Consider the following 56,593-nt stretch of genomic DNA (forward strand, 5'->3'; position numbering starts at 1 on the left):
CAAGATGATGGTGCTCTTGCGCAAGCTGGCGGACAAGGGGCATACGATTGTGCTGGTGACGCATGCGACCAACAACATCAATGTGTGTGACTATGTGTGCTTTCTGGCGCAGGGAGGACGCCTCGCTTACTTCGGCTCGCCGGAAGAGGCCCGAACCTATTTTGGGAAGACGGAGTTCGCCGAGATTTACAGCAGCCTGACGGCAAGTGATGAGCAGCCAAACATCCCTGAAGAGGCCGAAGATCGCTTTAAGCACTCCAGCAACTATCAAGCCTACATCGCGCCGCTCGAAGAGCGAGCAACCTCCGTCGAAACCAGGCCACCCACCACCAGAGTAATCAAACGGTCCAGGTCCGGCAAGCGGTTAAAGCAATTCTGGCTCCTCTCCCAGCGTTATCTGGAACTGCTCAAAAATAACCGGCTCGCACTCTTTTTGATGCTGGCGCAGGCCCCGCTCATTGCGTTGTTCCTGATGCTGCTGGTGCGCTTTGAGATCGGCCCTGGCGTCTTTGAGCCAAACAATATAGTCCTCTGCCAACCGCAAATCTTCACCGCCGCTGGTCCGATTGGCCTTGCGAATCAGAACGGCTCGATTTCTTGCGACCGGATTGCGACCTTTCTCAAGACAGACCCCCAGGGGGTCCAATACGCGCAAGCGAAAGGCAGCCCAGACCAGGCGCTTCAGGATTTTATCATCCCTGGTCAGGGCATCAACGCGCAAAGAGCCTTGTTCCTGACAACCTTCGTTGCGGTATTGATCGGAGTGCTGAATGCCGTGCGCGAGATCGTGAAGGAAGGGCCAATTTATCGGCGTGAGCGCACCGTGAACCTTGGGATTGGCCCCTATGTGTTCTCCAAGGTCGTCACGCTCGGCATCATAGCCCTCTTCCAAAGCGCCGCGTTGATCCTGATCGTCAACGCCTTTGAGCCGCTGCATCAGGGCGTCTTCCTCCCTGTACTGCTCGAAACCTATATCACCCTGGCGCTCTCAGCCCTGGCAGGCATGATGGTGGGCTTATTGGTTTCGGCGCTCGCTCCCAACGAAGATACGTCCAATAACTTGCTCCCGTTCATCCTCATTCCGCAGATCATCTTCGCCGGCGTCGAGATTCCCTTGAGGGATGGAGTCACAACCGTACTGGCGCTCTTCTTTCCCACGCGCTGGACGATGGCCGGTCTCGGCTCGTCGCTGGGCTTGCATGGAGACAAATTAGGCGGTGATCTCTTACTTGGAAATGACTACACCTATCATGGCACGCTTTTCTCCACCTATTCCCAGAGCGACGCCATGCAGCGTATTCTGCTGGCCTGGCTTGCCCTGGCGGCCATCATTCTCGTCTTTGGAGCAGGTGTCGCTGTCGCGCTGAAGTGGAAAGAGCGGCGCTGGCGCTAGGCGCTTTACTTGTACCGCCGCCGTCTCGGCGGCCACCGCTGCGCCTGAGCGAACGTTATCCCCTGGAGCGAACGTTCGCTCAGGTCAACGATGCGCCGCCAGGGACGGCGGCGGTACACGCGGCTGGCGCAGGCCAGGCGCAGCCGCGTGTACCGCCAGCCTCCGTGCTGGCGCGGGCAGGGTATGGCGCACTCCACGCACGCTGCCCCTTAAATCAGCAGCCGCGCCACATAGAAGGGCGAAAGCACCCTGGACGGCGGCAGAAAATCGCCGGTCACGCCCATCATCGTGTCGGCCAGGTGTGTGTTTGCAGCGGGCCATCTGGCTCGCCGCCTCGCCTAACACGTCCCCTGGTCGCACCACCACTCGGCGATGGTGACGGTTGGTCCTTCAAATGGAGTAGGCTGAAAGCCGTGCGCTCCCTTGCGCACGACAAACACGGCGGAAAAGCCAAAGAGGACAATGAACCGGAGTTCGCTCAGGTAGATCTCGTGCAGTTGATGAAAGATCTGCTGCCGCGCCCCTGGGTCTGCCGTCGCCAGCTCCTGTTGATAGAGGGCATCAATGGCCGGATTGCAATAAAAGGTAAAATTCTCCCCCTTGGGCGGAATCTGATCGCAGGCCAATATGGGGTTATCTGGATCTGGGCCATAGCCATCGGCAAACTCGCCGATGTCGAACCGGCCCGCGATGGCGCCGCTGGGTGGCGAGGCTTCCCCCGCAGACATGATGGTGCCAAAGAACGTCCCAGGGTCATAATTCTCAATATCAAGCTGGATGCCAATCTCCCTGAGATTGCGTTGGATGATCGCCTGGCTATCGGGGCGAAAAGTGACCAGGGAGACGGCGGTCGAGTACTCGAATTCCAGGCGCTGCCCGTCTTTGGCCCGCACTCCATCTGGTCCGGGGAGCCAGCCGTTGTCCTCCAGCAGTTTCCTGGCCGCCTCTGGATTAAACTGCGGACAGTCCGCCCCTGGTTCATAGCCCGGATGGGTTGCCGACGGATGGTCGGTACACAACGTGTGAGCGAAGCCATGCATTGCCTGCTGAATCAGCGCCTGGTGATCAATCGCCATGGCCATCGCCTGGCGCACTTCAAGGTGGCTACTGAGCACGACATTGTGGAAGTTGAAGTATATCGCCTCGTAAGTGTTATCAGTGGGAGCGGCGACCAGCGTATAGCTGGTCAGGCGCTGGTAGTCCGGAATCTGAGGTACATCCACCCAGGTCGCGGTGATGGCACCCGCTTGCAGGCCCCGCAGGCTGGTGGCTGCATCGGCGATGCGGAAGATCACCCGGTCCAGGTAGGGTAGTCCTTCGCGGGCGCGGTAGTAGCGCGGGTTGCGCACCAGCGTGTAGTGATCGCTTGGCTTGCTCTCCGCCAGCCTGAAGGGGCCGCTCACGACTTGCGGGGGCGAATTGAAGATGTCCTTGGGGGCCATCTGGCTGAAATAGTGCGCGGGCAGGGGAGCTATCGTACCCCAGACCCACAACGCGAGGAACGGCACATACGCGTGCTGGAGGTGGAAGGTGATCGAGAGATAGTCTGCCGAGACCTGCGCCGAGGTGATCACGCTCCATATTGGTATGTCGGCTAAGGTGTGGCCGAACGCCGGGTTCTGCCAGAGCCGCCAGGAGAAATCAACATCGCGGGCATCGTAGGGCTGGCCGTCTGACCACACCAGGCCAGGCCGCAGGCGGAACGTCCAGATGGTCGCATCGGCGCTGATGCCCCCATTCTGTAGCGTGGGTACCTCGCGCGCCGCCGCAGGATGCAGCACGCCCTGCGCGTCGCTAGAGAAGAGCGGCAGGTATAAGGCGCTATCCAGCTCAGGACCATCGTTGCTGTTTCCAGTGGGAATGAGCGACGGTTCATGCAGCAGGGTCTCAATCCAGGTGCCGCCCCGCACCACGCTGGGCAGAGGCTGGCGGAAGACACCGAGCAGGCTGGCCCCGCCCAGGAGACCGCCCGCGATGACCAGCACCGCCAGTCCGATGAGCAGTCCGGCGGTGCGGCGAGTAACACGCCTCCGCTGGCGTTTCTTTGGGGGCGCGGGGAGAAGTGGCGCGTCAGCAGGCGCCCGCGTGGCCGCTGCGGATGACTCCACGAAGCCACCCACTGGCGCAGGGAGCGGTGTCGCTCCGTCCGGGCGGCTGCGCAGCAACCCGAGTTCCTCGGCGCTCTGGTCTAGAACCGCGCATAAACGCTTCCGATAGTAGGGGCCGGGAACGGCGATCCCGCGCTCCCAGCGGCTCACCATCTCGAAGCTGCTGCCGATCTGCTCGGCCAACTCAGCCTGGGACCAGCCTTTGAGGTCGCGCGCGTGGCGCAGGCGTTCATTCGGAACGAACTTCTCAGCGTGCTTCATAGATGCCCCCTCCTTGCTCGAAACGCGCGGCCTGTGCCGCCTTTCATTTCAACTCCTAAACCCAAGAGAGGCGCCTTGCTCTCAGTGTAACAGAGCAGAGCAAAAATGACAATCTGCTGCCAGAAGTCGGTTCTAGCAAAAATGAGGTGTTGGCAAGCGAGGCATGGTACCTGTAGCGCCGCCTTCCAGGCGGCCACCGCTGCGCCAGGGCGAGCGTTCGCCCTGCGGGCCAACACACCAGCAGGCCAGCGTCCAGCCGCCAAGATGGCGGCGCTACAAGTGGCAACCCCCGATAGGTGGTGGAACTCCAGAAGTCAAAGAAAAGTCCAGCAAATGTCAAAAACTGTTCCTGGTCCCTGGGCGCTTTTTCAGGCACACTCGTATCAGGACGGCGCTGCAAGCGAGTCGTGACCGCCTTACAGCTAACCTGCCGGGAGCGTTCCTCGACGCTCCGCGCCCCTGGGAGGAGTGAAGCCCCGGCCCAGCGCCGCTGGCAGGACCAAGATGAGGTGGGGCGCGCCTGCCGCAGCGCCGCTCTTCCCTCCCCCGGCGGGGAGGGCGCTTCAGGGCAGGGCAGCCCCGTGACCGAAGGTTGACCGGGTGAACCCGCTTCAGCTTGAAGGAGGAGCAGGACCATGTTGTTTGAGGATCCCAGAAATGCTTTGTCGGTCGCCAGAACCCACCAGCGCGAACTCTTGGAGCGGGAGCAGCGTGACCGTCTGGGGGAGCAGGCGCGGCGTGTCAGCGCCGGGCCAGGCAGCCCTCGGCTGGCGAGCCGTTGGCAGCGCGTGCGCGCTGTGGGCCAGTGGCTGCTGGCCCGCATTGCCCGGCGCACCGCCGTACCCCTCTAGGAAGCGTGGTTGGGAATGCAGAAGGCGAACCCATTCCCAACCACTTCCTTAGAAACCGCCACATCCGAGCAAGGGCGCGCGGGGAGGGTGGGAGCAGGGTCAGAACTGGTAGCGGGTTTGGCTCCACTGGTCGCCCCTGGCGTAGGCGAAGATCTTGGTGAGCGTGACCGAGAACACCAGAAGCGTTTCCCCACTGTTTTTATCATAGAAGACCCCATCGCGCAGCAAGATGGGCCAGCCCTCGCCCCACTGGATGGCCCACGTCTGGTAGAGGCGTTCGCTCACGGCCACGTCGGTGAGTGGGACGACATCCCCTTCGACCACGATGTCGAGTCCGGGTTCCAGGTGGTTGCAGCCAGTCGTCAGCACCACATGCGGGTTCCCCCGCAGGTTCTTCAGCTTCTGGGCGATGCTCCCTGTTGAGACGTAAAGGGTTCCATCGACCCAGGCGGGTTTGACGGGCGTGACGTGCGGTCGTCCATCGGCGCGTACTGTCGCCAGCCAATATATCTCAGCGGTTTCCAGCACGCGACGGGTCTCCTCCCAGGGCGTCGGCACGGCGTCTGGTGAACTACTGTGTCCCAGGTCAATGGTCGTGATGGGGTTCTGCATGCTCAGTCCTCCTAAAGGCTATTCAAATACTTTCTTAAATCAGCAGCCGCGCCACATAGAAGGGCGAAAGCACCCTGGACGGCGGCAAAAAATCGCCGGTCACGCCCATCATCGTGTCGGCCAGGTGTTTGCGGCGGGCAAACCGCTCCATGACATGCTCGCACAGCCAGGGGCGAGCGATCAACTCCTGAACGATGTGTTCAACGAGGCGCTTGCCCGCAAACTCGCGCCGATGCAGCCGATCATAGGCGCGCAGGCGCTCCGCCGAGCAATCGCCAGCCGCCAGCGCCGCGCCCGCGACTCCGGCCAGCAGTTCAGCGCCGCGCAGCGCGCGATACATGCCTTCGCCGGTGAAGGGATCGTAAAAGCCCGTCGCATCGCCAACCAGCATCACTCCATCAGTAGAGAGACGCTGGGCGCTGACGGCCAATCGGCTCACCGTCAGAATACCCTTTGTGCGCCGCGCCTCATCCAGCCTGGAGGCGAGCGCCGGGAACCCCTGGAGCGCCTCATCGAAGAAAGCGTCAACATGCCCGGCCAGGCGCGGCGCTTCGCTTTCATCAACCACAATCGCCACGTTGCAGAGGTCGCCAACTGCTGGCGGCTCCAGCGGGGCCAGGCCCACATAGCACCCGCGCCCAACGTGCATTTCGCCGTACAGCCCCAGATCACGAATGCCGCGCATGTGTGTGACCAGCGCGATCTTGCGCTGGCGCGCGGAAGATTGCTGCACGCCCAGCCGCCGGGCAATCAGCGAATGCACACCGTCGGCGGCCACCAGCAGCCGCGCCCGCAGGGTCGTGGCTGCCGTCGCTTTGCTCTCGACGCCAGCGGCAGGGCTAGTCGAAGGACCATCCGATGCTTTACAGGAAGCGTTCGCTGATGTTTCACGTGAAACACTGGCGAGCGGTTCACGTGAACCACTCGCGGGCTGCGTCTTTTGCACAGCGAGACTGACGCTGATCTCCCTGGGGCTGACACGCTTTATCTGAAAGTCCTGAAGGCGCGTCCCTTCAAGCGCCTCAACGCCCTGGCTTCGCGCCCGCTCAATCAGCAGGTGATCGAAAATAGAGCGCGGCAAGGCCAGCCCATATTCATAATAGGGCTTACCGTCAGGTCTGGTGACGCCCGCGAAGTCGGCTCGGAACGCGCGGCCCGCCGGGGAGTAGATGTCGAAGCCGCGCAGATGAGCCGGTTGCCTAGCCTGCACCTGCTCCAGCACACCCAGGCGCTTGAGAACGCCTTCAATCGCCGGACTCATGTACTCGGCGCAGGCTTTGTCGCGCGGAAAGATCGCTTTATCAATCAGCCCGACATGATAGCCCTGCCGCGCCAGCATGATGGCGGCGGCTGAACCTGCTGGCCCCGCGCCAACAATGGCAACATCGAAATCAAGCGTCATGCGCGCTCCTATCCCACTTGCAGCGCCGCCTGGAAGGCCGCTGCAAATCACACCCTTCTGAGGGCTACCGCCATATTCGCGCCGCCGACGCCGCGCCCACCAAGCAGAACCACCGGCTGAGCGAACGGGCGCGCTTCGTCGCGCACCAGATCGAGGCCATAGGCGGGGTCCAACTCCTCACAATTGATCGTTGGTGGGATAAGGCCATGCTCAAGCGCCAGCAAGGCTGTAATCGCATCCAGCGCGCCCGCCGCCGCGTAGCTGTGGCCGATCATCGTGCGCGGCACACTGACAGGAAGACCGTCAAGAGCCGCGCCAAAGGCCAGCCGAAGTGCTTCCGCTTCCCCCTGATCGGACAGGGGAACGGCTCGCCCGTCCAGGCTCACATAGCCGATCTCGTTGGGAGCGATGTCTCCCTCTTGCATAGCCTGGCGCATGGCCCGCGCATACTGCGCGCCGTTCGCTGAAGGCGAGACCAGCCCATGCGCGTCATTGGTTTGCCCATAGCCAACAATTTCCCCATAGATCGGCGCTCCGCGCTGCCGCGCATGCTCATATTCCTCCAGGATGCACATGCCAGCCCCCTCTGCCAATACCAGACCAGCCGCGCGGCGGTCAAAGGGGCGGTAGGCGTGCGGATCGGCTTTCGTCACACAATAGCCCTTACGAGCCAGCGCCAGAAAAATGAACGGGTGGAGCAAGGCTTCGCATCCGCCGGTAATAAGCACATCCGCCGCGCCGCGCCGAATGGCGCTGGCAGCCATGCCCAGCGCATCCAGGCCGCCAACCGTATCGTTCACCGGCGTTTTACAGTAGCCCTGAATGCCGTAGCGAATGGACGCCTGGCCCACGTTCGCCACCTGAAGCCAGGCAATCGCCGTATACGCGCTCATCGCGCGCGGTCCGCGCGTGTAGGCAGCGGTAATCTCCCTGAAAACAAACTCTGCGCCCCCCCATGTGCAGGCAATGACCGCCCCGACCCGATGGGGGGATTCTTGTTCCAGCGCCAGCCGGGCATCAGTCAGCGCCTCTTGCATGGCGGCGAGAGCAAGATGGGTCACGCGATCAGTGCGCTTTGCCAACCTCCGGTCAATCACCGCTTCAACGACAAAATTGTCAACCTCTCCAGCTACCTGAATCGGAAGATCAGCGACCGGAAAACGCCGAATAGGCTTGATGCCAGAAGCGCCCCTCTGCGTCGCCTGCCAGAACGCCTCTTTTCCCAGGCCATTAGGAGCGATTACTCCCAGGCCGGTGATGACGACCCGCCGCGTTGACTGATGTGTCATGCCTGTGTTCCTTTGGGGAGAGAATGCAAGTCAGCTAGTGGACTCCAGCAAGGCGCCGATCACCCCACTCCGGCGCGGCAAGGAGGAGCGCCGTATTCACCCCGCCAAAGCCGCTGGAGTGCGTAAGCGCGACCTGAATAGTGCTGGGGCGCGCGGTATTGGGGATATAATCGAGGTCGCAGGCCGGGTCCGGCTGTTCCTGGTTGATCGTTGGCGGCAGGATATGTTCGTGCAGCGCCAGCGCCGTGACAATGGTTTCAATGGCGCTGGCCGCCCCTTGCGTATGGCCGATCATTGATTTGGTAGAACTAATTGGGATACGATATGCCTGCTCGCCGAAAACAGCCTTATAGGCGGCAGTCTCCGCGCTCTCGTTGGCAACAGTCGAACTCCCATGTGAATTGATATAGCCAAGCTGCTCAGGGGTGATGGCCGCTTCATCGAGAATCTGCCTCAACAGGGTCTGAAGCGGCATGCCATCTTCAGGCAAGGCGGTCATATGATAGGCGTTGCTGTTCGAGGCGAAGGTAATCAGCTCAGCATAGATACGCGCGCCACGCGCCAGCGCCAGTTCTCGTTCTTCCAGCAGCAGCACTCCAGCGCCCTCGGCCATCACGAACCCATCGCGGCCCCCGTCATAGGGGCGCGAGGCTCGCTCAGGGTCGTCGTTGCGTGTACTCATCGCCCCGATGATGCTAAACCCGTTGAAGCTCCCATAGCACAGGCCAGAATCGCTGCCACCTGCCAGCATACGGTCGGCGCGTCCCTCCTGAATCGTCCAGAACGCCTGCCCAATGGCATCTGCGCCCGCAGAACAACCGGTCGAAAGCACCGTACACGGTCCGTACAGTTGATGATGGGCAGCAATGGCGGCAGCGGGCGCGTGGGTCAGGATCAAGGTGCGCGACATGAAGACCTCGCACACCTCATGCAGCGGCTGCGTGCCGTTATCGCTGAGCTGTCTCCAGACCCTTTCCGTCTCTTCGTTGCAAGCCATCGCCGTACCCATATACACACCCATCCGAGCGCGCTCGTCCTCAGGTAAGGAGGTGGTGAGGCCCGCATCGCATAACGCGAGATTGGCAGCGGCAATCGAAAACTGGGTATTGCGATCCAGGGAGCAACACTCTTCGGCGGTCAGGCCGAGTGGTTCAGGATCGAAGTCTTGCGCCTCGCCAGCGATCCGAACAGGCAATGCGCTGGCGTCGAACCGGGTGATCGGACCAATACCTGAGCGACCAGCAACGCAGGCTTCCCAGAAGGCAGTTTTCCCAATACCATTGGGGGCGACAACACCAAGACCGGTGATAACGACTCGTCGAACGGGGGCGGCTGTCATCTATATTCCTCCCAAAAACCCTTCCAAAATACTTTTTTCCTCGCTCGCTACACTTTTTTTTGATTCCCACAAGGACGACACGAGGCGCAGCAAGAATGCCCGCCTTCGTCCATGCCCGTCGAATCTATCTTCTGCTTGGTTGCAGCTATTCTAGCACACACGTGGTTCCCATGCACATCCATTAGTATAGAATACAATACACTGGCTAGATACAGATCACCTCCAGGCTGGGCGTTCTCAGAAAAAGGGAGCATAGCCGCACTTCCAACGCTCCATAACCGGGTGGTAATTGACAGGAGGACACTGGAATGGTCAAAAAACGCAGCTTTGGTCAGATCGCATCCGGCTTTTTTCTCCTCTCTCACCCAGGACCAGTTGCCCTTCACATCATCGCTGTTGCCGCGTTTGCAGTCTTCGCCCTATGGCCCCATCTGGTCTGGAATATCATCCTTCTGGTGATTGCCGCGCACGCGGCCATGCAATTGTCCATTGCCATGCTCAATGACTACTGTGACCGTCGCTTAGACGCGCTCAGCAAACCAGGCAAGCCCATTGTGCGTGGATTGGTCACGCCCCGCGAGGCGCTCGTCGTAGGACTTTTCATGATCGCCCTCATGGTGGGACTCTTGCTGTTCCTCAACCCGCTGGCTTTGTTGATCTCGCTGGCTTACCTGGCGCTGGGGCAGGCATATAACCTCGGACTCAAATCAACCCCCTGGAGCGGAATTGTCCTGGCCCTGATGATCTCCCTCATCCCTCTCTACGTCCTGGCGGGCGTCAACCGCATCCCCCCGGCAAGCTTCTGGTTAGTTCCGGCTGGTTTTCTGGTGGGTGTTGCGCTGAATCTGGCAAACTCCCTCCCTGATGTGGAGAGCGACATAGCCGGAGGCGCAAAAACACTGGCAGTGGTGCTGGGGGTGAAAGGGTCATTCATGTGCTGCCCGTTGCTGATCCTGGCGGCTGTGGCGCTTATGGAGACTTTGACCGTATTGGGCATTGTTCCTGCCCAGCCCTGGATGATGATCGTTCTACTGGTCATCGCCCTGCTGGCTATAGGAACAATGATCCGCTTCTTCGGGCCGCAGAAGCCCATCCAGACGCGCCAAACCTACTTCTATCTGGTCGCGTCAACCTGTCTGCTCTTAGGAATAGGCTGGTTCATCGTCGTCGCAGTATAATCAAAGCGATTTTCAACGAAACACTTTACGAAAGAAGAAAGAAGGCGGAGCATGGGGAACTGGGCCTATACGAAAGGCTTGCACGACCTGGGCAATTCGGTTTATGCCTATCTGCAACCAGATGGCTCCTGGGGCTGGAGCAACGCCGGACTTGTCACCGATGGCGAGGCTTCGCTGCTGATTGACACCCTCTACGACCTGAAGCTCACGCAAGCGATGCTGGACACCATGCGCCAGGCGGTCCCGGCGGCGGCCTCGCTTGACATGGTGGTGAACACCCATGCCAACGGCGATCATTGCTATGGCAATCAACTGGTCGGCAGCGCGCAGATTATCGCCTCAGCGCGCGCCGCGAAAGAGATGCTCGATGTCCCCCCCGAGCAGTTTGCCATGCTGCTGAAGATGGCCCCGCAGCTTGGGCAGCTTGGCGAGTTCCTCACCCACAGCTTTGGCGCGTTCGATTTCGAGGGCATCACCCTGACACCGCCGACCACCACCTTTGAGGGCAGCCTGAACCTGAAGGTCGGCGACAAAGAAGTGCGCCTGATGGAAGTCGGCCCGGCCCACACGCGCGGCGACACGATGGCCTACATCCCCACTGACCGGACGATCTTCACCGGCGACATTTTATTTATCGGCGGGCATCCGATCATGTGGGCCGGACCCATCAGCAACTGGATCAACGCCTGCGACCTGATCCTTTCGCTGGACGTGGAAACCATCGTGCCTGGTCACGGACCGATCACCGATAAACAGGGAGTCACTGAAGTAAAGGGCTATCTCGAATACGTCTTTGGCGAAGCACGCGCGCGCTATGAAGCGGGGATGCCTGCCTTCGAGGCCGCCAGAGCTATTTCCCTGGATCGGTATGCGTCCTGGTCGGATGGCGAGCGCATCGCTGTCACCGTTGCTTCGATCTACCGCGAACTCAGCGGCGACCAGACGCCCCCGGATATGCCAATGTTGTTAGGGCAAATGGCGGCGCTGGCGCTGGGAAGAGGCGCGGGCGAGCCTGATCGATAAGGGGATAAGCCGTATGAACCTGCGCGAACGCGACAGCAGCGCCGAAGAACTGCTCGATGCCCCCGGAGTTGATGATCGGCTGCTGGAGCAGAGCCTGCGCGACCTCAGCCGTATCGGCTCCCTGCTCGGCTGGACACACCTGGCGGTACAAGATGTCGCCCATATTGTAGCGCAGCGCCAGTTGCGCGCCTTTTCGGTGCTGGACGTTGGGACCGGCGCGGCCAATGTCCCTATCGCGCTCGCGCGCTGGGCGCGCCGCCAGGGGCGAGAGGCGCAGATTACCGCCAGCGATCTCAGCGAGCAGGTGCTGGCAGTGGCGCGCGCCAACTGCGCCAGCTTTCCCGAAATACACATAGAGCAGCAAAACGCCCTGGCGCTTACCTATGCCGATCAGTCGTTCGATCTGGTTCTGTGCCAGGGGGCGCTGCACCATTTTTCTCCCGACGAGGCCGTCGCAGTGCTGAGGGAACTGGCGCGTGTCGCCCGGCGCGCGATCATCGTGACCGATCTCCAGCGGAACCGCCCACTCTACGTGGGGGGCTGGCTGCTGATGCACACGCTGATACGCAATCGCGTTACCCGCCACGACGGCCTCGCCTCTATTCGGCGCGCCTATACCCCCGCCGAAGTGCGGGCGCTGGCCGAGCAAGCCGACCTGCGCTCTGCAACCATCCATACCGCGCTTCGTCTCCGTCAGGCGCTCATCTGGCAGCGCAGCCCGCTCAACTCAACGGATCACAAAGTTTGCTGAGTACACCAGCCCCTGTGAAGCAGGCGCTTCATCGCTTCCCGCCTGATACATGAAAGCAACGCGATAGGTTCCAGCAGGCCAGGGGCCAGTGGCGTTCAGACCCTTGCCAGCAGCCAGCGCCTGAAGCGTCGAGGAGCCGGGAGCGAGTGCGACAAAGCGGGTCGCGGTTTCGAGCTTACAAAATCCCTCAGAGTGCCACGTTCCGCTCTCCAGACGTTGCAGTTGCACCAGCGTGCAGCTTGTCCGATGGTCGGCGGCAAAGATTTCGGTCTTCAACCCATTCTTAATGGTAACTTCAATGGTTTCGCCTGGCCCATACGACGACTTGTTGAGGACGAGCGTAACTGCGCCGGGCGCTGGCTTGCCTTCTGGCGTGGCAGTTGCAGTAGCCGTCCCCGTTTGCTCGCTGGTTGTCACGCCCGTATTTCCTGCTCCCGTCTGAGCAGGGGCGCGGCAGGCAGCCAGCGCGAACAGCGCCAGCGCCAGCAGAGCGAGAAACCTGAATCCTTTTAGGCGCATAGATACCACCTCCTTTAGAAAGAAGGACGCTCAAACTGGTTCCTGAGTTCCCAGGTCCAGAACGGACATGATATGCTACGGGCAGATGAACAGATACAGCATGCTCACCGAGCACCACCCTCTCTGAAAGGAAACGCGATGGCTGAATGGAAACTGACACTCTCGATCTTGCCAGAAACCTTTGCCGTGTGTCGGCTGGAGCAGCAGGCTGGTATTCCGACCTGGGCCACGAAGGGCAGCTTCTACTCCATCACGCGCACGCCGGAGGAGGTCTCCATCGTGTGTCCCCAGGACGACGTGCCTGATGATGTCCTGGCTGAGAAAGCGTGGCACTGCCTCAAGATAGAAGGACCGATGAACTTCAGCTTTACCGGCGTGCTGGCCTCGCTCGCCAGACCGCTTGCCGACGCAGGCGTCAGCATCTTTGCCCTGGCAACCTACAACACCGATTACCTGCTGATAAAAGAGCAGGATATGACGAGAGCCGCGCTGGCGCTGACCGAAGAGGGCCACCAGATTCTCCCCGACGGCGCAATCGAGAACAACTGATGCACCGCAAGACATTCTGAGCTATAATGTCTTGTAAGGGGTGATAGAGTTGAACATCTATCCCACTCAGCGGAACAGCGCAGGGCTGTGGAGGTGACGCCAGGGAAGCGCAGCGACGCACGACGCCAGTTGACAGTGATTAGTCGCCGAGAGGAGGGCGCAGGTTCATGGATCCGCTCTTCTGGATACTGGCGGGCGTGGTGGTCGGCTGTGTGATCGGCATTATCATCATCTGGCGTCTTGAGGGGCAGGCCGAACGCCGGGCCGCCGACACCCAACGGGTAGAGGCCCAGGTCTCCGCCCGACTGAAAATCTTCGATCCCCGCGCCGTCGTGGAAGAAATAGATACGCGGCCTATTCCGGCGGCCCCAACGCCCGCCAGCCCGACGAATGGGGCGCAGCCGCTCAGCGGCCAGCAGACCAACCATACCGCCACAGCTAACGGGGCCGCCGAACGGCCCATCCCGCCGGAAGTCCTGCAAACCACGCCGGAGCGCGCTTTGCAGCGCGCCGCCCAACTGGGGCGCGAACGACGCTATCTGGAACAAGCGATTGAGGACCAGCAAGCCAGGCTGGCAGAGCTTCTTCACAGCGATCCGCCCGACGCCTCAGAGGCAGCCGCAGCCATCAGCCAGTTGCAAACCGAACTGGCGCAGCAGCGCGAACACCTTCAGGAGACGATCTTTCTGGAGGAACGCTATCGGCAGGTGGCTGTCCCCACCCTTGAACAACTGGCGCAGCACTACAAAAATACTGCGTCTGCCCATACACCCAGGGCTTTTGGCGTTCGCCGCCACTCGCTGGCGCGCGTCAAACCGCCAGACCAGAATCCGCCCGCGCCCCCCGCGCAGGCGACAACGGACTCGCCTTCGTGAACACACCAGAATACTCGCAAGAACAAAAAACGCTCTTGCCCCCGCCGCACTCAACTTTACACAGCATGGCGCGGGGTTTCACCGCTCTGCGCCACCGCAACTTTCGCCTCTTCTGGTGCGGCCAGTTAGTCTCGTTGATCGGCACCTGGATGCAGGGGCTGGGGCAGCAATGGCTGGTCTACGTGCTGACCGGCTCAGCCTTCAATCTGGGCATCGTCAGCGCCTTTCAGTTCCTGCCAGTGCTCTTTTTCTCGCTGCCCGGTGGTGTTGTCGCTGATCGCCTGCCCAAACGCACCTTGATTATCTGCACGCAGACGGCTTCGATGCTGCTGGCGCTTACGCTGGGTTTGCTCACCTGGACGGGCGTCGTGCAAATCTGGCACGTCTATCTGCTGGCCTTCTTGCTCGGAATCGTCAACGCCTTCGACATGCCCACGCGCCAGGCGTTTATCGTCGAGATGGTTGGGCAGGAAGACTTGATGAACGCCATCGCCCTCAACTCATCAATTTTCAACGGCTCGCGGGTGCTGGGTCCGGCAGCGGGAGCCTTCATTATCAGCGTGGTCGGCATTGCTGGCTGTTTCTTTCTGAACGCGCTCAGCTTCGTGGCCGTCATTATCGGCCTCTTCCTCATCCGCCTGCCAGCGCGAGAGAAGCCAGCAGCGGCGCGGCGCAATCCTTTCAGCCAGATTGGCGAAGGGCTGCGCTATATCCACGATGACCGGCGCGTCCTGCTCGTCTTTCTGCTGGTTTCGTTTATCGGCGTCTTCGCCATCCCCAACTACACGACGCTGATGCCGGTGATTGCCGATCAGGTCTTGCACGTCGGCGTGGCCGGACTGGGAACACTGACCGCTTTTCTTGGCCTTGGCGCGGTGATCGCTTCCGTCAGCCTGGCCTATACCAACACGCCAGAGCAGCGGCGCTTTTTCATGATGTTTGGCGCGGCCAGCGCGGCCACGCTGCTGATCGTTTTCTCGTTCTCGCACAGCTTCGCGCTCTCGCTGGCAATGCTGGCGGGCGTCGGCTTTTGCGTCGTCGCCAACAACGCCACCGGCAACACCATCATCCAATCTTACGTACCCAATCACCTGCGCGGGCGCGTGATGAGCGTCTGGTCGCTGGTGCTGGTGGGGCTGGCGCCCATTGGCAGCTTCTTCGCTGGCTCGCTGGCCGACCATACCGGCGCGCTGCTCACGGTGCGCGTGGGCGCGTTCGTCTGCCTGGCTGCCGCCGTCGTGATCGTCCCGCAGTTGCTCGGCTGGCGCTGGTCGCGGCGCACAGACGATCCGCAGCGGCGCGATCCCAACAAAGCGCCTGCGATACACGCGCAGACGCTCGCCAGGGACTTCACGCCGCATCCGAGCGATATTCATCTGATCGAACATGAAGGGGCGCAGCATGGGGACTGACGCAGCGACTCGCAGCGTGGAGAGGAACGAGCGATGACGAAGCATGATCGGCGGATTGTCACCATTGCGGTGATGCTGGGTACGGCGCTTTCGGCGCTGGATGTCACGGTGGTGAGCGCGGCGATGCCCACCATTGTTGGGCATCTAGGCGGGCTGAGCCTGTACTCCTGGGTCTTTTCGGGATACCTCCTGGCAAGCACCATCACCATCCCCATCTATGGCAAGCTCGCCGACCTCTACGGGCGCAAGCGCATCTTCACCATCTCAGCGATCCTCTTTCTCATCGGCTCAGGGCTGTGTGGCGCAGCCACGAGCATGCCGCAGTTGATTCTCTATCGCGTTGTGCAGGGATTAGGCGCGGGCGGCGTGCAGCCGATGACCTTCACCATCGTTGGCGACATTTACAGCGTCGAAGAGCGCGGCAAGGTGCAGGGGTTGTTCAGCGGCGTCTGGGGCATCAGCAGCGTGATCGGCCCGCTCGTTGGCGGCCTCATCACTCAGTATATCTCCTGGCGCGGCATCTTCTACATGAACCTGCCCTTTGGCCTGCTCTCCATCGTCCTGCTCTGGGTCTACCTTCACGAGCAGTTGGAGGTTCGTCGCCCGCGTATTGATTACCTGGGCGCGGCCTCGCTGGCTGTTGGCGTCACGGCTTTGCTGCTGGGGATTCTGGAGGGCGGCGTAGATTTCCCCTGGGATTCCGCGCCCATCCTGGGGCTGCTGGCGCTGGCGGCGGTCTGCCTGGCATTCTTTGTCTGGCAAGAGTTTCGCTCCCCGGAGCCGGTTCTGCCGCCCCGGCTCTTTAAGCAGCGCATCATCGCGGTTTCAACGCTGGGCGCGCTGCTGCTAGGTACGCTGATCGTCGTCCTGCCCTCGTATCTGCCGCTCTATGTGCAGGGCGTGGAGGGCGGCACAGCCCTGATCGCGGGGATTGCTCTCGCGCCGCTTTCGATCTTCTGGCCGGCGGGCAGCTATCTCTGCGGCGTCCTCGTCTTGCGCGTGGGCTATCGTGTCAGCGGCCTGGTTGGCGTCGCGCTTTCCAGCACAGGGCTGGCGCTGATCGTGCCGCTGGGCTGGCTGAGCCTGAACCGGCCCGCTGCCGCCGCGCTGATTCTCGTTGGCATGGGGCTGACCGGCTTTGGCCTGGGCATCATCTCCCTGACGTATCTCATCGCGGTACAAAATACCGTCCCCTGGAACGAACGCGGCGTTGCCACCGCTTCCAACCAGTTCTCGCGCACCATTGGCGGGGCCATCGGTGTTTCGGTGATGGGCGCTGTGTTGAACATGCAGTTGATGGCAAGGCTGGCCGCCGCTGGCATTCACCTGGGGACCATCCCCGATCCGACACAGCCGGGCCAATTCCTGACGCTCAACGCGCTGCTGCGCCCGGAGACGCGCGCCGCGCTGCCCGCTCATCTGCTCGGCCAGCTTGTTAGCCCGCTGGGCGCGTCGCTGCATATCCTCTTTCTCATGATGTTTGCGCTGGCCGGACTGGGCGTCATTTCCGCCTGGCTTTTGCCCAGCGGCGCGGTCAGCAGCAGCCCTGACAGCGCATCTGAGCAAGCAGTACTGCCGGGCAAAGCGGCGGGGGCCATGTCGGCGGATTGATCGGCAATAGACCCTCTATCAGTATTGTCATACATCAATATTGTCATATATTCTGGCTGATGAGCAACCATCCTGCGTAATTCCCTCTATCAGTACTGTAATACATCAATAGTGCAATACTGCCTGTACCGCAGCAAGAGCGGCAGGCGCCACACCCTGCCCCGCCCACGCCGCCAGGGACGGCGGCGGTACACGCGGCCTCTGCCTGTACCGCCAGGTCCGCCGACCTGGGCTTCCCCCCGCCTCGCTAGGCGCGGTGTCTGTACTTGTAGCGCCGCCTTCCAGGCGGCCAACGCTGCGCCAGCATGGGCGTTGCCTCTTAAAGCGAGCGTTCGCCCAGGCAGATGGTGGGCCGCCAGGATGGCGGCGCTACAAGTGACGTTCGCCCTCCAGGCCAGCGTACCGGCGGTCCAGCGTTGAGCCGCCAGGATGGCGGCGCTACAGGTACCACATCCCCTCAGCCCCCCTGCCGCCGGGACGGCGGCGCTACAAGTCACGCCGCTGGCGGCTCTTCTGTCGTCTGCCGCCAGACTCGCTCCGCTCCCCCGGCCCACGCGCACTCCGCTGCCTCCCGCCCCTGCCTTCGCTCCAACACAGCATAGACCTGCCCCAGCCGCGCCAGACTGACCACCAGCGCCCACGCGCGCACCTCCTCGGCCAGCCAGCCGACCCGCCGCAGCCGCCGCTCCGGCGCTTCCACCAGTCGCACCACCCGCGCCAGTTCCGCCTCCACCAGCCACCCTACCCACGCCAACGCGCGCCCGGCCTCGCGCCGACTCAGCGGGCGCATCTCGGCGTCTGCCGCCAGCAGCCCTGCCCCCTCCCACTCCGCCTCTGGCGTCAGCACGTTCCGGCCTGTGCGCTGCCGCTCGGCCAGCAGCGCCAGCAGCCAGGGGCCAATCGCCTCTGCTGCCCGCCGCGCCAGCGGCAGCCAGAGCCACACCGGCCCGACCGTTCGCCGCAGCGTCTCTGGCAAGACGCCCGACACACCGCCACTGCTCAGCCAGTCCACAAACGCGACCCAGCGCGCCCACGATAGTGTTTGCATGGTTCGATCTCCTTTGCGCTTCTCCAACACTCAGCGCACAGCGTCCCATGCAAAAGCGGCCCCCAGTCCTCTGCAAGCTGAGGCAGCGCGAGCCAGCGTGAGGAAGCAGGAAGCCGCCGCGATGAGGCAATGCCCGATCACCGCCGCTTCCTGCCCGCACACCCGGCGCACGGCGCCTGGCTTGCCAGGAGGTGGCCGCTATTGAGATCGATCCCACTCCAGAATGGTACAATCCGTCTAGCCCCATCTCCTGGCATGTTCAGGGCTTCGGGGTATGGCGCGGTCAGTGATGATTACACTGCCGCGTCAACCGTTTTGCTGGAAATGTGCTGTCAAACGCCCTGGAAGGGGTCGTTTGCTGTTTCTATCCTACCATGCGGTTTATATGCTGTCAAGGATTCGGGACGTTTGGCAGTTTTCGTAGCGCCGCCATCCTGGCGGCTAGCGATTCGCCAGGGCGCGTGTTCGCCCTCCAGGCCAGCGTACCGGCGGGCCAGCGTTGCGCCAGCACGGAGGCTGGCGGTACAGGCGGGCTGATCCTGCCTGTAGCGCCGCCGTCCCTGGCGGCGAGCCGCTGTGCCTGGGCGAGCGTTCGCCCTCCAGGCCAGCGTACCAGCGGGCCAGCGTTGAGCCGCCAGGATGGCGGCGCTACAAGTGAGCCGCCTATTCACCCACCAGGCGGCTGTGCTATACTGGAATCAGAGACACAAATGCCCGACGGCATGGTTCATGCGCACCAGAAGATGAAGGGCTGGCCGTGAAACCCTCCCAGGGCTTCAGTCGTATTACGGGCGAAAGAAAAAAGGCGCGGGCGCGCGAGCGACCAACGGGAGCGAGAATGCCGAGGCAAGCGCCCGCCGCCGTAGGCGCCACCACCTGGACGATTGGTATCTGAGGGGGATGAAATCGAGCGATGATGCGCACCTGCCCGCACTGCGGGACGCTTAACCGAGACAGCGCCACCTATTGTAACCAGTGTGGCGCGCTGCTGAGCGGGCCAGCCAGCCCGTCGGGCGCGGCGTTGGCCGCGCCCTCCTCAAAGCGCGCGGGGGATGATCCCGGCGCGACACTCGTTACCGTGACCAGCGCCGATGACCCTGGCGCAACCAACGTCAACATCCCCACAGATACCGGCGCGCATACCACGCCGCATGTCAGCCCGCGCACCGGCTTGCTGCCGCCGCAAACGCTGCTGCGCGAGCGTTATCTGATCCTGGCGAAACTGGGCCAGGGCGGCATGGCAGCGGTCTATAAGGTCAAAGACGAGGGCAAACGCGGCGAGCCACTGCGGGCCATCAAAGAGATGAGCCAGGCGGCTCTCAAAGAGGGCGAGCGCGAGCAGGCCATCGAAAACTTCCAAACCGAAGCCGAAATGCTCAAGGCGCTGGACCATCCCAACCTGCCCAAGTTCTATGAGCAGTTTCAAGAAGAGGACCGCTACTATCTGGTCATGGAGTATATCGAGGGGGAGACGCTGGAGGACCGGCTGGAGCGCGCGGGCCGGAGCTTGCCAGAGCGAGACGTGACGGATTGGGCCGAACAGTTGTGCAGCGTCCTCACCTATCTGCACGAGCGCCGCCCGCCGATCATCTTCCGCGATCTGAAGCCCGGCAACATCATGGTGACGAAGCAGGGCCAGGTCAAGCTGATTGACTTTGGCATCGCGCGCATCTTTCGCCGCGACAAAACGCACGATACGCAGGTGCTGGGTACGCCGGGCTACGCGCCGCCGGAGCAATACGGCAAAGGGCAGACCGATCCGCGCTCGGATGTGTACGCGCTGGGCGTGACGCTGCACCAGTTGCTCACCAACTACGACCCATCCTCCACGCCCTTCTCGCTGCCGCCGCTGCATACGCTCAACCCCGATGTTTCGCCGCATGTGCAGGCAGCCATCGAGCAGGCGACACACCTGAAGCGCGAGGAACGCTTCGAGAGCATCTCCGAGTTTCACGGCGCGCTCTTTGCGCCTGGCGCGTTTGTCTTTCGCAGCGGCCAGCGCGCCGCGAACGCCGCGGAACTGGCTGCGCTCTGTCGCCAGCTTCCCCAGGAGGCCGAAGAATATCTCTATGCCGGGCGCTTTGAGACCTGGCTGCGCACCGTGGGCGAGCGCAAGCTGTCGAAGATGGCGCACAGCGTCGTGGCGAGCAAAACAGACCATGCCCAGGGGTTGGACGAGTTCCTGCGACAACTGGACCCGACCAGCAGCACAGCGAAAAGCAGCGCCGCAGGCGTTGCCGCTGCCCCGGCCAGCCCGAAGGTTTCTACCCTGGCGGGCGGCGTTCTTCAGGCGCAGCCGGGCGCGCTGGACATGGGATCGCTGGCTGCCGGTCAGGCTGGTGTCGCCACGTTCATGGTCAGCGGCGCGAAGGGCGCCAGCATCAGCGGCGAGGTCAAGCCAATGGCCCCCTGGCTGAAAGTATCGCCCGCGCAGTTCAACGGCCCGACGCTGATTGAAGTGCGCGCCGACACTAGGACGCTCCCCGGCTCACAGAAGCATCAGAGCAGCGTCCAGATCAGCAGCGCGGGCCAGCGCCTGATTTTGCCGGTGAGTGTCCAGGTGCTAGGCAACCAGGGGACCGGGGTGCTGTCAGGCAAGCAGGCGCGGGACCGCAATCGCATCCTCAAACATAGCTGGCCGCCGCACCGTCAGCCCGAAATCGTTCAGCAGGCCACCTCTGCTGTCATGAGCTTTGGCCTGGCGCTGGCGGTCCTGCTGGGGCTGCAACAGGCGTTCGGCTTCCAAACGCTGATAAGCTTGCTAAGCGGCCCCTTTTTCCCGCTGCTGCTGGTCGGCTGGGCGCTGGTAGCCACCATCGGAGCGATGATCGGGCGCTGGGGCGACAGTCTGGAGCGGCGCGCGCTTACCAGCGCCGTCTGTTCGCTCACTTCGTTGGGGCTGGTCGCGCTGCTGTGGGCCAACTGGCTCCAGCCAGAGGTCTTTCAGGGCGTCTATCACCCGGAAGCCCTGCTCGTGACCGCCATGAGTATCGAGGCGATCACGGCGGCGCTGGGAGCCGCGCCCAGGGTGAGCGGCTATGTCTTGCGTATCCTGGGGGCTGTCGCCCGGCGCGCGACGTTCCTGGTCTTTGTCGGCATGCTTGTCCTGGGCGGCTTCGTGGGCTATATCCTGACCAGCAGCTTCCCGGCCTCGCTGCGTTTTATCGAACCAATCGCCATCGTGGCCGGCATCATCCTGGGCGCGATCCTGGCTGTGCGCTTGAATCGCTACGTTCGCCGCTTCCAGCGCCAGCAGGCGACGAAACCATGATCTGCCCTCCCCCACCGATTCCCTTGCTGGCGCTGGTTGGGCCAACGGCCAGCGGCAAGACGGGGCTGGCGCTGCGCCTGGCTCTGCGCCTGCATGGCGAAATCGTCTCGGCGGATTCGCGCCAGTTGTATCAGGGCATGGATATTGGCACCGCCAAACCCACGTCGGAGGAGCGGGCGCTGGTCCCGCATCATCTGCTCGACAGCATCACCCCCGACACACCCTATACCCTGACGCAATACCAGGCCGACGCCCAGGCTGCCATCGCCGCCATTCACGCGCGGGAGCATCTGCCGCTGCTGGTCGGCGGCACTGGCCTGTATATCCGCGCCGTCGTAGATAACCTGGCGATCCCGGAAGTGCCGCCTCAGTGGGAACTGCGCCGCGAACTGGAAGCGCAGGCCGCGCGCGAGGGCGCGGCGGCGCTGCACGCGCGCCTTGCCGCGCTCGATCCGGCCAGCGCGGCGCGCATTGATCCGGCCAACACGCGCCGCGTCATTCGCGCGCTGGAGGTCTGCATGGTAACGGGCAAGCCATTCTCTGCCCTGCAAGGGGCGCGGCCTTCGCCCTATCGCGCGCTGCTGCTGGGGCTGACCTGCGAGCGCGCCCGGCTCTACGCGCGGGTTGATCGCCGCGTTGATGCGATGATCGCCGCCGGATTCGTAGATGAAGTACGCGCTCTTGTCGCGCGCGGGTATGACTGGCGGCTGCCCGCCATGACCAGCCTGGGCTATGGCGAGATGGGCGTGTATCTGCGCGGCGAAACATCGCTGGAAGAGGCCGTCGAGCGCCTGAAATACCACACGCACAGTTATATCCGCCGCCAGTATAGCTGGTTTCGCGCCGATGCCCGTATCCACTGGCTGGACAGCGAAGCGCCCGACCTGGAAGATGCGGCGCTGGCGCTTATTCAGGCGTGGCAGGCCGGGGGATGACAAGGCGATCTCAAAGTCCGCAGGCGGTTGAAACCGCGCCTACGGACGGCTGCTGCTCGTGCCTGGGTTGGGAGTCTCTCTCCAGCGGCGTCCTTGGGTGCGACTTTTAGATAACCCTGGACCATTGGGGGTGCATCCACGAGTTGTCAGTTAAGCGACCCCTATTGACAGGAAGTCGAAAAAAGGTTATAAATAATCCAGGTTGCTAAGACGAATAAAGAAAGGAGGGAATGGCTACTTTTTCCCGTGTACACTGCGCGCTGGTTACACCGGACAAACGGACCCATCTGGAGTAAAGACCACAGGGATTAGGATGTTGTCAGGAAAGGCGCCTGATCCCACCTTAACCGGCTGCTATCTTCGGACACAACTCACGACCTCCGCTTTTCAGCCTCAAACGTCGCAACCCAAAATAATCTGTTGCGGCGGCGGCTGTCCCGCCGCTGGAAACCAAAGCGCGACCAGTACGGCAGAATGGGTGGACGAATACTGGTGGGGAAACCAGCTTGGCTGGCGGACCACCTTATATACCACCTGGCACTTTAACGGCAATTGCGGCAGACCCAGCCTCGTCTCGAGAAATTGCACCAGAAACAATTATGCCGGGGATGGCTGGACAGGTCTCAGCAATACGTACTGCAATAGTTGGGCGATTGATGCCAATACGATGAAGGCGGAGGATGACGTTTCCATCACAAACACGAACCCCCCGCACGACTATACATGTACCGGCTGGGCCACAACTCAGGTGGACAATGGCGCCGCCTTCACCAATCGGAATGGAAACAACTGTTAACAGGCTGATGTCCTGTCTAGCTCCAAAGGAAGTTCTGCCATGAAATCCAAACGCCTGTTCTGGCTGTCATTGCTTGCGCTGTGCTGCCTGGCTGTCGCATGGGGCATCTTCTGGAAAGTTCCGTATGGGCATTCTTTGGTATCCTGTTCAAGCGTTGAGGGGCAGCCGGAGCAGTGCGTCACCGGACCCATACAGTACGACCTCAGCGCCCAGATTGTGATCGGGTTAGCCCTTTTGGGGCTGAGCTTCTTCTGCTCGCTCATTGCCTGGGTGACAGGGCTGTTCACGACGGCTCGTGTTAAGCAATGGGGATGGTTTGCAGCCATTTTGTTCCTATCGCCATTAGCAACCTTTTTCTATAGTCTGTTCGGTACACGACAGCGCGAGGCATAGGGATAAATAAATCAAGAGGGTGGCTGAATCAGAAGACGACAGCCACCTTCTTTTTGTCTGAACTTAGAAGTCTGCCTGTTTGGACTGACAGAATGAAGCAGGCACTTGCCATGCTCTTGAACCTCAGATATAATCGCCTCAGAAGTTTGTCTCTTGCAGGTGGTTGATGAGGAGGCGGAGACGGTGGGAGGTATTATGAGTGATTGTCGTTGTGCCTCGCCAGGGAGGAGATGGTTGTTATGTCGGCGCCGATGAATGGGACAGGCGCGATCAGGTTTATTGATGGCCCGCTGGCCGGTCAGACCCTCGCGCTCAACAAGCCCCAACTCATGATTGGGCGCGAACCTGGCACTGATATTACGGTAAATAATCCGGCGGTATCGCGCCAGCACGCCAGGCTGGTCCAGGGACCGACAGGCTGGGTCATTGAAAAGATCAATCCGCAGAACACCGTCCAGGTCAATGGGCGGGACGTGGCACAGTCGCCGCTGCGTCACGGCGATACGGTGGCGATTGGCCCGATCACCTTCCAGTTTATGGAACATGCCAGCGTGGCCGCGGGCCACCAGCCGGGCGGCACAGTGGTGAGCGCGCCGCCCCAGCCGCCCTACCCGGCGGGAAGTATGCAAACCGTTGGAGCCGCTGCGCCCCCCTATCATCCAGGCAGTGGCCCCTCTGGCCCTTCTTATCAGGCGACGCCGAGCCACCCCAACGCGCCCGGCATTCCGCCGGGCATGCCCTCATTAGAGGTGATCATTCACGAAGGCCGCAACGAAGGCCGCAATCGTTACCCGCTGAACAAGCCGGTGATCACGATTGGCCGCGACCCCAGCAACGATATTGTCATCCCCGCCGGGGTCGTTTCGCGCCAGCACGCCGAGATCACCCAGCAGGGTAATATGTTCCAGATCATTGATAAAGGGAGCGTCAATGGCATCTACAGCCAGGGCCACCCGATCAAGCAGAAACAACTGGCGCATGGCGATCTTTTCCGTATTGGCGACTTGAACGGCACGCTTGTCACGCTGGTGTTCGACTCCGGCAGCGGCGCGCCGCTCGATCAAGCGCCGCCACCGGCCATGCAGCAGTTCGCCCTGGCGGGCGCTCCGGCGGTTGTGACCATTGGCCGCGCGCCGGGCAACACCATCCTGCTCAATCACCCGCTGGTTTCGCAGCGCCACGCCGAGCTAGCCCGCGATCCGCGATCCGGCGTCTATGTTCTGACCGACAAAGGCAGCACCAACGGCACCTATGTCAACGGCAGGCGCATCAGCGGGCGCGTGCGTCTGGACCCCGGCAACGAAGTGCGCATTGGTCCCTTCCGCTTTGTCTTCACCGGCACAGAACTAACCCAGCACGACGAAAGCGGCAATATCCGCGTGGACGCCTACGATGTCTTCAAGGTCGGCGATGTCAGCGGCCTCAAGAAGCTCTTTGGCAGCGGCAAGCCCAACGTCTTGCTCAACCATCTCTCCTTCAGCATTGCGCCGCGCAAATTCGTGGCGATGGTTGGCGGCTCTGGCGCGGGCAAATCAACGCTGATGGACGCGCTCAACGGTCTGCGCCCGGCGCAGCAAGGGCTGGTCCTCTATAACGGCAATGATTACTATCGCCATCTGGCGGCCTTCAGCACGTCGCTGGGCTACGTCCCCCAGGACGACATTATCCACCGCGATCTGACGGTGGAGCGCGCCCTGTACTACGCCGCCAAGATGCGCCTGCCCGATGACACCAACAACGCGCAGATTGAGCAGCGCATCAGCGAAGTGCTGGCCGACGTGGAGATGACGCACCGGCGCAAACTGCTCATCAGCAAGCTTTCTGGCGGCCAGCGCAAGCGCGTCAGCATCGCCGTCGAATTGTTAGCGCGGCCCAGCGTCTTCTTTCTGGATGAGCCAACATCGGGCCTTGATCCGGGGCTGGACCGCAAGATGATGTTCCTGCTGCGGCGGCTGGCGGACCGGGGGCATACGATTGTGCTGGTGACGCACGCCACCAATAATATCAGCGCCTGCGATTACGTCTGCTTTCTGGCGCAGGGCGGGCGGCTGGCGTATTTCGGGCCGCCAGACGAAGCCAAGCGGTTCTTTGGCAAGACGGACTTTGCCGAAATCTACAGTGAACTGGAACCCAGCGACGACCACCCCAACGCCCCGGCGGAGTGGGAAGGGCGCTTCCGGGGTTCACAGGACTATCAGAAATACATTGTCCAGCCCTTGCAGCAATCGCAGGCCGCCACGCGCACCGCGCAGATGCAGCGCACAGCGTCACTGCCGCAGCCCAAACGCGGCGACCCTGTGCGGCAGTTCCGCTTGCTGGCGGGGCGCTACACCGAACTGCTCAGGAACGACACCGCCAACATGGCGATTCTGCTCTTGCAGGCGCCGATCATTGCCGCGCTGCTGATCTTCCTGACCAAATCGAATATCTTCGCCAGCCATCTGGGCAATGATATTGACGCGCAGACGCCGCTTTTCATCATGGCCGCCGCTGCCGTCTGGTTCGGCACCATCAACGCGGCCCGCGAGATCGTCAAGGAAGCGCCCATCTATCGGCGCGAGCGCACCGTCAACCTGGGCCTCTTCCCCTACGTGATGTCCAAGGTCTGCGTGCTGGGCTTCCTCTGTCTGATTCAGAGCTTCCTGCTGCTCGCCATCGTCGGCCTCAAGAGCGGCTACCCGGATGGGATCATCTTCCCTGCCTTCGTGGAACTGTATATCTCGCTCATCCTGACCGCGCTGGGCGGCCTGATGATGGGGCTGGCTGTTTCGGCCATCGCGCCCAACACTGACCGCGCTATGAGCGTGGTGCCGCTCCTGCTGATTCCACAGATCATCTTTGCGGGCAGCACCTTCAAGCTCTCCGGGGCCACAGAGATCATTTCCTACTTCATTGTGACCCGCTGGGGATTGGAGGCGCTGGGCGACACGGTGCATCTGCACTCGCAGCTTTGTGTGAGTCCGAGAGGCCAGCAGGATGTCTCTTCTGGCGGAGGCTGTCCCGTTGGGTTTGCCAAAACCAACCCGACGCTGACCACGCCGGATAATTTCTATGGACACGACCTCTCTCATCTCCTGTTTGCCTGGCTCATGCTGATTCTGCTGACGGTCGCTTTCCTGGCCCTGACCATTTACTTCCAGAGGCGCAAGGACGTGCGGAAATAGAGACGATGGCGATCAACTCCAACTGAGTTGATCAATGAGGTTGACGGCGGCGCGATAGTCGCTGTTGAGGGGGCTGGAACTGGAATTGAGGATCGCCTGCCAGTAGTCCATAAACTGCTTGTGGGCGCGGCGGCGCAGCGCCAGGCTTTGCAGGGCGCGCTCGGCGGTGCGCGTGTCGCCGGTGTCGCGCGCCGCCCGCATCAGCGCATACGCGGCGATGGGACGCCAGGCGCCGCTGAGGGGATAGCTCAGCGATTTTTTCAGATGGGCGGTCGCCTCATCCGTCCGGCCCAGCTTATAGCAGGCGATGCCCAGGCCAATATGAATGAAGCCGCGCCGCTGATATGAAGCATAGGCCAGCGCCTGATCATAGTGTCCAGCGGCTTCTTCCCACGCGCCGCGCGTAAAATCGAGTTCGGCCAGGCCCTGCCACGCGCCGGGAGCGTAGTGGTCGCGCTCCAGCAGGCGTTGATAGAGCCGACGGGCGCGGTCAAACTGGCGCAAATTGAAATAGGCCGCCGCCAGAATAAGCTGCGGGCGCAGCGCGCCTGGGCGGCGCTTCACCAGCGGCTCATAGGCGCGCACAATCTCGCGCCATTGGCGCTGATAGTAGAGCCGGAGATACCGCTGGAAGTGCAGCGGCTCGCCCAGCAGCAGGTAGCTCCCCTGCGACGCCAGATAGGGGGCCAGCAGGACCACGACCAGCAGCCCCAGCGCGCAGGCCACAGAGAAGAAGCTCTGTTTGGCAAGCAGCATCGGCCAGAGCTGCGCCAACAGCCAGGCGATCAGCGCGATGCCAAGCAGGGCGGCCAGTTCACGCCAGAACGCGCCCACGCCATAGTAGGAGCGCCAGTGATCGAACTCCAGTATCAGCACCGACCCCGCCTGAAGGCCGAAAAAGAGGGCAGGCAGCCAGCCCACACCTGAGAAGGGCGCGTAGGCCAGAACGGGGATGATGGCAGTCAAGAGGTAGCCCAGGCAAAAAAGCCAGGCCAGGCTCATGCTCGCAATAGACAGCGGCTGCATCAGCGCCGCAATGAATTTGTTCATATCCACCCAGGCCAGACAATCTCACTTGCTTCAGCAGATGGATTCCACCAAACAGGAGGTGTTGACAAGCGAGGCATGTTACTTGTAGCGCCGCCTTCCAGGCGGCCAGCGTTGAGCCGCCTGGAAGGCGGCGCTACAAGTGGCACTCTCCGATAGTTGGTGGAACCAGCAGATGCGCGCTGCGCAAGCTGCGCCGTTGTACCTGGTATTATAACATGCCCAGCATGGGGGAGCGGACACCTGTACCGCCGCTGTCCCTGGCGGGCGCGGCGTCTGTACTTGTAGCGCCGCCTTCCAGGCGGCTAGCCGCTGCGGCTGGGCGAACGGTTGCCCTGGAGCGCGAACGTTCCGGTAGCCCGACGATGAGCCGCCTGGAAGGCGGCGGTACAGGTGGCCGCCTGTAGCGCCGCCGCGCTGCATCATTCGCCCATGCGAGGATACTCGCTAGTCGCCCGCAGCGGTGGGCGCTGCTGTCCTGATCACCTCAAGATCATCGTATTTCTTGACGCGGTAGATAATTGTCGAGATGCCCCAACTGACCAGGAAGATCACGATGATCGCCGCGCCAACCGTCCCAAAGTTATCGTCGAGATCACTGACGAAATCCCAAAACCCACCAGAGAGACTGAGCTGGCCGCTGATGATGCTCAGCGTCTCCAGCGCGCCCACCACCAGAGCCACCAGGACGGAGATCAAGGTGATGGACATATTGTAGAACAGTTTGCGAATGGGTTTGACGAAGGCCCAGCCATACGCGCCCAGCATCAGCACCCCATCAGTGGTATCGGCCAGGCTCATCCCGGCGGTAAAGAGCAGCGGCAGCAGCAGCACTATATAGAATGGCACATGCTGGGTGGCAAACGCGCCCGCCGAAGCCAGCAGCGCGATCTCGGTGGCGGTATCAAAGCCCAGGCCAAAGAGGAAGCCCACGGGATACATCTTCCAGCTTTTGTCAATGGTCTTGAAGACCGGGCGAAAGATGCGCGCAAAGAAGCCGCGCTTATTTAGATACTCATCAACATCTTCCTCGCTGTAGCTGCTGCCGCGTGTGACACTGCGGAAGGTCTGGAAGATCTGCGCCAGGATGATGATGTTGATGACCGCAATGGCGAACAGGAACAGCGCCGAGACGCTGGTACCAATCAGGCCACCGTAGGTCTTCAGCGGCGAGTCATCATTGGCGAGATTGCCGGAAACGTAGGCAGAGCCAGCGGCAATGAGGGCGGCCATGATGAAAACCACCGAGGAATGCCCAAGCGAGAAGAAAAACCCAACGGCTACCGGCTTCTTTTTCTCTTGCATCAGCTTGCGGGTCACGTTGTCTATGGCTGAGATATGATCGGCGTCTACTGCATGACGCAGGCCAAAACCGTAGGCCGCTGCTGCCACTGGCAGGAGCAAAGGATAGGTGATTGAGGATAGAAGGGTAATGACCCACAACGCGATATTGACCGCGATCAGCGCGGCGTAAATCCCAATCACCTTGGCCCGCAAGCCAGGGGTTTCATCGCTTAAGACCCGTCTGAAGTTCGCAAGCATGCCATAACCTCCAAGGAGCGCGGAACGCCTCTACAAGATGCCAGTGGTCGTCCTGCTGCGTTGGGCAGGGCGGCCCTTCTTACGTATTCCTTCTTTCTTCTTCTTAGTGTTCTTTGTTACGTATTCTTTCTTACACACCTAACCGCATTCGGAAACCAATTTCTCCAATAGGAGGTACACGCAACTCAACAAAAGAAGATTACCGGATAATTCCTAAAAAGTCAAGATTGCAATTGCAATTAGTTGCAATTAGAGTGGTATCTCTGCTGGCACGAAACATGCAGTCGGGCATCATCAGGAGAATAACTCCAGGGAACGCTGCCAGGCACAAAGGAGGGCGCATGAGTGAGCGACATACACGCCAATGAGGTCGAATCTGGATTCCAGGCGCTGGCCGCAGTGATAGGCCGCGAATCGAGTAAGCTCCATCGGGTCATGGCGGCATCGAATTTTCAGCCGGTGGCTGATTCGGATGTTGTGCCGGTGCGGCGCTGTCTGCGGTGTCGGGATGGCGGTTTACGCACCGTTGGCTATCTGCGCGGCAGCATCACCGCGCACCCTGTCTTTGCCTGTGATACCTGCGGTGAAGTGGTTCTGAACGGATGATCTCTTCTGGCAGAAAAGCGTACTATTGGTCTTGACCAGAAGCTATCGCTATGGTACACTTCTTCATTGGGGGCAGAAACGCCGTATCTCATGTGCACAATGGACAGCGGGGTCCATGTGATAAATGTTGCCCAAACGAGTTAGGGAGGGGTCATGCGAACCACGTTCACCTACGAGAGCATCTTGAGCGCTGTTGGCCGGGTGCTAGATGAATCCGGCGTAAGGGGTATTGCCATTCGTGAAGCTGACGGCGGATTAATCATCGAAGGGAAGAACGCTGCCGGGGAACCTCAGTTCCACCTGCACTATCGTGTTGGAGACGTGTACGATCTGGTGACACGCGGCGAGGCAACGGAGAGACTCTCCTCTGTGAGGGACGAGACTGAGGCCGAGACGCTGCACCGCTTCCTCGCAGAACACCAACGCGAATTGATAGGCGCTTCTCGTTAACCCTACCGTCCTGGCATGGCGCCAGGGTACAGCGACACACGGGGCCTGTTAGCAGGCTCCTCTTTTTTTTGCCGCTTCTCCTGCCCTCCAGAGCGCCGGACTTCCTGGCGCTAATCGTCGCAGACCAGCCAGCGGCGGCCATAGGTGCGCATCGTTTCGATGAGCGCGACCAGGTCTTGCCCTTTGTCGGTGAGCGTATATTCGACTTTGGGAGGGACTTCGGCGAAGGTCTGGCGCGTGATGATGCCTTCATGCTCCAGCGACCACAGGCGTTCCGAGAGCGTCTTGGGACTGATGCCGTGGAGTGATCGCTCCAACTGGCTAAAACGCTTCGTGCCAGTGGCAAGATCACGGATAATCAGCAGGGTCCATTTCCCACTAATGATCTCGGCAGTGCGGGCCACCGGGCAGATGTCATCGAGAGGCGGGGAGACAGATTCATTCAATTGAGATTCAGAGGTCAACGGCCCAGACGATTTCATAATGATCCGGCCTTTATTTCAGACGCTAGCGGGCGACAGCAAACGCCCTCACTTCCTTTACCAACTATATCATAGCTGCTACAGAAAGTAAAGTGGGCCTGCTCACTCTTTCTGTAGCACACGCGCCATTTCCACCAACCGGGCGATCATCTCTTTCTCCAGAAGAGCTAGCACAAAAGGGTTCTCCCAAATCTGAGATGTTGGCAAGCGAGGCGTGTTACTGGGAGCGCCGCCTCCCTTCGGGAAGGGCTTCGCCAGAGCCGCTTGACCGCGCTGGGCGCGGCCATTCTCGCTCCCGTTGGTCGCTCGCGCGTCACTGCCGCTTGCCTCGGCTGGGCCTCGGCAGTCTCGCTCCCGTTGGTCGCTCGCGCGTCCCTTCTTGGCGGCCAGCGTTGGCCTGCTGGTCCGCTGGCCTGGAGGGTGAACGCTCGCCAGGGCGCAGCGTTGGCCGCCTGGAAGGCGGCGCTACCAGTGACCCCGATCATTGGTGGAACCGCACAAAAGGGGGAACCGGAGTCATTGTTGAGGATTTATTAGAATAACCTTAACGTTGGCTGAGACTTCTCACAGAGAGCGCGTAAAATCTTGAAGAGTGCGCCGCCGCAGGGGTACGCTGTGTGTAGTCAGGAGGTGATTACCCATGCGCCAGCATGCCACGATACATCAGGAGGCAGCGCGCGCTGCCCAGCGCAGCAGCGGGGAACTCTTTGAGCAGGTGATGCGCGAACAAAGCGCGCCACTCTTTCACTATATCTCTCGTTTCGTGAACGATTACGACGCTGCCAGCGACATCTGCCAGCAAGTGTTTATCCAGTTGTATACCTTTCTCCCCAGTTTGCGCACCGACCGGCCACTGACCGCCTGGCTTTTTCATGTGGCCCGCAATTACTGTATTGATGAAGCGCGCCGCAAGCGGGCCATCTGCTTTTCTGAGCTTGAGGGTGATGCCTGGCATCGGGCGGATGAGGAGGAGCTTTCGCTGCTCCATTTGCTCCCCGATCTGTGTCCCACTCCCGCTGAAGAGACCGAGCAGCACGATCTACAGCAGTGTCTCTGCGAGGCGATCCGCGCGCTGCCTCCCAAGTTTCGCGCCGTCGTCTCGCTCCGCTACACGGCAGACATGAGCTATGCCGAGATTGGCGCAAGGCTGCATATCCCTCCGTCTACGGCAAAAACCTATTTTCAACGCGCCAAGCCGCTGCTGCGCAGGCTGCTGATGGGGCAGGGGATCAGCGCCGTCGCCTGAAAGGGCGCTAGCCAGTCCCAGGGATTTCAGCTATACTGGGTTCATCCGAAACGATGGGAGATTCTATGACGGAAGAACCCAATCAATCCAGCGCGATCTTCACCATCCAGCGGCACATTACCTGTTTTGCGCATCGGGGCGCTTCTGGCCGTTCACCCGAAAACACGCTCCTGGCCTTTCGCTATGCCTTTGAGCTTGGGGCCGACGCTATCGAATGCGACGTGCAACTGAGCGCCGATGGCGCGCCGGTCATCATCCACGATTCCACCGTGGACCGCACGACTAACGGCAGTGGCGTGGTGGATCAGCTTTCGCTGGAGGAGCTGCGCCGACTGGACGCCGGAGCCGGTGAACAGATTCCTGAGCTGCGCGAGACGCTTGCGCTGTGCCGTGAAAAGGGCAAGCTGGTCAACCTGGAGATCAAAGCCGATAGGCTGGAGCAGGCGCAGCGTATTGCTCAGGTCGTTGGCGCGGCGCTGGAAAGCGGGGGGTATGAGGAACTGGCGCTGGTCTCCTCCTTCTGGCTGCCCGCCCTGACCGGCCTGAAAAGCGCCCATCCACAGATTCACACCGCTACGCTGCACAGCGGGACGCGCTGGCGTCTGATGAACATGATTACCGCCGCGCGCGCCACAGGCGCCGACGCTATCCATCCCGACACGCGCCTCACCTCGCGCGCGCTGGTGGAAAACGCGCACACCGCCGGTCTTCAAATCAATGTCTGGACTGTCGATCAGCCCAGGCGTATGCAGCGCCTGGCCTCCTGGGGCGTTGATGGCATTATGACCAATTACCCGGAACGCATGCCGAAACCCGCTGGCGGTTGAAGGTTCCACCACCTATCGGGCGGCGCCACTTGTAGCGCCGCCTTCCAGGCGGCCAGCGTTGAGCCGCCAAGATGGCGGCGCTACAAGTACTATGCCTCGCTTGCAACACCTCATTTTTTGGCGGAACTCGGGTCAGAGACCCAACTTTGCTTCTGCGCTAAAATGCCGTACAATACAGAAGGAAAAGAGAGCCTTGCGCCGGGCGCACTGCTCTTTGAGAAAGCGAGCAAGATCATGGGGTTTCACGCGTGGGATCTGCTGATCGTCCTGCTGATCGTTCTCTTAATCTTTGGGGCGCGCCGTCTGCCCGAACTCGGCTCGTCGCTGGGCCAGAGCTACAAGATGCTTCAGAAGGGTCTCAATGGCTCTCATCAGCCGGGCGCGGATGGCGACCAGGAGAACGACCAGAACAAGCAGGCAGAAACACGAAGAGAGAGCGAACGTTAGAGCGTTGATGAAAACATATCAGAACTACTTCTTTGATCTCGATGGCGTCATCTATCGAGGGAACGAGCGCCTGCCAGGCGCGCGCGAATTCATCGAATGGATCGAAGCCACCGGGCGCACGTATCTGTACCTTTCCAACAACTCGATGTCCACCCCCGCCCAGGTAGCAGCCCGACTCGAAGCGATTGGTATGCCCGCGCCGCTGGAGCGCGTGGTGACGGCTGGTTCAGCCGCCGCTGCTTACCTGGGCCACACGTATCCCGGCGCGCGCGCCTTTGTGCTGGGGCTGCCGCCGCTGGCTCAGATGGTCGCCGCCGCCGGATTACATCCTCTTTCAGAAGCAGAAGGCGCGCAGGCGGAGGTGGTGCTGGTCGGGCTAGACCGCAAGCTGACCTATGCCCGCCTGAGTGTCGCTGTTCAGGCGGTACTCAACGGCGCGGCGTTTGTCACGGTCAATCGTGACCCGCTGCTGCCCGTAGAAGACAAGCTGGAGCCAGGCGCAGGCTCCATCGCCGCAGCACTGGAGGCCAGCACCGGCGTCAGCCCCTACATCGTCGGGAAACCAGAGCCAGGCATCATTCTGGAGGCGCTGCGTCTGATCGGCGGGCGCGCTGAAGAGACGGTGATGATTGGCGACGGCATTACGCTGGACATTCCGGCGGGCCACAACGCTGGCCTGGATACGATCCTCTTGCTCAGCGGGATTACGCCCAGGGCGCAGTTAGCTGCGGCGGCCATCCAACCTGATGCCGTCTATGAAGACCTGGCCCATCTGCTGGCCGAGACAGCAGAGGTCAGGCCAGAGCATCGCTAACACCGCCAGCCTAGTCCTGTGGCGTTCGATCACGATATTGCGCGGGCAGCGCCTCGCTTGTAAACCCTTCGTTAAAGACGCCGCGCCTGTAGAGATAGCGCGCAAAGTCCAGGCGGCGCGCCGGGTCGGCTTGAGAGGGCTGAGGCTCGCCAGAGACCTCCGCCGGGAGAGAGACATCGGCTGCCCCCGCCGACGGCGGAGCGGGCAGCGCCAGGAGAGGAGCGGCAGGAGCTTCAGGCGCTGGAGGGGGAGGTAACAGAAGAGGCTGCGGTGGCGCGGATGGCTCATGAGTCGCTGGCGGCGCTTCGTGCAAGGTAGAGCAAAGTGGATTCGTCTCGACCTTCTTCCGCCTGACAGCGTTCTCATCAGGGAACACAAAACGGTCGGTCCTGGGGGGCATGGTCATGCGGGCCTGCATCTGAATCCTGGGAGGGCGGTGTCCCTTCCGCCAGGGTAACGCATCCAGCAGACGTGCCACCCACCCCCTGAACTGCTGCATGTTCATAGAAATACCCAAGCTCTTTCCCTGGTCCGTCGCGCTCTAAGAGGTTGCACTAGAGAGGACGCCTACAGGCAGTGCTGATTGCTGTGGGATGTATGGGTATCCTAGCACAACCTGCTGTGGGCGTCAAATCTGAAGCTTTCTCCCAGGGTTTGGTCGTCTCATCAGATACTACGGGACAGGGAACAAATCCTTCAGCCATCGGTTCTACCAACTATCAGGGGAGCGCCACTTGTAGCGCCGCCTTCCAGGCGGCCAACGATTCGCCAGGGCGAACGCTGGCCCCCAGGCCAGCGTACCGGCGGGCCAGCGTTGAGCCGCCAAGATGGCGGCGCTACAAGTACCATGCCTCGCTTGCCAACACCTCATGTGTAGTGGAACTCAGCCCCTCAAGTCGCTTGACAGGGGCGCGGCCTTGATGCTATGCTATGAAGGCTACTTTTTAGACATGCTGATCTCTATCTTTCTATCGTTGCGCCCGCGCAGGCGCTCGTTCCACGATGACCGGAGAGGCGCGGGAAGGGAGTTTCTAGCGACATGTTTGCAGTGGTTGAAACCGGGGGCAAGCAATATAAAGTCAGCCCCGGACAAACCGTCGAGGTGGAAAAGCTGCCCGCCGAACCGGGAGATACCGTCGAACTTGGTCGAGTGCTGCTCATCTCTACTGACGACGAAACCTTTGTTGGCGCGCCTCTGGTGGAGGACGCCAAGGTGGTTGCCCGGGTCGCGCCAGAACGACGCGGCCCCAAGATTATCGTCTTTCGCTACAAGTCGAAGGCGCGCTATCGCCGTAAGACCGGCCACCGCCAGGACTATTCGGTCCTGACTATCGAGGACATCTGGGCCAACGGCGCCAGCCTGCTCCCCATTGTGGAAGAGGCCGAGGCTGAGCCAGAGGAAGAAGAAACTGTTACCGCAGCTGAAGAAGAGGATGTGACGGAGGCGAAGGCGGAGACCGAGGAGACCGCCGTCTCTGAGGCGGAGGTTGTCGAGGTTGAGGAAGCCGATGCCGCGCCGCCTGCCGCGCCCGAAAAACCCAGGCGTGGCCGCCGCCGGACGCCCAAAGCAGATGCAGAGAAAGAGGAGTAAACCACATGGCCCATAAAAAAGGTGTTGGCAGTTCGCGCAATGGCCGCGACAGCAACGCGCAGCGTCTGGGCGTCAAGCGTTTTGACGGCCAGGTCGTGCGCGCGGGCAGCATCATCATTCGCCAGCGCGGCACGCGCATCAATCCTGGCCGCAATGTCGGCACAGGGCGCGACTATACCCTTTTCGCGCTGATTGACGGAACGGTCAAGTTCGAGCATGATTCGCGCACCAAAAAGCGCGTCAGCGTCTATCCCGTTCCCGCAGCGACGGCTGCCGAGGTCGAAGTCATCGCTATGTAGCAGCAGCTTCCGACGACGCTGCTCGCCAAACGCGCCGATACTCACAGGGCCAGGAACCCGCGCGGGTTCCTGGCCCTCTTGTGTGGTTTGGGGCGGGCTAACGCCAGGGCTTTGGCATGCCAGCATCCCCTAGAACGTCGGTCAAGTAATCTCCGGCGCCGCGTGCCTGGCGAGTAAACTCGCGGCTAAAGGCTACGCCACAAAGCCCGCCTGCGCGGGCTAAAACGAAAACACGACTTCTTGACCGATGTTCTAGTCCTGGTCTTCCGGGCCAGAGAGCCTCGATGACACGCTGTAACTCTCGGCGTTCATTTCGGAATAGGACTCCATTTCATCGAATTCCCGACGGCGCATATCACCCCTGCCGCCATAGGGAGGGCCATCTCTTCCTGGTATTTCTGCCGTTCCTGGTATCTGACGACGCAAGCGCAGGAAGAACCACGCCACCACGACCGCCGAAATCAGCCAGACGGCGCTCATCGCGGCCAGCAGCAGGAGCAGCACCAGATTGCCGGAGGAGCTATCGGAGGAACTCCTGGGGGCGCTGCCGACACCGACGCCAGTGGGGGCAGCGGCTGCCGTTGGAGTCGTGACAGCCGTTGGGGCTGGTGTGCTGGCTGGCGTCAGGGCCGACGGCGCAACTACCGTAAACTTGATCGGCACAGAGTATCCAGCGCCGAGCGTGCCACTATTACCAGTAGTGGGATTATTCGGATCGATATTCTGGGCAGTCACGTAGAGCGTGGTGTCAATCGGGGCGTCTGAAGGCACTCGCGCTGAAACGCTGAAGGAGCCATCGGACCCGGATGTGGCTCGCGTCTTCGTGTAAAATGGTGGATTACAGGAAGCGCAGGGATCATTACAGCCAGCGCAGGGCGCAACGAGCACCTGCACCTGGATGCCACCCGGCAGCCAGTTATGCCCGGTGACGGTGATCGTGCTGCCAGGGGCAGCCTGCGAAACCGCGATATTCACCGAGGGTGGGTTGGCAGAAAGCACCGTGAACTTACTGACCCCCGCCGATGTCAGTTCCCCTTGCTTCCCGCAGACCCAGTACGAATGGCCCCTGGTCCCGGCGTCAATAGGCCAGGGAAAGCTGGTAGTAAAACTGCCATTGCCATCCGGCAGGTACGTTGAATAAATGAATGGAAGCTCGATCTGCTGCGCGCCATTCCGGCAGGCCGACCCCGGATGGCCCGCTGTGTCATGCTGCGCATCAGCCAGCGAAACCGTCACAGGAAGTTCATTTACTGTCCCATCTGGCGGCGTCCATCCCGACGCCTTCAAGAAAACGTCTGTGCCTACCGGCCCCTCGGCGAATCCATTATTTTGCCCGGTGTAGATCGGCGCGGTGAAAACGATCCTGGGGCTGCTCGCTGCGCGCGCGTGTCCAGGCACAGCCACTGCGCCAAACGTCAGCAGGGACAGGGCGCTGAGCAAGGCCAGGGCCACTTGACGTGGCAGCGATGAACGGTCAGCGCCACGTTCAGCAGCGCCCAACGCGCGCAAAGATGAGCGCCGCATATCTGTGTTCATGGAAATGGCTCCTCACAGACTGAAGAATGATTTCAACGCACCGAACGAGGATGAACAGCCTGGCCGCTCTCCTGAAAGAGAGCTTCGCACAAAGAAGAGCACCGTCGGTTAATAGACTATCACTAGAATATATGGAAAAGCTGTGAGGTTCCTCACACTTTTGTGAGGAACTTCACATTCTGGGAGCGACATCTGACCACACAGGAGGGCCAGGAACCTGCTCAGGCTCCTGGCCCTCCTGTGTGGTTTGGGGCGGGCTAACGCCAGGGCTTTGGCATGCCAATCGTCGGTTCATCGCCCTCGCCATCTGACTCCCACTCCTGGGGATTCCCCTGCCAGCCGCCAGCATTCCCCCGGCCCGGTGGCCGGGCGGGCGGCTCGTCGTAATAGTCAGCGTTCGTATCGGCATACGAGGGGCCGCTGCGCGGTCCTCTCGCTCGTCGTGGACCGCTATAGCGCCCATATTCGCCGCCCGGCGGGCCATAGGGCGGGCTGCCATAGGGTGGTCCGCCAGCCCCTGCCGCTCCCGCCGCCGGACGACGCGAACGCAGGAACAACAAGACCGCCACTACCGCAGCAATCAGCAAGACCACACCCAGCGCCGCCAGCAAGACGACCAGCACCGTATCGCTGGAGGACCCATTGGTATTGCCGCCATTGCCCTCGCCATTGGCAGTACCGGGCGCCGTTGAGGTGGGCGTAGCGGTTGGCGTCGGCGTGCTGGTCGGCGTTGGCGTTGGGGTCGGCTGCGCCACCACCGTAAACCGGGTAGACATCGAGGTTCCGGTGCTGAGCGCGCCGCTGTTGTTGGGGTTAGCCTGGTCAATGCTTTGCGCGCTCACAAAAAGGGTGCTGCCAATGGGAGCGGCAGGCGGCACCTGCGCAGCGGCGCTGAAGGAGCCATTGGCATTCGAGTTGACGGTCACGCCTGAGATAATTTGCGAATCACAGGCGACACAAGGCGCAATAATGACACCAACCTGGATGCCCCCTGGCAGCCAGTTCTGCCCGGTGACGGTGATCGTGCTTCCTGGGAACGCCTGCGAAACGGTGATCTTCACGGCGGGCCGATTGGCCGAAAGCACGGTGAACTTATCAACCCCTGGCGCTGTCGTCCCCCCTTGTGTCCCACAAGCCCAGTACGAATGGCCCTTTGCCCCGGCGCCAGCGGGCCACTCGAAGATCGCGGTAAAACCGTCTGACGGATTGCCAGCGGTGCCTAGCGGCTGTGGCCCCAGGTTTGGAATGCTGACGGTTGGGCTGCCGTTCTGGCAGGCCGAGCCTGGCTGGCCCGATGTATCATGCCCTTCATCGGCCAGTGTCATGGTCACATCGCCGCCGCCTGCTGTCCATCCCGACCCCTGCACCGAGACATTCGTTCCTACCGGCCCCTCGGCGAACCCATTATTTTGCCCGGCGTAGATCGGCGCGGTGAACTTGATCTGCGGGCCACCGTCTGCTGCCCGCGCGCCATCTGGCACAGCTATTGCGCCAAATGCCAGCAGCGCCAGGGCGATGAGCGCCGCCAGCGCCAACTGACCCGGCAGCGCAGGCCAGGCAGCAGCAGCAGCGCGAAAAGACGCGCGCCGCCTGTATGATTTCATGAAACGTTCTCCTTGTTGAAAAGAAAAAATGTAATGAAGACAGATTCCGGCCCGCTCATCACACAGTATAACGAACGAGGCAAGCCGCTTTATAGATGCAAGACGTAAGATCAGGCGATCAAGCAACAAAAGAGAGCAGAGTGTGAGCAAGCTCACACCACAGGGCCAAACTCTCAGGTATCCTCTACGTAAAGAAGAGAGGAACAGGAATCGGCAAGAGGAAAGGGGCAGATTCAGGCGGGCAGAAAACGTTGCATCACTGTATCCTTAAATGGTATCATGAAAGCCGCAGAAGCGAGTCACGCCCTGTAGCAGAGGCGGCCAGCGTCATCGAGCACACATCCAATTCAAGATGTCATTCAGGAAGGAGGAGTCGCACCTATGTTACACATTCAGGCGGCTTCTCAAACTGATCCCGGAAAAGTCCGCGAACAAAACGAAGATCATTGTTTTTTCCAAATGAGTTCCAGTGGCGACGAAGCCAGGGGCCTCTTTATTGTGGCTGATGGCATGGGTGGATATCAGGCCGGTGAGGTTGCCAGCAGGCTGGCAGTTGACGAAATCCGGGAGACGCTCAATCCGCTTTTTGCGCCCAGTTCCGCGCAGGAGACCGTTTCGCTGACCCCCGCGAGCAGCCCGGAAGGCGGCGCGCAGACCCGACGCCTGCCCGAAAGCCGCGAGGTCGCCAAGATCAACGAAAAACTCAAGCAAGCCATCACCAAAGCCAACGAGGTGATTGTCAGCTATGGCAAGTCGCGCAAGGAGGCCAGGGGGTTGGGGTCCACCGTCACTGTGGCCGTCGTCCTGGGCGCGAGCGCCTATATCGCCAACGTGGGCGACAGCCGCACCTACCTCTGGCGCAGCGGACAGCTTCGCCCCATCACCAAAGATCACTCGCTGGTCGCCCGCCTGGTGGATGCTGGACATATCACCCCTGAGCAAATCTATGATCACCCGCAGCGCAATCTGATCTACCGCTCGCTGGGAGCCGGACACAGCACCGTTGAAGTTGATGTATTCTATCAAACGCTGGAGCCAGGAGACAGCCTCCTGCTCTGCACCGATGGCCTCTGGGAAATGGTGCGTGAGGATGAGATCAAAAGCATCCTCAGCAGCGATGAATCGCTGGAAACGATTTGCCAGGAACTGATTGACGCGGCCAATCGGGGCGGCGGCGAAGATAACATTACCGCCGTCGTTGTGCGCTGTTCCAGCTAACAGCCGGATATACGAGGAACCGATGAGCCTGCCAAACGGCGCTATTCTTGATAATCGCTATCGCATCCTGGAGTTGCTGGGTGAAGGGGGCATGGGCAGCGTCTATAAGGCGGAAAACCAGCGCATGCCAGGGCCGCTGTGGGCGATCAAAGAACTGTTGATCGAGGCGTTTGCCGACCCGGTTGAGCTGCGCGAGGCGGTGGAGCGTTTCGAGAAAGAAAGCACGCTGATGGGCCAGCTTACTGTGCTGCCTCATCCGCGCTTGCCGCGTGTCATTGACCGCTTCACCGAGAACAGCCGCTATTATTTCGTGATGGAGTTCGTGCCTGGCGAGAGCCTGGATAAGATGCTGGAGAACGCCAAACAGCCCCTGCCAGAGCGGCAGGTCGTGGAATGGGCCGTTCAGGTTTGCGAGGCGCTCAGCTTTATCCACAGTCAGACGCCGCCGGTGATTCTGCGCGATCTCAAGCCGGGGAATGTCATGGTGACGCCGCAGGGCGAAGTGAAGCTGATTGACTTCGGCATCGCGCGCATCTGGAAACCAGGGCAAAAAAGCAATACGGAAAACCTAGGGACCATGACCTACGCTTCGCCCGAACATCTGGGCCAGATCGGCCAGACAGACGCGCGCTCCGACATCTACAGCCTGGGCGCAACGATGTATCATCTGCTGACCAATGAGGAGCCGACGCCGCTGGATACACCCCTGCCGGGCAGCCTGCGCGGGCGGAATCCACTCATCAGCCCGCGCGTGGAAGAAATCGTCATCAAGTCTATGCAGCTAGACCCCAACCGGCGCTTCCAATCCGCCAGCGCCATGCAAACCGCGCTGCAATCGTGTCTGCCCGCTGCGGCCAGCGTGAGCGGCCAGATCGCCATCACCAACCATGTGCCTGCTATCCCCGCCGCGCTGAGTCCTGGGGCAACGCTCGTCGTGCCGGTTGGCGGCAAAGTCTGCCCCGACTGTGGCTTTATCAACCGCGCCACCGCCAAGTTTTGCGCTCTGGATGGGAAGCCGCTGCCGGGCGACGCCTCTATTGCCAGCGCGGTGCAAAACGCCAAACGAGCGGTGGGAGCCGGAAAACCCGGAATACAGGCGGCCCCGGCGGCAGCGCCAATCAGAAGCGGGGTCAACCCGAATAGCGCGCGCGCCGACGCTCTCTATGACCAGGGCCTGCGCGAATATAACAACGGCAACTATACCCTGGCGCTGACCTGCATCCGCGAAGCGGTGCAGCTAGCTCCCCCTACCTACGCGCGCTTCTACAAGCTGGGCGAAACACACCGACGCCTGAATCAGCTCCGCGACGCCCTCAGCGCCTTCCAGAAGGCGGCCAACCTGCGCCAGTGCTATGATGTCTATTTTCAGATCGGGCTGGCGCAGCGGGACTTGAGACAATTCAGCGCCGCCGCTTCGGCCTTTATGCAGGCGCGCACGTTTGAGCCGCAAAACCCGGCGGTGGCCTGCCAGTTGGGCATCATTGCGATGGAGCAGAATGACTATACGACTGCCGAGCGCGAGCTACGCAGCGGCCTGCAAGTGCAAAGCCGCCATTACCTGCTGCGCTACAGCCTGGGGCAGCTTTATATCCGCGAGAAACGCTGGAACGATGCTATCACCGAACTGCAAGAAGCTGTGCAGCTTGGCCCAAATCAAGCGGAAGCCTGGCATGAGTTAGGCAAAGCGTTCTTTGGCGCCCGGCGCTATCCAGAAGCCGTCCAGGCGCTGGAGCAAGCTCGCGCCCAGGGTCTTGCCACGGCTGATGTCTATCGGCTCAGCGCGCAATCTTATGAAAAAACCAGCAACCGAAAGCAGGCCAGAGAATTTGCGAAAAAAGCACTTATGCTTAATCCCAATGATGCCGATGCCCGCCGGTTGGCACGCTAATCAGGAGACTCTTTGCTCCCCGGCTTCAGGGTCGCGGTGGCACGAGATGAGGATACCCTCAACTCATAGGAGGTGGAACGATGCTCTGCCCGAATTGTAATCACCCTTTGCGCGATCAGGCAAAGTTTTGTAATAATTGTGGCGCGACCATAGCCGCAGGCGCCGCGCCTGCCGTTGCCGCGCCGGAAGCGTCCGGCAAAGCCAGCCCGACAGGGCCGCTGAATCGTTCGTCTGCCGAACCAGATACTGGCCCGGCCCAAACGTCAGACCCGCCAGAATCAAGCGCGGCAACCGCTCTGGCGTCAGAAGAAGAAGGCGAGGCGCTGGATCAGCCGCTCCCTGCTCCTCCTCCGCTTGTCGAGATGGAAAGCGCGGCCATGCCAGCGCCCCCTGTCGCCGGCCAGCGAGAAGCAGAGGAGGCATATGATGATGCCAGTCAGCAGCCCACTGCCGAGGCTGTTCTCACCGAGCAGCTTTATGGGCTGGACCCTTTCGCGCCTTCAGGAGCTTCTCTGTCAATGAACCCATCAGAAGACGACTATCAAGCTGAAGAGGCGCCGTCAACAGACGACGTGCCTACGATTCGCATGGCTCGACCAGAGAGAAATGAGGTTGACGTGACTGCTGATTTGCTCGGTATGCTCGGCGATCAAGCGCCTCTGCAACCCGGTATGGTCCTCGAAGGGCGCTATCAGGTTGAAGAGGTGGTTCATACCTCCGAGGAAGAAAACCTGTATCGCGTCACCGACCAGTTGGGCTATCTGCACTGCTGGGCCTGCAACACCGATTTCCCCGAAACCCAGCAGCCTGAACGCTTCTGCTCGAACTGTGGCGCTGATATGTTGGGGAGAGAATACTGGCTGCGCGAGCGCATCCAGGGGGCAGGCGCCGCTGAGGCCGAACAGCCAGCAGAAGCGGCGGGCAGCGAAGACGCTGGCGAGGCTGCTGGCGAAGCCGCTCACATGGCCGCTGATACCAGCGACATGCCCGGGGCCAACGGCGCGCACCCTGAAGTGGCCGATGACGAGGCGGACGTGCTTCCGGGCGGCGCTCAGAAGTATGTGGACGCCGAGAGCGAGGAACTGGACTGGCCGACCCAGCCGATGACGGCCATCGCCAGCTTCATCATCGGCCCCCGCCAGTATCGCGTCGAGGCGATGGAGATCGAAGACCCCATCTTCCCGCTGGGCGTTACGCTGACGGCAGGCGCGCGCTCCGATGTTGGTCGCACCCGACGCGGCAACCCCAACGAAGACAGCATCCTGGTCATGCAGTTCTCGCGCATTCACGAATCCGTCAGCCAGCCATTCGGCCTCTATATTGTGGCCGATGGTCTGGGCGGCCATGACGACGGCCAGACCGCCAGCCGCAGGGCTATCGGCGTCATCGCCGACTACATCACCCGCGAAGTCGTGCTTCCGGCGCTGCAAAGCGGGCAATACGCTGATAACGAAACCCTGGCCGCCGCCCTCAAAGCGGCGATTGAAGCGGCCAATCTGGCGCTGGTCGGCTCGAATGAACAGACGGGCGGCGACATGGGGTCCACCGTCACCGGCGCGTTGATCGTTGGCGACACCGCCCACATCGTCAACGTCGGCGACAGCCGCACCTATCTCTACGATGGCACGTCGCTGCAACCCATCAGCATTGATCATTCGCTGGTGATGCAGTTAGTAATCGGCGGCCTGATTGACCGCGAAGATATTTACACACATCCCCAGCGCAACCAGATTCTGCGCAGCCTGGGGGATCGGCGCGATGTCCAGGTCGATCTCTATGTGCAAAAGCTGCGCCCTGGCTATCAACTGGTTATTTGCTGCGATGGCCTGTGGGAGATGATTCGTGACCCACAGATCGAGCAGGCGCTGATCGAATCCAGCGACCCACAGACCGCCGCCGACCGGCTGATGGAACTGGCGAACCAGAACGGCGGCGAGGACAACATCAGTGTCATTGTCGTCCAGGCGCGCGAGTGAGTTATCAGCGCCTGGTGTAAGGCTTGCGGCCAGCCGAGGCCGCGCAACTTGCGACTTCTGGTATTCGTATGTAATCAGTGAAACAACCTACGCTGGCGACGACCACTGCGCCTCCATACTCTGGCTTCCAGGCGCGGGCTTCAGCCGCCAGCCGATTAAAAAATAAGGAGACAATCATTATGCCCGGCGAAGTCACATTGAACTGCCAGCTTGGCAAGGAGCATCTCCCGGTCACGGGTGGATCGCAGATGGCATATGTGTTGGTGGAGGCCACACCAACGGAGATGATGGCCCAGGTACGTATGCCGCTGAACTTCGCCATTGTGCTTGACCGCTCTGGTTCCATGAAAGGTTCCAAGCTGAACGCCGTCAAACAGGCGGTTCAGATGCTCATTGACCAGATGGCTGACACCGACACTATTTCTGTTGTTGCTTTTGATGATGGCGTGCAGATCATCGTACCCGCGCAGCCCGCGATGGACAAGCCCGGCATTAAGATGGCTGTGGACCGCATCCGCGATGGCGGCGGCACCACCATGTCGCTGGGCATGAGTACCGGCATGAATGAGCTGCGCAAATATTACTCACCCACCAGCGTCAACCGCATGATTATCCTTACCGATGGCGTCACCTATGGCGACACTGATCGCTGCCGGGCGCTGGCCGACGACGCCTCGCGTCAGGGCATCAACATCTATCCGCTGGGCATTGGCGCCGACTGGGATGAAGACCTGCTGGATAACATTGGGCGGCGCAGCGGCGGCCTGGAAGCTGAATTCATCCGCAGGCCCGACGACTCACTGCACATCTTTCAGCAGCAGTTCCAGAGCGCCACTGCCGTTGCGGTGCGCAACGCCCAACTGCTGCTGCATCTTTCGGTAGGCATCACCCCCAAGAAAGCCGTCAAGGTCTTGCCACAGATCGCCGATCTGGGGCAATCGGTGCTTTCTGATCGCCAGGTGGTGATCCCGCTGGGCGATCTGGAAAAAGACACGCCCCAGGCGGTGCTGTTTGAGTTGATGATCGAACCGAAACCGGCGGGCGTCTTCCGCATTGCTGTCGCGGAACTGACCTATGATGTACCCACCATGAGTCGGCAGGGCGAGCAGATACGTGCTGATATTGTGATTGGTTTCAGTCAGGACACCAACCAGACACAGGCGATCAATGCGCTGGTGATGAACTACGCTGAAAAGGCGAATGCCCATCGGCTGGTCACCAAAGTGCTTGAAGAATATAAAGCAACTGGCAAAGTCACAACCCGGCTGGCGCCCAATGTCACGCGGGTTCTTGACCAGGAGACACAGGACGCGCTGGAGGCGCTGAGTACGGGGCAGCAGATCTCCAGCGAGCAGGTCAAAAACATCGGCAACAAAACGCGCAAGCTCACCCAGCGGCTTGAGGATGCTTAAACGTCATCAGGCTGGATGAAGAGGGTTGAAAACACACTAGAGGAGGGAATGCGATGTCTGTGAGATGCTCACAGGGACACGAAAACCCTGATGGTTCGGCATTTTGCGATGAGTGTGGCGAGCCGCTGGCCGCGCCGGCGCCCACCTTTTCCGCGCCAATCCCGGCAGCGCCGCCAGTGAGCGCCACTATGACCTGCCCAAGCTGCGGTTCGGCCAACCCGGCGGGCGAATCGTTTTGCAGCAACTGCGGCGCGAACTTGAACGCGCCGCCCGCTGAGCAGCCGGTTATGGCCGCCGCGCCTGCCGCGCCTGCTGTCTCGTTCGCGCCCGCGCCGCCTGTGGCCGTCAAGGCGCAGGTTGTGGTCGAAAGCGATAACACCACCTTCGACCTGGCGGGCAAGGCTGAGGCGCTGATTGGCCGCGAGGATGCTGTCAGCAACATTTTTCCCGATATTGATCTGACGCCCCACAATGGCGAGGAGGGCGGCGTTGGGCGGCGGCACGCCAGGATTCTTTATTCTGGCAGCCAGTACATGCTTGAGGACTTGAACAGCATTAACTTCACGTTCCTCAATAAGCAGAAAATCGCGCCCAAAACCCCCACGCCCTTGAAAGACGGCGATGAGATTCGCCTGGGGAGGATCGTGCTGCGCTTCAAGACTTTGTAATGTCTCTCCTTCGCTCTGAAAAGGAGGATCGCTTATGACTATTCGTTGTTCGCAGGGGCATGAGAACCCGGATGAGGCCACATTCTGTGATGAATGCGGCGAGCCATTGCCCGCCGAAGCGGCGGCCAACCCACCTGACCAGGAAGTAGAGGAGCCTACCCTGCCAGCAGGCGCGGCAGCCCCCCAACCAGCAGGGGCAGCCGAGCCAGAGCCAGCAGATATGGCTGTGCCTCAGCCTCCCCCGGCGGTTGATTTTGGAGCCACGCAAGCAGCGCCGGGTACGCCTGCCGCCGACACCTTTGCCACTCAAGCAGGCGCGGCGCCTGCTGAAGAGGCGGAGACCGTCGCTATGGCTCCCGGCGCGCCGGAGGCGGCCCCCGCCGCGCCGGAACCTGCGCCAGTCGCACCGCCTGCTGCGCCGGAGCCTGCGCCAGTCGCCGCGCCCAGCGCGCCACCACCCGCGCCGGTTGCCGCGCAGCCGCGCCTGATGGTGGAAGGCACGACGACGACCTTCGATCTGGCGGGCAAAGCCGCGCTGGTCGTTGGCCGCGAGGACGCGCCCAGCAACAGCTTTCCCGATATTGACTTGACGCCCTATGGCGCGGAAGAGGGGGGCGTTTCGCGCCTGCACGCGCGGCTCACGCTGAGCGGCGAGGACTGGGCCATCGAAGACCTGGAAAGCACCAACTTTACCTTCGTGAATCGCAAGCGTATCGCGCCCAAGACGCCGACTCCGCTCAGCGACGGCGACGAGATTCGCCTGGGCCGCGTGGGCCTGCGTTTCAAGACGACAGCCTGAACACGGTTCACGCGCCAAAAGCGCCTGGCCCAGCAAGCGCCATCCTTCGTCAGCCAGGTGGGCTGATGAGGATGGCGTGTGTTGTTCTGACCTGGCTGATAGAGGATGGTAGACGCCCATGAGAATACGGGAAGCGCAGGAAAGTGATGCGCCTGCTATGGCGCGCGTTTTTATTGACAGTAGACGAAGCGCGCATCGTGACCACATACCGGCTGAAAGCTTGATGAAGTTCTCCTACGAAGAGTCTGAACGCAATTGGGCGCGCGCGCTTCGAGAGATAGAGGCGACGCCCACAAGCAAAAAGCGCATCTATGTTGCTGAGAACGACACCGGCGAACTCATCGGCGTGGCGATGGGTGGACCAGAGCGCACACAGCACCCCGTCTATACTGGCGAAGTATACGTCCTCTATCTCCTGCCTGCCTATCACCGCCAGGGTATTGGTCGCCTGCTCACCGAAACCGTTGTAGAATGGCTGGCGCAGCAGGGTATGCGCTCCCTGCTCATCCGCGTCTTAAAAGCAAATAGCCCCGCGCGCCGCTTCTATGAGGCGCTGGGTGGGCAATTGGTATTTGAGGAGCAGATCGAAGAAGATGGGGCGGTTCTTGAACAGGTGGCGTATGGGTGGGCGACTGGAACCACCCTGCTGCGTCGGCCTTAAGCGGCTTTTCTTCAGGGGATCGTGGGTGTAGCCGACTTTGGCGCTGCGGGCGGCCTGGGCGCGAACCAGCGAGAGAGCAGGGCAATGAGAAAGCCAGCCGCAAAGCCGCCCAGGTGGGCGAAATAGGCGACAGCGCCAGCCGTATCCGCAACAAACCCAAAGACGGCCAGCCCATTGAGCGCCTGAACAAGAATCCAGAGGCCAATCAGCAGCCACGCCGGAATATCCACCAGAATCACCAGCAGCAGTGTGCGCACCCGCGCCCCTGGAAAGAAGACCAGATAGGCGGCCAGCACCCCGGCAATCGCGCCGCTGGCCCCCAGAATCGGTACTGTTGAATTGGGGTTCACCAGCGATTGCGTAATTACGCCCACCAGCCCACAGGCGACATAAAACAGCAGAAAGGCGATATGTCCCAATCGGTCTTCTACGTTGTCCCCAAAGATCAGCAGAAAGAGCATATTACCCGCAATATGCAGCCAGCCCGCGTGCAAAAACAGCGACGAGATCATCGGCAGCAGCGGCGGCGCGGGGGTCGCATATTCAGGGCAGGCGGGGTCGGATGGCTGCGTGGCAAGCTGCGCTACGGAATGGGGGATAGCGCCGTAATCGTGAATCACACACCCCAGCGCCGTCGCGGGCAAGCTCACCTCATAGGCAAAGACAACCATATTGACAGCGATCAGCAACAGCGTGATAGTCGGCCAGCGCCGCCGCTTCCCCGCCCGATCAAACAGGGGAATCATACGTTTATCTGCTCCTTCCAGCCTTCCTGCTCCCCCACACAGAGGATACGCCGCGTCAACGGCCCGGCTTCATTCTAGATCAGGGCATCAGCAATTACCAGCTTTGTAGGGCTTTTGGAAAGTCCGCAGGCGGGCCAGCGCGTTGGGCTAAACGGCGGCACGTTTTTTGATGGTATCCCCCACGCCTTAGCGCCTTATTCTTCTTTCTTCGGTTCTACCAAATCTGAGGTGTTGGTAAGCGAGGCGTGTTACTGGTAGCGCCGCCATCCTGGCGGCCAGCGGTGGCCTGCTGGTCCGCTGGCCTGGAGGGCGCACGCTCGCCAGGGCGCAGCGTTGGCCGCCAGGATGGCGGCGCTACAAGTGGTCGCTGGGGACGGTGGCCTGGAGGGCGAGCGTTCGCCCTGACGCGGCGTTGAGCCGCCATCCTGGCGGCGCTACAAGTGGGCTTCCCGCCCAATAGGCGCGCAGGGGCAGCGTGCGCGCTGGCGAAGCGGTGGCCGCCTGGAAGGCGGCGCTACAAGTGGCCCCCGATAATTGGTGGAACCTCTTTCTTCTTGAGCATTGACAGAAGGAAGGGGAATAGTCTAGACTTGATTTAAGAGTTGGTAGTTGTCAAGGTTGTTGATGCCTGGCCTCAGAAGAGGCGACAGGAAGGGATAGCGTTCTATATGAAGCCTGATACCTCTATAGGCCCGGCGCCACAGCAAGATACGTCACCTGATCATGAAAAAGCTACAGGACTCCAGCATACTGGTAAACCCTATAAGAAACTGCTCATTGAGATTGCTTCTGTTTGCCTGGTTCTCGCTGTAGCGATCTATTTTATATTCGGCGCGTCAGCAAAAAGTCCTGCGCCAGCCAGTTCAACCCCAATCACTTCTACATCGCTCAGCCCGACAGCCATCAATCCAACCCCCACAACCAAGGCAGGAAACAGTTTTCCCACCAATCTCCCAAAATTGCAGATACTGGGCATCACCCAGAATAACAGCAGTGTAAAAATTACCTTTAAGCCGGTGCGCGGCGCAAAAGATTATCGCATTATGGATGTTTCAGAGCCAATCATCGCCAAATATGCGGGAATGGCGCACCTGAGTGGCGGCCCCTTTCTGACAAATGCTGATGGAACACTGGTGGTTCCCATCCGGCAGGGTGGAAATGGCCCAAGCACCATTGATATACCCTACCCGCAAATCGAATGGAACTTACTCGAAGACGAGCAACCGCATACTTTAATTGTGCAGGCGGTCAATCAGCTTGGCCCCGTTCCTCCTGGCAACCTGTACACTGATAACAATGGATACGTGAAGCAGCACCAGGGAACGGCCATCACGCTTGGCATGAATGAAGGGCCAACACCCGATGGGCATGTTTCCATCAATGGGCAGGGGCCATCAACCAATAACCCTAAACCGATTGCGCAGTCGCTCCCCATCATTGTGCAGCCAAACCCGAACTATCACGCGATCCCATCCACCTCAAGCGCAACCCAGACGTTCTTCGACACCTTTCCAGATAGCGAAGCGGCCTCGTTCAAGCAGACCGCCAAAGACCCTGAAGGTGGCACTGCAATCTACACCCTCAATGCCGGGACCAACAATGCCTGGACGATTCAATATAAGGGGGCCGATATTCAAGACTCCTATCCCATGATCGAAGGTGGGCATTTCATGGATGTCCTGTTTGATGGAGGAACCCCAGGCACAGGTATTCCGCTGCATGTCCAATTTGGGTCCATGTCCATGACTCCTGGCCCCACCGCTAATTTTTCCTCTGGCAGAGTGCTGCACATCACGACCGAGATCGATCTGCACCAGGACGGGCGCAGATGGCTAGGAATAGAAGTCGCTCCGGCGAACGACCCCTTAACGAGCCACGATGAGGAGGGCGGGTCAATCAATCATTCAGACAAAGCCCTCTTTTTGGATACCTTTTCCGACATCTGCACGCTCTCTCTCTTCACGGGACCAAGCGCAGGTTCAGGAAGCCCTCCAAAGAGTGATCCTATTTGGGGAGCCATCGGGCAGGCAGACCATGTGTGCGACATCTCCAACGTGTATACGGGGGGAGGCATCAATCTTGATAACAGGGGAAAACTGGACCTGTTTATCAGCCAGACCCATGCCGCCCTCTTTATCAATGGGAAGCTGATGGTAGAATCGAACATTCCTGGCGGGCTGCCTTTTACCCAGGCCAAAGTGTACTTTACTCATTATGTCTATCATACCGGCAACGACATCAACGAGTTGAAGCAGTACCGGCCCTGGGAGAAGTTCTGGATAAACTACTTCCACTGGAGCGATGAGCGGCACTGGGACAATATGGGCTTCGAAGTCCTCCCGACGAGCGTTGCCGCGAACTCCGCGACCTGGCAGCGATTAGTGGCCCTTCCAAACCCGATTGCGCCAAAATACGCGCCTTCTGGAACGGGAAGCACCGGCAATGGGAATACCACCAACACCAGCCCTTCGGGAAGTACGATGGCGGCGAATATCCCCTGGCGCAGCCTGGCGTAAAGGCGGCTCTCGGCCTGGTCAGGATGGATCAGGCCAGTGATTGCAGAAAATCGGAGACGGCCCTGGTAAATGCTTCTGGCTGCTCCGTTGTGCTGTTATGCCCGGCCCCTTTGAGGACGAGCAGCCGGGCATCCCTGGCTGCTGCGACAAATGCCATCTCACCCGCGCGGGCGTCTGTATCATACTCGCCATTCAGGATCAAGAGCGGACCCGGATAGGCGCGCACTTGTTTGAGCATGACGTGGCTATCCGGCACATGCCAGATCGTCTGGCAGTAGCCTTTCCAGGAGAGGCCCGCATTGATCACCGGCTCGATGAGCGCGGCAGGATAGGCTTTCCGAAAGCCGCGCTCAAACCGCTGGAGGCCGCGCTGCCCCCCGGAGAGGGTCAGGGAGATCGCGCGAAGCTTCGCGGCCAGCCAGAAGAGCCAGCCATGCGCGTTATGGCTGGAACCGGCAAGCGCCAGCCCCGCCACAGAGGTGGGTTGCTCAGCGGCAAAGCGCAAAGCGACATAGCCACCCAACGAAAAGCCTACCAGCGCCGCGCGGCTGATGTGTTCCAGGGCCAGCACATCGGCCAGCAGGCGAGTTGCTGATCGCAGCGTCAGCGATTGGGCAGCGAGCGTCCCATGCGCGGGTAGATCGAGCGCGATGACCCGGTATCGCTCCGCCAGCGCGTTCATCTGCGGAATCCACATCTTGCGGTTCCCTAACGCGCCATGCAAGAAGACCACCGGAAAGCCATCCGCAGGGCCAGCGCAGTCATAAAAGGCCATCCGATCCTCCACTTCTTTTGGACAACCTGAACCAATGGAGGTTCCACCAATGATCGGGGTCACTGGTAGCGCCGCCTCCCTTCGGGAAGGGTCGCTTGCCTCGGCTGTGCCTCGGCACTCTCGCTCCCGTTGGTCGCTCGCGCGTCCCTTCCAGGCGGCCAACGCTGCGCCAGCGCGAGCGTGCGCCCTCCAGGCCAGCGGACCAGCAGGCCAACGCTGGCCGCCAAGATGGCGGCGCTACCAGTAACACGCCTCGCTTGCCAACACCTCAGATTTGGGAGAACCACCAATGGAGAACTGATTGACAAAGCGGCCCCTCGCAGATATACTTCGACCATCCTGTGCAGCGCCTCGCTCCGGCTGGCGTCCACAAAGCAAGCGGTATAAGTCGTGTGGGAGAGACAGGCACATGAGTCCAAAGGTGACGCTGAAAAAAATACTCCTCCATCTCAATGGGGACGACATCTCCCGCTATTTTTGGGGCTTGATGCTCCGTCGGAAGTTCACACGCAGCGGCATTATTACCGCCGAGCGCGGCTGGCCCAAGCCGCGCGTGACCAACCGGGGCGGTGAGATTTATGCAGAGCGGTGCGCCTTTTTCCCTGGAGTGCGGCTGGAAGTCTTGAAGGGCGGGCGTATCTTTATCGGCAAAGGCACCTATCTTAACCGCAACACCGAGGTTATCGCCCAGCAAGAGGTGCGTATTGGGCGCAACTGCATGATTTCCTGGGATGTGGTGATTATGGATACCGACCAGCACAGCATGGACGGCAGCCGTCCGGCAGCGAAGCCGGTCACGATTGGAGATGATGTCTGGATCGGTTGTCGCGCCCTCATTCTCAAAGGTGTGCATATCGGCGATCACGCCATTATTGGCGCCGGAGCTATCGTCACCCATGATGTTCCGCCCGGCGGCATCATCACCGGACCTGCGGCCACGCTGCGCGGCGTTCGTTTTACTCAGCAGCCCGAAGCAGAGAGAAGCCTTCAATTTTTGCCCTGAAACCGCTGCGCCCAGACGAGCGCGCCCATTGGGAAGAGAACCCGCACGCGCCAGGCGCGGCGCGGTTGGCAGAGTACCCGAAAAGCCCACTCCAGCCCGGCGCGCTGTACCCAACGGGGGGCGCGCCGCACGCGGCCAGCAATGAAGTCCAGCGTCCCTCCAACCCCCAGCGCCACCCCCACCCCCGCCGCGCCCAACGCCTGAGCATGCTGACGAATCCAGAGGTCTTGTCGAGGCGCGCCATAAGCGACGGCCAGCACATCGGGCCGGGCCGCGCGAATCAGCCCCAGGATGTGTTCGGCCTCGGCTGGGGAAGGCGACCCGGCATAGACGCCCGCAATCTGAAGGCCAGGAAAACGCTGCTGGAGGGCATGCCCGGCCTGTTCGGCCACGCCGGGCGCTGCGCCCAGCAGAAAGAGACGAAAGCCGCGCGCGGCGCAGCGCCCGGCCAGCAGAGGGAGCAGATCAGAGCCAGCCACGCGCTCTGGAAAGGGCAGATTCAGAATACGCGATGCCCAGACAATACCCATCCCGTCAGCCACCACAAGCGCAGCCTGGTTGATAGTGTCCCGAAAAGCCTCCTGTTTGCGCGCCGTCCAGACAAACTCGGTATTGAGCGTAATAATCTGGTTGGTGGGGCCGCCGCGCTGCCGATGCTCCTCAATCAGTGCCTCGATACGCGCCAGCGCCCCGACCATATCAATGCGATCCGCGCGCACACCTAGAACGATCAGATGCTCCGGGAGGACCGAAGGCAGGGCGGAGGAAGAAGCATGAGGTGAAGAAGCATAAAAGGTTGGCATCGGTCTCCACTCCTCGCTGCACGTAAATCAGACTTCCCCAACAGGGTATCATCCCTGGGTTGAGAAGGAATGGCAGCGAAGTAGAGATTCAGTGATGATACTTCCCCCAGGGTTAAGAAGTCCTGGTTGAGAAACTGACACGTAATCGGACTATTCTTCTCATCCTCTCAACCTGGCAGCCATCTCTTCAGTGTTCTGACTCTGTTACCCTCTATGGAGCAGGAGAGAGCTTGTAGTCTCTCTTGCTTCCTGTCATAACGTGCTGAAAGCGGTGGTTTTGTGAGCATCGAGCTGTTCCTGCGTATAGGGTTACTGAGCGTCGAGATCGCGCTGGCTGTCCCGATGCTGTATCTGCTGGCGCTGAGTGTGGCTGCCCTCTCGCATCAGCCGCACAAGCCTGCTTCGGCCAGCAAGCTCTCTACGCGCTTTGCTCTGCTCGTTCCGGCGCATAACGAAGAGGCAGTTCTGGAAACGCTGTTCGCCAGCTTGCACGCGCTCGACTACCCACCGGCATTGATGGACATCCACGTAGTCGCCGATAACTGCACCGACGCCACCGCCACGCTGGCGCGTGAATCAAACGCCTCTGTCTATGAGCGCCAGGATGCCCGCGAACAAGGCAAAGGCTATGCCCTGCGCTGGCTGCTGAGCCAGCTTGAAGCCGCTGGCCGCGAGTACGATGCCTACGTGGTGATTGATGCCGATTCACAGGTTTCAAGCAATTTCTTGCAGGTCATGAATGCCCAGCTTCAGGCCGGGCGATCCATCATCCAAAGTCAATATCGTGTTCAGAACAGCGAAGAAGCCTGGACCGCCGGGCTGCGCGCCGTGGCCTTCGCCCTCTTCAACCATTTACGCCCACTTGGCCGCAGCGCGCTGGGCTGGTCCTGTGGCCTGAAGGGGACGGGGATGTGCTTCAGCCGCGCCGTAGTCAAGCAGTTTAGCTGGACATCCTTCTCGCTCACCGAAGACATCGAGCATCATGTCGCGCTGCTGCAAGCCGGGCTGCGCATCGCCTACGCGCCAGCGGCCATTGTGTGGAGCGCCATGCCTACCTCGCTGAAACAGGCGCAATCACAGCAGATGCGCTGGGAGCGCGGCAGACTGGCGTTGGTGCGCAGGCATGTCCCCCACCTGATGTGGCAGGCCCTCACCGCCAGGAATGCCGCCTTCTTTGACGCCGCGATGGAGATTCTGGTCCCGCCGCTCTCAGTGCTGGCTGGCCTGATTATCGGCTGCTGCATAGCCGCTGTGCTGGGGGGCGCGCCTCTGGAGATGGGGCTGGGGCTGGGGTTGCTCATCGGGCTAAGCGCGTATGTGCTGATCGGCCTGCGCCTGGCCCGTCTCTCACGCGCTGCCTATTACTCGCTGCTGTTCGCACCCGCTTACATCGTCTGGAAGCTGTGGATCTATTTTGTGGCGCTCGTTTCTGCGGGAGATCGGCGGTGGGTTCGCACCTCGCGCTAGAACGTCGGTCAAGTAATCTCCGGCGCCGCGTGCCTGGCGAGTAAACTCGCGGCTAAAGGCTGCGCCACAAAGCCCGCCTGCGCGGGCTAAAACGAAAACACGACTTCTTGACCAATGTTCTAGGGGTTGCCGGACTACCCCGACCCGGCCAACCTTCTTAACCTGTTCTCAACCCAGTCTCAATGTTACACGGTGATACAAAGCTATACACTATCATACGTTGGGTATGATCTTCTATCGTTGGCTGGGACCGAGAGGAACGATGGTTATGTTAGAACACATTACCCAGGAAGAAACCCTGCTGACCTTCAAGGAAGCCATGAGCTTCCTGCGTGTCAGCCGCTCGACGTTGTATCGTTTGATGTGGTCGGGCCAGTTGTGCGGGCATAAGGTGGGCAGCACCTGGCGTTTTTATAAGCAAGACTTGCGCAGCGTTGTCACCAGTGCGCCTGTCGCGGTCGGTTCTGGTTCGCATCTTTATAAGCAAGACTTGCGCAGCGTTGTCGCCAGTGCGCCTGTCGCGGTCGGTTCTGGTTCGCATCTCCTTTCGGAACGCTTTGCAACCGCGCGCGGCGCGCAGAATATGCCCAGGGAGGAGCATCAATGAGACGCTTTGTGGCGGCTTTTTTTCGCCATCCCTTCACCTTGATCCTGCCAGCTATCCTCATCCCGCTCATCGTCGTATTTGCGGTGAGGACGTTTGCCAGCAGCTACTCCTCATCGGCCATTGTCTTTATCACCAACAACCCGTATATTCCGCTCCAGACTGGTTCTCAATATGACACCGCCGCCAACAACCTGAAAAACAATATCGAAGAGTACATGAATCGGCCAAGCTTCTTGCTGGCGGTGGCAAACCGGACAGACATGCCCAAGACCTACCCGGCGGGTATTCCTGGTGTCGCTGGCCTGATGGCAGCGCGCATCACCGATGGTCTGAGCATTGCCTCCATTGGCAAGGAAACCCTGACTATCTCCTACAGCGACTCTGATCCGCATCTGATCCCACAGGTCATCGTCGCGCTCCTTCAGGAGTACCGCGCTCAGACGATCAAGGACGCTGAGAGCAACGCAGACCTGACGATTAAGTATATCCAGGACAAGCTCCAGCAAGACGAGGATCAGCTTGCGGCGGATGACCTGGCGAGAAATAAGTGGATTCAGTCGCATCCCAACACCAGCATTGATACCGATTCTCACCTGGCGCTGCTCCAATCGCAATATGAGAACGATCTGGCGCTGGTCCAGCAAGATCAACAGACGCTTCAGAAGGTCACTGGCTCAGCCGGAGTGCTGGCGAGCCTGTACATCTTCGAGATAACCGACCCGCCCAAGATTCCAACCGCGCCAACCGTGAAGTCAAAAATCACGATTACGGCCATGATTGGTG

56 protein-coding genes (1 of these 56 cut by a window edge) are annotated in these 56,593 nt (G+C 60.8%); 38 read left to right on the forward strand and 18 right to left on the reverse strand.

Annotated features, from left to right (window positions below):
* Positions 1-1,393 (forward strand): ABC transporter permease (locus tag VH599_11740; protein ID HEY7348973.1); only part of this gene is annotated, 1,393 nt, incomplete at its 5' end.
* 84 nt (positions 1,394-1,477) lie between these two features.
* Here VH599_11740 and VH599_11745 read toward each other — a convergent pair.
* Entirely contained in the window at positions 1,478-1,714 is a 237-nt protein-coding gene (locus VH599_11745) for a hypothetical protein (GenBank protein ID HEY7348974.1), read from the reverse strand.
* Positions 1,715-1,731: 17 nt separating this feature from the next.
* Positions 1,732-3,762: an ABC transporter substrate-binding protein gene (locus VH599_11750; GenBank protein HEY7348975.1), complete on the reverse strand. Its 2,031-nt coding sequence runs from the start codon at positions 3,760-3,762 to the stop codon at positions 1,732-1,734.
* A gap of 163 nt (positions 3,763-3,925) precedes the next feature.
* Here VH599_11750 and VH599_11755 point away from each other — a divergent pair, with 163 nt between their 5' ends.
* Together VH599_11755 and VH599_11760 are read left to right on the forward strand one after the other, a co-directional pair.
* Entirely contained in the window at positions 3,926-4,234 is a 309-nt protein-coding gene (locus VH599_11755; protein HEY7348976.1) for a hypothetical protein, read from the forward strand.
* A 163-nt stretch (positions 4,235-4,397) separates the two neighbouring features.
* The gene (locus tag VH599_11760; GenBank protein ID HEY7348977.1) at positions 4,398-4,613 is read left to right on the forward strand and encodes a hypothetical protein; all 216 of its coding nucleotides are present in this window, start codon (positions 4,398-4,400) and stop codon (positions 4,611-4,613) included.
* A 99-nt stretch (positions 4,614-4,712) separates the two neighbouring features.
* Here the strand turns inward: VH599_11760 and VH599_11765 are convergent, their stop codons facing one another.
* From VH599_11765 to VH599_11780, 4 genes are read right to left on the reverse strand one after another with little or no spacing between them, the layout of a single operon-like run.
* Positions 4,713-5,225 (reverse strand): pyridoxamine 5'-phosphate oxidase family protein, encoded by a 513-nt coding sequence (locus tag VH599_11765; GenBank protein HEY7348978.1) that lies wholly within the window; start codon positions 5,223-5,225, stop codon positions 4,713-4,715.
* 34 nt (positions 5,226-5,259) lie between these two features.
* Complete coding sequence (locus VH599_11770; GenBank protein HEY7348979.1) at positions 5,260-6,627, reverse strand: FAD-dependent monooxygenase; 1,368 nt, start codon at positions 6,625-6,627, stop codon at positions 5,260-5,262.
* A 47-nt stretch (positions 6,628-6,674) separates the two neighbouring features.
* Positions 6,675-7,916, reverse strand: a complete 1,242-nt coding sequence (locus VH599_11775; GenBank protein ID HEY7348980.1) for a beta-ketoacyl-[acyl-carrier-protein] synthase family protein — start codon at positions 7,914-7,916, stop codon at positions 6,675-6,677.
* Between the two features lie 34 nt (positions 7,917-7,950).
* Positions 7,951-9,255 (reverse strand): beta-ketoacyl-[acyl-carrier-protein] synthase family protein, encoded by a 1,305-nt coding sequence (locus tag VH599_11780; GenBank protein HEY7348981.1) that lies wholly within the window; start codon positions 9,253-9,255, stop codon positions 7,951-7,953.
* 308 nt (positions 9,256-9,563) lie between these two features.
* Here VH599_11780 and VH599_11785 point away from each other — a divergent pair, with 308 nt between their 5' ends.
* The 3 genes from VH599_11785 to VH599_11795 are packed head-to-tail and all read left to right on the forward strand — an operon-like array spanning position 9,564 to position 12,207.
* Positions 9,564-10,433, forward strand: a complete 870-nt coding sequence (locus VH599_11785; GenBank protein ID HEY7348982.1) for a UbiA family prenyltransferase — start codon at positions 9,564-9,566, stop codon at positions 10,431-10,433.
* A 51-nt stretch (positions 10,434-10,484) separates the two neighbouring features.
* Positions 10,485-11,456: an MBL fold metallo-hydrolase gene (locus VH599_11790; protein ID HEY7348983.1), complete on the forward strand. Its 972-nt coding sequence runs from the start codon at positions 10,485-10,487 to the stop codon at positions 11,454-11,456.
* 13 nt (positions 11,457-11,469) lie between these two features.
* The gene (locus tag VH599_11795) at positions 11,470-12,207 is read left to right on the forward strand and encodes a methyltransferase domain-containing protein (GenBank protein ID HEY7348984.1); all 738 of its coding nucleotides are present in this window, start codon (positions 11,470-11,472) and stop codon (positions 12,205-12,207) included.
* On the opposite strand, the gene VH599_11800 is transcribed toward VH599_11795, so the two are convergent.
* Positions 12,184-12,726, reverse strand: coding sequence for a hypothetical protein (locus VH599_11800; protein HEY7348985.1), 543 nt, complete (start codon positions 12,724-12,726; stop codon positions 12,184-12,186). The two genes, VH599_11795 and VH599_11800, sit on opposite strands and share 24 nt — an antisense overlap.
* Before the next feature lie 138 nt (positions 12,727-12,864).
* On the opposite strand from VH599_11800, the gene VH599_11805 reads away from it, so the two are divergent.
* The 4 genes from VH599_11805 to VH599_11820 all read left to right on the forward strand — a co-directional run bounded on the left by VH599_11805 (position 12,865) and on the right by VH599_11820 (position 17,173).
* Positions 12,865-13,275 carry an ACT domain-containing protein gene (locus VH599_11805; protein ID HEY7348986.1) on the forward strand — a complete coding sequence of 137 codons (411 nt, stop codon included), beginning with the start codon at positions 12,865-12,867 and terminating at the stop codon, positions 13,273-13,275.
* A 167-nt stretch (positions 13,276-13,442) separates the two neighbouring features.
* On the forward strand, positions 13,443-14,150 hold the full coding sequence (locus tag VH599_11810; protein HEY7348987.1) for a hypothetical protein: 708 nt from the start codon (positions 13,443-13,445) through the stop codon (positions 14,148-14,150).
* Positions 14,147-15,562, forward strand: coding sequence for an MFS transporter (locus tag VH599_11815; protein HEY7348988.1), 1,416 nt, complete (start codon positions 14,147-14,149; stop codon positions 15,560-15,562). The genes VH599_11810 and VH599_11815 overlap by 4 nt, the downstream gene beginning before the upstream one ends.
* A gap of 33 nt (positions 15,563-15,595) precedes the next feature.
* Positions 15,596-17,173, forward strand: a complete 1,578-nt coding sequence (locus VH599_11820) for an MDR family MFS transporter (GenBank protein ID HEY7348989.1) — start codon at positions 15,596-15,598, stop codon at positions 17,171-17,173.
* A 319-nt stretch (positions 17,174-17,492) separates the two neighbouring features.
* On the opposite strand, the gene VH599_11825 is transcribed toward VH599_11820, so the two are convergent.
* Positions 17,493-17,624 (reverse strand): hypothetical protein, encoded by a 132-nt coding sequence (locus VH599_11825; GenBank protein HEY7348990.1) that lies wholly within the window; start codon positions 17,622-17,624, stop codon positions 17,493-17,495.
* 42 nt (positions 17,625-17,666) lie between these two features.
* Complete coding sequence (locus VH599_11830) at positions 17,667-18,221, reverse strand: hypothetical protein (GenBank protein ID HEY7348991.1); 555 nt, start codon at positions 18,219-18,221, stop codon at positions 17,667-17,669.
* 408 nt (positions 18,222-18,629) lie between these two features.
* Here VH599_11830 and VH599_11835 point away from each other — a divergent pair, with 408 nt between their 5' ends.
* The 5 genes from VH599_11835 (at position 18,630) to VH599_11855 (ending at position 26,780) form a co-directional block, all read left to right on the forward strand.
* Entirely contained in the window at positions 18,630-18,758 is a 129-nt protein-coding gene (locus VH599_11835) for a hypothetical protein (GenBank protein HEY7348992.1), read from the forward strand.
* A 376-nt stretch (positions 18,759-19,134) separates the two neighbouring features.
* Positions 19,135-21,492 (forward strand): protein kinase, encoded by a 2,358-nt coding sequence (locus VH599_11840; protein ID HEY7348993.1) that lies wholly within the window; start codon positions 19,135-19,137, stop codon positions 21,490-21,492.
* On the forward strand, positions 21,489-22,427 hold the full coding sequence (gene miaA / locus VH599_11845) for a tRNA (adenosine(37)-N6)-dimethylallyltransferase MiaA (GenBank protein HEY7348994.1): 939 nt from the start codon (positions 21,489-21,491) through the stop codon (positions 22,425-22,427). The genes VH599_11840 and miaA overlap by 4 nt, the downstream gene beginning before the upstream one ends.
* A gap of 835 nt (positions 22,428-23,262) precedes the next feature.
* Positions 23,263-23,616 carry a hypothetical protein gene (locus VH599_11850; GenBank protein ID HEY7348995.1) on the forward strand — a complete coding sequence of 118 codons (354 nt, stop codon included), beginning with the start codon at positions 23,263-23,265 and terminating at the stop codon, positions 23,614-23,616.
* A 239-nt stretch (positions 23,617-23,855) separates the two neighbouring features.
* Positions 23,856-26,780 (forward strand): FHA domain-containing protein, encoded by a 2,925-nt coding sequence (locus tag VH599_11855; protein HEY7348996.1) that lies wholly within the window; start codon positions 23,856-23,858, stop codon positions 26,778-26,780.
* Positions 26,781-26,792: 12 nt separating this feature from the next.
* Here VH599_11855 and VH599_11860 read toward each other — a convergent pair whose 3' ends face one another.
* Positions 26,793-27,830: a tetratricopeptide repeat protein gene (locus VH599_11860; GenBank protein ID HEY7348997.1), complete on the reverse strand. Its 1,038-nt coding sequence runs from the start codon at positions 27,828-27,830 to the stop codon at positions 26,793-26,795.
* A gap of 215 nt (positions 27,831-28,045) precedes the next feature.
* On the opposite strand from VH599_11860, the gene VH599_11865 reads away from it, so the two are divergent.
* Positions 28,046-28,234 carry a hypothetical protein gene (locus VH599_11865; protein ID HEY7348998.1) on the forward strand — a complete coding sequence of 63 codons (189 nt, stop codon included), beginning with the start codon at positions 28,046-28,048 and terminating at the stop codon, positions 28,232-28,234.
* A 40-nt stretch (positions 28,235-28,274) separates the two neighbouring features.
* Here VH599_11865 and VH599_11870 read toward each other — a convergent pair whose 3' ends face one another.
* Positions 28,275-29,369 carry a HoxN/HupN/NixA family nickel/cobalt transporter gene (locus tag VH599_11870; GenBank protein ID HEY7348999.1) on the reverse strand — a complete coding sequence of 365 codons (1,095 nt, stop codon included), beginning with the start codon at positions 29,367-29,369 and terminating at the stop codon, positions 28,275-28,277.
* A gap of 345 nt (positions 29,370-29,714) precedes the next feature.
* Between VH599_11870 and VH599_11875 the strand changes: the two genes are divergently transcribed.
* Positions 29,715-29,975 (forward strand): hypothetical protein, encoded by a 261-nt coding sequence (locus tag VH599_11875; protein HEY7349000.1) that lies wholly within the window; start codon positions 29,715-29,717, stop codon positions 29,973-29,975.
* Between the two features lie 153 nt (positions 29,976-30,128).
* Positions 30,129-30,425 (forward strand): hypothetical protein, encoded by a 297-nt coding sequence (locus VH599_11880; protein HEY7349001.1) that lies wholly within the window; start codon positions 30,129-30,131, stop codon positions 30,423-30,425.
* A 110-nt stretch (positions 30,426-30,535) separates the two neighbouring features.
* On the opposite strand, the gene VH599_11885 is transcribed toward VH599_11880, so the two are convergent.
* Positions 30,536-30,907: a helix-turn-helix domain-containing protein gene (locus VH599_11885; GenBank protein HEY7349002.1), complete on the reverse strand. Its 372-nt coding sequence runs from the start codon at positions 30,905-30,907 to the stop codon at positions 30,536-30,538.
* A 392-nt stretch (positions 30,908-31,299) separates the two neighbouring features.
* On the opposite strand from VH599_11885, the gene VH599_11890 reads away from it, so the two are divergent.
* From VH599_11890 to VH599_11910, 5 genes are all read left to right on the forward strand, one after another.
* Entirely contained in the window at positions 31,300-31,449 is a 150-nt protein-coding gene (locus VH599_11890; protein HEY7349003.1) for a hypothetical protein, read from the forward strand.
* A 98-nt stretch (positions 31,450-31,547) separates the two neighbouring features.
* Positions 31,548-32,153, forward strand: a complete 606-nt coding sequence (locus VH599_11895) for a sigma-70 family RNA polymerase sigma factor (protein ID HEY7349004.1) — start codon at positions 31,548-31,550, stop codon at positions 32,151-32,153.
* Positions 32,154-32,218: 65 nt separating this feature from the next.
* Positions 32,219-32,980: a glycerophosphodiester phosphodiesterase family protein gene (locus tag VH599_11900; GenBank protein HEY7349005.1), complete on the forward strand. Its 762-nt coding sequence runs from the start codon at positions 32,219-32,221 to the stop codon at positions 32,978-32,980.
* 234 nt (positions 32,981-33,214) lie between these two features.
* On the forward strand, positions 33,215-33,427 hold the full coding sequence (gene tatA, locus VH599_11905; protein HEY7349006.1) for a twin-arginine translocase TatA/TatE family subunit: 213 nt from the start codon (positions 33,215-33,217) through the stop codon (positions 33,425-33,427).
* A 7-nt stretch (positions 33,428-33,434) separates the two neighbouring features.
* Positions 33,435-34,241, forward strand: a complete 807-nt coding sequence (locus VH599_11910) for an HAD-IIA family hydrolase (GenBank protein ID HEY7349007.1) — start codon at positions 33,435-33,437, stop codon at positions 34,239-34,241.
* A 10-nt stretch (positions 34,242-34,251) separates the two neighbouring features.
* On the opposite strand, the gene VH599_11915 is transcribed toward VH599_11910, so the two are convergent.
* On the reverse strand, positions 34,252-34,746 hold the full coding sequence (locus tag VH599_11915) for a hypothetical protein (protein HEY7349008.1): 495 nt from the start codon (positions 34,744-34,746) through the stop codon (positions 34,252-34,254).
* Positions 34,747-35,280: 534 nt separating this feature from the next.
* On the opposite strand from VH599_11915, the gene rplU reads away from it, so the two are divergent.
* Together rplU and rpmA are read left to right on the forward strand one after the other, a co-directional pair.
* A complete protein-coding gene (gene rplU, locus VH599_11920) occupies positions 35,281-35,832 on the forward strand; it encodes a 50S ribosomal protein L21 (GenBank protein HEY7349009.1) in 552 nt (183 codons plus the stop codon).
* Between the two features lie 5 nt (positions 35,833-35,837).
* On the forward strand, positions 35,838-36,131 hold the full coding sequence (gene rpmA, locus VH599_11925; protein HEY7349010.1) for a 50S ribosomal protein L27: 294 nt from the start codon (positions 35,838-35,840) through the stop codon (positions 36,129-36,131).
* 252 nt (positions 36,132-36,383) lie between these two features.
* On the opposite strand, the gene VH599_11930 is transcribed toward rpmA, so the two are convergent.
* Positions 36,384-37,667 carry a hypothetical protein gene (locus VH599_11930; protein HEY7349011.1) on the reverse strand — a complete coding sequence of 428 codons (1,284 nt, stop codon included), beginning with the start codon at positions 37,665-37,667 and terminating at the stop codon, positions 36,384-36,386.
* 257 nt (positions 37,668-37,924) lie between these two features.
* Positions 37,925-39,271, reverse strand: a complete 1,347-nt coding sequence (locus VH599_11935) for a hypothetical protein (GenBank protein HEY7349012.1) — start codon at positions 39,269-39,271, stop codon at positions 37,925-37,927.
* Positions 39,272-39,652: 381 nt separating this feature from the next.
* Here VH599_11935 and VH599_11940 point away from each other — a divergent pair, with 381 nt between their 5' ends.
* The 7 genes from VH599_11940 to VH599_11970 all read left to right on the forward strand — a co-directional run bounded on the left by VH599_11940 (position 39,653) and on the right by VH599_11970 (position 47,893).
* Positions 39,653-40,489 carry a Stp1/IreP family PP2C-type Ser/Thr phosphatase gene (locus VH599_11940; protein ID HEY7349013.1) on the forward strand — a complete coding sequence of 279 codons (837 nt, stop codon included), beginning with the start codon at positions 39,653-39,655 and terminating at the stop codon, positions 40,487-40,489.
* Between the two features lie 22 nt (positions 40,490-40,511).
* A complete protein-coding gene (locus VH599_11945) occupies positions 40,512-42,377 on the forward strand; it encodes a serine/threonine-protein kinase (protein ID HEY7349014.1) in 1,866 nt (621 codons plus the stop codon).
* 80 nt (positions 42,378-42,457) lie between these two features.
* Positions 42,458-44,353, forward strand: a complete 1,896-nt coding sequence (locus VH599_11950) for a protein phosphatase 2C domain-containing protein (protein HEY7349015.1) — start codon at positions 42,458-42,460, stop codon at positions 44,351-44,353.
* Between the two features lie 179 nt (positions 44,354-44,532).
* Positions 44,533-45,765: a VWA domain-containing protein gene (locus VH599_11955; GenBank protein HEY7349016.1), complete on the forward strand. Its 1,233-nt coding sequence runs from the start codon at positions 44,533-44,535 to the stop codon at positions 45,763-45,765.
* A gap of 53 nt (positions 45,766-45,818) precedes the next feature.
* Positions 45,819-46,433, forward strand: coding sequence for an FHA domain-containing protein (locus tag VH599_11960; protein HEY7349017.1), 615 nt, complete (start codon positions 45,819-45,821; stop codon positions 46,431-46,433).
* Positions 46,434-46,467: 34 nt separating this feature from the next.
* Complete coding sequence (locus tag VH599_11965) at positions 46,468-47,232, forward strand: FHA domain-containing protein (protein HEY7349018.1); 765 nt, start codon at positions 46,468-46,470, stop codon at positions 47,230-47,232.
* 118 nt (positions 47,233-47,350) lie between these two features.
* Positions 47,351-47,893: a GNAT family N-acetyltransferase gene (locus tag VH599_11970; protein HEY7349019.1), complete on the forward strand. Its 543-nt coding sequence runs from the start codon at positions 47,351-47,353 to the stop codon at positions 47,891-47,893.
* A gap of 11 nt (positions 47,894-47,904) precedes the next feature.
* On the opposite strand, the gene VH599_11975 is transcribed toward VH599_11970, so the two are convergent.
* The gene (locus VH599_11975) at positions 47,905-48,639 is read right to left on the reverse strand and encodes a rhomboid family intramembrane serine protease (protein ID HEY7349020.1); all 735 of its coding nucleotides are present in this window, start codon (positions 48,637-48,639) and stop codon (positions 47,905-47,907) included.
* A 245-nt stretch (positions 48,640-48,884) separates the two neighbouring features.
* Here VH599_11975 and VH599_11980 point away from each other — a divergent pair, with 245 nt between their 5' ends.
* Positions 48,885-49,055 carry a hypothetical protein gene (locus VH599_11980; GenBank protein ID HEY7349021.1) on the forward strand — a complete coding sequence of 57 codons (171 nt, stop codon included), beginning with the start codon at positions 48,885-48,887 and terminating at the stop codon, positions 49,053-49,055.
* Between the two features lie 252 nt (positions 49,056-49,307).
* Positions 49,308-51,155, forward strand: a complete 1,848-nt coding sequence (locus VH599_11985; GenBank protein ID HEY7349022.1) for a hypothetical protein — start codon at positions 49,308-49,310, stop codon at positions 51,153-51,155.
* 28 nt (positions 51,156-51,183) lie between these two features.
* Here VH599_11985 and VH599_11990 read toward each other — a convergent pair whose 3' ends face one another.
* Positions 51,184-51,993, reverse strand: a complete 810-nt coding sequence (locus VH599_11990; protein ID HEY7349023.1) for an alpha/beta hydrolase — start codon at positions 51,991-51,993, stop codon at positions 51,184-51,186.
* Between the two features lie 346 nt (positions 51,994-52,339).
* Between VH599_11990 and VH599_11995 the strand changes: the two genes are divergently transcribed.
* Positions 52,340-52,933: an acyltransferase gene (locus VH599_11995; protein HEY7349024.1), complete on the forward strand. Its 594-nt coding sequence runs from the start codon at positions 52,340-52,342 to the stop codon at positions 52,931-52,933.
* Here VH599_11995 and VH599_12000 read toward each other — a convergent pair.
* Positions 52,918-53,736: a WecB/TagA/CpsF family glycosyltransferase gene (locus VH599_12000; GenBank protein HEY7349025.1), complete on the reverse strand. Its 819-nt coding sequence runs from the start codon at positions 53,734-53,736 to the stop codon at positions 52,918-52,920. The genes VH599_11995 and VH599_12000 overlap by 16 nt on opposite strands.
* Positions 53,737-54,015: 279 nt before the next feature.
* Between VH599_12000 and VH599_12005 the strand changes: the two genes are divergently transcribed.
* The 3 genes from VH599_12005 to VH599_12015 form a co-directional block, all read left to right on the forward strand.
* Positions 54,016-55,203, forward strand: a complete 1,188-nt coding sequence (locus VH599_12005) for a glycosyltransferase family 2 protein (protein ID HEY7349026.1) — start codon at positions 54,016-54,018, stop codon at positions 55,201-55,203.
* Between the two features lie 268 nt (positions 55,204-55,471).
* A complete protein-coding gene (locus VH599_12010; protein HEY7349027.1) occupies positions 55,472-55,810 on the forward strand; it encodes a helix-turn-helix domain-containing protein in 339 nt (112 codons plus the stop codon).
* Positions 55,807-56,593, forward strand: the 5' portion of a protein-coding gene (locus VH599_12015; GenBank protein HEY7349028.1) for a hypothetical protein. 290 nt of this gene lie beyond the right edge of the window; 787 of the gene's 1,077 nt are visible here — the first part of the coding sequence; its start codon is at positions 55,807-55,809; its stop codon lies beyond the right edge, outside the window. Before VH599_12010 ends, VH599_12015 begins: the two co-directional genes overlap by 4 nt.

This window comes from Ktedonobacterales bacterium (assembly GCA_036557285.1).
GTDB lineage: Bacteria > Chloroflexota > Ktedonobacteria > Ktedonobacterales > DATBGS01 > DATBHW01.

What these genes read in the sequence shown, in the direction of transcription:
- VH599_11745 (HEY7348974.1), bottom strand. Translation starts at nt 1,714, where the DNA reads ATGGCCCGCTGCAAACACACACCTGGCCGACACGATGATGGGCGTGAC.
- VH599_11750 (HEY7348975.1), bottom strand. Translation starts at nt 3,762, where the DNA reads ATGAAGCACGCTGAGAAGTTCGTTCCGAATGAACGCCTGCGCCACGCG.
- VH599_11755 (HEY7348976.1), top strand. Translation starts at nt 3,926, where the DNA reads ATGGTACCTGTAGCGCCGCCTTCCAGGCGGCCACCGCTGCGCCAGGGC.
- VH599_11760 (HEY7348977.1), top strand. Translation starts at nt 4,398, where the DNA reads ATGTTGTTTGAGGATCCCAGAAATGCTTTGTCGGTCGCCAGAACCCAC.
- VH599_11765 (HEY7348978.1), bottom strand. Translation starts at nt 5,225, where the DNA reads ATGCAGAACCCCATCACGACCATTGACCTGGGACACAGTAGTTCACCA.
- VH599_11770 (HEY7348979.1), bottom strand. Translation starts at nt 6,627, where the DNA reads ATGACGCTTGATTTCGATGTTGCCATTGTTGGCGCGGGGCCAGCAGGT.
- VH599_11775 (HEY7348980.1), bottom strand. Translation starts at nt 7,916, where the DNA reads ATGACACATCAGTCAACGCGGCGGGTCGTCATCACCGGCCTGGGAGTA.
- VH599_11780 (HEY7348981.1), bottom strand. Translation starts at nt 9,255, where the DNA reads ATGACAGCCGCCCCCGTTCGACGAGTCGTTATCACCGGTCTTGGTGTT.
- VH599_11785 (HEY7348982.1), top strand. Translation starts at nt 9,564, where the DNA reads ATGGTCAAAAAACGCAGCTTTGGTCAGATCGCATCCGGCTTTTTTCTC.
- VH599_11790 (HEY7348983.1), top strand. Translation starts at nt 10,485, where the DNA reads ATGGGGAACTGGGCCTATACGAAAGGCTTGCACGACCTGGGCAATTCG.
- VH599_11795 (HEY7348984.1), top strand. Translation starts at nt 11,470, where the DNA reads ATGAACCTGCGCGAACGCGACAGCAGCGCCGAAGAACTGCTCGATGCC.
- VH599_11800 (HEY7348985.1), bottom strand. Translation starts at nt 12,726, where the DNA reads ATGCGCCTAAAAGGATTCAGGTTTCTCGCTCTGCTGGCGCTGGCGCTG.
- VH599_11805 (HEY7348986.1), top strand. Translation starts at nt 12,865, where the DNA reads ATGGCTGAATGGAAACTGACACTCTCGATCTTGCCAGAAACCTTTGCC.
- VH599_11810 (HEY7348987.1), top strand. Translation starts at nt 13,443, where the DNA reads ATGGATCCGCTCTTCTGGATACTGGCGGGCGTGGTGGTCGGCTGTGTG.
- VH599_11820 (HEY7348989.1), top strand. Translation starts at nt 15,596, where the DNA reads ATGACGAAGCATGATCGGCGGATTGTCACCATTGCGGTGATGCTGGGT.
- VH599_11830 (HEY7348991.1), bottom strand. Translation starts at nt 18,221, where the DNA reads ATGCAAACACTATCGTGGGCGCGCTGGGTCGCGTTTGTGGACTGGCTG.
- VH599_11840 (HEY7348993.1), top strand. Translation starts at nt 19,135, where the DNA reads ATGATGCGCACCTGCCCGCACTGCGGGACGCTTAACCGAGACAGCGCC.
- miaA (HEY7348994.1), top strand. Translation starts at nt 21,489, where the DNA reads ATGATCTGCCCTCCCCCACCGATTCCCTTGCTGGCGCTGGTTGGGCCA.
- VH599_11850 (HEY7348995.1), top strand. Translation starts at nt 23,263, where the DNA reads ATGAAATCCAAACGCCTGTTCTGGCTGTCATTGCTTGCGCTGTGCTGC.
- VH599_11855 (HEY7348996.1), top strand. Translation starts at nt 23,856, where the DNA reads ATGTCGGCGCCGATGAATGGGACAGGCGCGATCAGGTTTATTGATGGC.
- VH599_11860 (HEY7348997.1), bottom strand. Translation starts at nt 27,830, where the DNA reads ATGAACAAATTCATTGCGGCGCTGATGCAGCCGCTGTCTATTGCGAGC.
- VH599_11865 (HEY7348998.1), top strand. Translation starts at nt 28,046, where the DNA reads ATGCCCAGCATGGGGGAGCGGACACCTGTACCGCCGCTGTCCCTGGCG.
- VH599_11870 (HEY7348999.1), bottom strand. Translation starts at nt 29,369, where the DNA reads ATGCTTGCGAACTTCAGACGGGTCTTAAGCGATGAAACCCCTGGCTTG.
- VH599_11880 (HEY7349001.1), top strand. Translation starts at nt 30,129, where the DNA reads ATGCGAACCACGTTCACCTACGAGAGCATCTTGAGCGCTGTTGGCCGG.
- VH599_11885 (HEY7349002.1), bottom strand. Translation starts at nt 30,907, where the DNA reads ATGAAATCGTCTGGGCCGTTGACCTCTGAATCTCAATTGAATGAATCT.
- VH599_11895 (HEY7349004.1), top strand. Translation starts at nt 31,548, where the DNA reads ATGCGCCAGCATGCCACGATACATCAGGAGGCAGCGCGCGCTGCCCAG.
- VH599_11900 (HEY7349005.1), top strand. Translation starts at nt 32,219, where the DNA reads ATGACGGAAGAACCCAATCAATCCAGCGCGATCTTCACCATCCAGCGG.
- tatA (HEY7349006.1), top strand. Translation starts at nt 33,215, where the DNA reads ATGGGGTTTCACGCGTGGGATCTGCTGATCGTCCTGCTGATCGTTCTC.
- VH599_11910 (HEY7349007.1), top strand. Translation starts at nt 33,435, where the DNA reads ATGAAAACATATCAGAACTACTTCTTTGATCTCGATGGCGTCATCTAT.
- VH599_11915 (HEY7349008.1), bottom strand. Translation starts at nt 34,746, where the DNA reads ATGAACATGCAGCAGTTCAGGGGGTGGGTGGCACGTCTGCTGGATGCG.
- rplU (HEY7349009.1), top strand. Translation starts at nt 35,281, where the DNA reads ATGTTTGCAGTGGTTGAAACCGGGGGCAAGCAATATAAAGTCAGCCCC.
- rpmA (HEY7349010.1), top strand. Translation starts at nt 35,838, where the DNA reads ATGGCCCATAAAAAAGGTGTTGGCAGTTCGCGCAATGGCCGCGACAGC.
- VH599_11930 (HEY7349011.1), bottom strand. Translation starts at nt 37,667, where the DNA reads ATGAACACAGATATGCGGCGCTCATCTTTGCGCGCGTTGGGCGCTGCT.
- VH599_11935 (HEY7349012.1), bottom strand. Translation starts at nt 39,271, where the DNA reads ATGAAATCATACAGGCGGCGCGCGTCTTTTCGCGCTGCTGCTGCTGCC.
- VH599_11940 (HEY7349013.1), top strand. Translation starts at nt 39,653, where the DNA reads ATGTTACACATTCAGGCGGCTTCTCAAACTGATCCCGGAAAAGTCCGC.
- VH599_11945 (HEY7349014.1), top strand. Translation starts at nt 40,512, where the DNA reads ATGAGCCTGCCAAACGGCGCTATTCTTGATAATCGCTATCGCATCCTG.
- VH599_11950 (HEY7349015.1), top strand. Translation starts at nt 42,458, where the DNA reads ATGCTCTGCCCGAATTGTAATCACCCTTTGCGCGATCAGGCAAAGTTT.
- VH599_11955 (HEY7349016.1), top strand. Translation starts at nt 44,533, where the DNA reads ATGCCCGGCGAAGTCACATTGAACTGCCAGCTTGGCAAGGAGCATCTC.
- VH599_11960 (HEY7349017.1), top strand. Translation starts at nt 45,819, where the DNA reads ATGTCTGTGAGATGCTCACAGGGACACGAAAACCCTGATGGTTCGGCA.
- VH599_11965 (HEY7349018.1), top strand. Translation starts at nt 46,468, where the DNA reads ATGACTATTCGTTGTTCGCAGGGGCATGAGAACCCGGATGAGGCCACA.
- VH599_11970 (HEY7349019.1), top strand. Translation starts at nt 47,351, where the DNA reads ATGAGAATACGGGAAGCGCAGGAAAGTGATGCGCCTGCTATGGCGCGC.
- VH599_11975 (HEY7349020.1), bottom strand. Translation starts at nt 48,639, where the DNA reads ATGATTCCCCTGTTTGATCGGGCGGGGAAGCGGCGGCGCTGGCCGACT.
- VH599_11985 (HEY7349022.1), top strand. Translation starts at nt 49,308, where the DNA reads ATGAAGCCTGATACCTCTATAGGCCCGGCGCCACAGCAAGATACGTCA.
- VH599_11995 (HEY7349024.1), top strand. Translation starts at nt 52,340, where the DNA reads ATGAGTCCAAAGGTGACGCTGAAAAAAATACTCCTCCATCTCAATGGG.
- VH599_12000 (HEY7349025.1), bottom strand. Translation starts at nt 53,736, where the DNA reads ATGCCAACCTTTTATGCTTCTTCACCTCATGCTTCTTCCTCCGCCCTG.
- VH599_12010 (HEY7349027.1), top strand. Translation starts at nt 55,472, where the DNA reads ATGTTAGAACACATTACCCAGGAAGAAACCCTGCTGACCTTCAAGGAA.